Raw genomic sequence first — 57671 nt, forward strand, 5'->3', positions numbered from 1 at the left:
TTAAAGCGCCTGAGCTAGAAGCTTATGCTCCTTACGTATCTATAGATGAAGCGATGTGCTCTGATGTAGTTATGATGTTAAGGGTTCAGCTTGAACGTCATCACGAAGGAATTATAGGCTCTACTGAGCAATATCGCTTGCAGTATGGATTAACAGAGGAAAGAGCGGCGAAGCTTGCACCCCATGTTGTCATTATGCATCCTGCACCAATTAACCGAAATGTAGAAATCGATGATGCAGTTGTCGAGCATGCACAATCAAGAATTTTTAAGCAAATGTCAAATGGCGTGCCTATTCGGATGGCTGTCACTGAACGTGCGTTGAGATAACCAAATAGCATCATTTAAATAAATCGGAGGTTTTTAGATGTCACTTATTATATATAATGCAGCTCTATTAGATGCTGAAGGTCAGCTTTCAAATCAAGATATCGTGGTAGAAAATGGAATAATTCAAAAAATTGTACCCGCAGGAACGTTAGAGGTTGAGGCTTCCGGTACTACTGAAAATACAGTTATCGATGCAAAAGGAATGCTAGTATCTCCAGGATTTATTGATATGCACGTCCATTTACGTGAGCCTGGGTTTGAACATAAAGAAACGATTGAAACTGGCGCAAGATCAGCCGCAAAAGGTGGGTTCACCACAATCGCTTGTATGCCAAATACGAATCCGATCACTGATTCCCCAGAAGTAGTTGAACTCGTAAAAACAAAAGCAAAAGAAGCAGACCTTGTTCATGTGTTGCCTTATGCGGCGATTACAAAAGGAGAGAAGGGCGAAGAGCTAACCGATTTTGCAGCATTAAAGCAAGCAGGGGCAATCGGATTTACAGATGATGGTGTTGGTATCCAAAAAGCACAGATGATGAAGGATGCGATGGCGTTAGCAAAATCACTTGATATGCCAGTAATTGCGCATTGTGAAGATGATTCCCTTGTGGTTGGAGCACCCGTTAACGAAGGTACCTTTGCTAAAAAGCATGGCTTAAAAGGAATTCCTAATGAATCTGAGGCCATTCATGTAGGACGTGATATCTTGTTATCAGAAGCGACAGGCGCTCACTATCATGTATGTCATGTCAGCACAGAGCAGTCAGTTAGATTAATTCGCCAAGCGAAGTCGATTGGAATTAGAGTAACCACCGAAATATGCCCACACCATTTATTATTATCCGAAGAGGACATTCCAGGACTAGATACAAACTGGAAAATGAACCCCCCATTACGCTCAAAAAGAGATGTTGAAGCTTGTATTGAAGCGCTAGAGGATGGGACCATCGATATGATCGTTACAGATCATGCACCTCATAGCAGTGAAGAAAAAGCAAAAGGGATGCTCAAAGCTCCGTTTGGTATCGTTGGACTTGAAACGGCGTTTCCACTTTTATATACCAAGTTTGTAAAAACAGGTCGTTGGAGCTTAAGCTTCTTGATTTCACGAATGACAAGTGATCCAGCCAAAGTATTTGGACTGAAGGCAGGTCGGCTTGAGATAGGAGCACCTGCGGATATTACGATTGTTGACTTGAATAAAACAAAAGCAGTCAACCCAGATGAATTTGCTACGAAAGGTAGAAATACACCGTTTGGTGGCTGGGAGCTTACAGGATGGCCAGTAACCACGATCGTAAGTGGAAAAATAGTATGGTCAGAATAATTGTTTCATCTAAATAAGTAATCAATTATCATTTTGGATTGAATTTGGGAGATAAAGGGGAGTTTAGGGATGCAGGCACGATTATTATTGGAAGACGGCACACTGTTTACAGGGAAATCTTTTGGCGCGGAAGTTGAAAAAACAGGCGAAGTCGTTTTTAATACTGGAATTACGGGTTACCAAGAAGTATTGTCTGATCCTTCGTATTGTGGACAAATCGTAACAATGACTTATCCTTTAATCGGAAACTACGGAATTTCACGTGATGATTTTGAGTCAGTGGTTCCTTCAATACATGGTTTTATCGTTCGTCGCTATGAGCCTACACCAAGTAATTGGCGTGCAGAATATAGTCTAGGAAGCTTGCTTAAGGAATATAACATCCCAGGCATTTGTGACATTGATACACGGATGTTAACTCGGATTATTCGTCAGCATGGAACGATGAAGGGTATTCTGACAACGGCAGATACGTCCCCTGAGGAACTAAAAGCACTAATGGCAGCAACAAGCCTTGATGAGTTACGCAATCAGGTGGCGCAGACCTCTACTAAACATATTTATAGCAGTCCAGGCTCCAAAGAACGGATTGTATTAGTAGACTTTGGTGCTAAAAGTGGAATTTTGCGTGAGTTAAACAAGCGTGATTGTGATGTGGTGATCGTCCCTCATGATACCACCGCAGATGAAATTCGCAAGCTAAATCCAGATGGAATTCAATTGTCAAATGGCCCTGGCGACCCTAAAGATGTACCTTATGCTGTAGAAATGATCTCTCAATTGCTAGGCGAATATCCGATCTTCGGAATCTGCTTAGGACATCAATTGTTTGCTCTAGCTTGTGGCGCAGATACAGAAAAGCTTAAATTCGGCCATCGTGGTGGGAACCATCCTGTGAAGGAGCTTGCCTCTGGACGTTGCTACATCACCTCCCAAAATCATGGATATACCGTAACTGAAAGCTCGATTGCAGGCACGAAGCTTGAGGTTACACATATTAACAATAATGATAAAACGATTGAAGGCTTACAACATACTGATTACCCAGCATTTTCTGTACAATATCATCCTGAGGCTGCACCTGGACCTTATGATAATAGCTACTTGTTTGATCGTTTTGTAGGGATGATTAGAGAGCATAAGAAATCTCATCCACAGCAATCACGTCAAGCTAAAATAATGGCCGCAGCGAAAGGAGTTTTGTAACATGCCGATTAATAAGGAGCTCAAAAAAATACTAGTAATTGGTTCTGGTCCTATCGTTATTGGTCAAGCGGCTGAGTTTGATTATGCGGGTACACAGGCTTGCCAAGCGTTGAAGGAAGAAGGGGTAGAGGTTGTTTTAATCAACAGTAACCCTGCTACAATTATGACAGATACAAACATGGCGGATAAAGTATATATCGAGCCAATTACATTAGATTTTGTTACACAAATCATTAGACAAGAGCGTCCAGACGGCTTGTTGCCAACCCTTGGCGGACAAACGGGATTAAATATGGCGGTGGAGCTAGCACGTGCAGGAGTGCTTGAACGTGAAAATGTGAAGCTGCTTGGCACACAACTTACTTCGATTGAAAAAGCAGAGGATCGGGATTTATTCCGTGAGTTGATGCGTGAATTAGAGCAACCAGTACCCGACAGCAGCATCATTACTTCCGTGGAAGAAGCGGTTCAATTTGCAAATGAAATTGGATATCCTGTTATCGTCCGTCCTGCCTACACCTTAGGGGGAACAGGTGGCGGAATTTGTGCGACAGAGGAAGAATTGAAGGAAACAGTAGCTTCTGGTATTCGCTATAGTCCGATTGGCCAATGTCTTATCGAGAAGTCGATTGCAGGCATGAAGGAAGTCGAATACGAAGTGATGCGTGATGCGAATGATAACTGTATCGTCGTATGTAACATGGAAAATTTTGACCCAGTTGGCGTGCATACTGGAGATAGCATCGTCGTTGCTCCTAGCCAAACGTTATCTGATCGAGAATATCAAATGCTACGTTCTGCCTCACTGAAAATCATTCGTGCTTTAAATATTGAAGGTGGCTGTAACGTACAGTTTGCCCTTGATCCACAAAGCTATCAATATTATGTGATAGAGGTAAATCCTCGGGTTAGCCGTTCATCTGCACTCGCATCCAAAGCAACAGGGTACCCTATTGCTAAAATGGCGGCGAAAATCGCATTAGGCTTTACATTAGATGAAATCGTCAATCCAGTGACAGGACAAACGTACGCTTGCTTTGAACCAACACTAGATTATATTGTAAGTAAAATTCCGCGTTGGCCTTTTGATAAATTTGTACATGCAAATCGCAAGCTAGGCACGCAAATGAAAGCAACGGGCGAAGTAATGGCAATTGGACGTACCTTTGAGGAGTCGATCCATAAAGCGGTGCGCTCGCTTGAAATTGGAACCCATCGTTTGTATATAAAAGGAGTGGAATTGTTAGCTAAAGAAGAACTAGAACGTCGTTTAGTGCAAGCGGATGATGAAAGACTCTTCTTGGTAGCAGAAGCCTTCCGTCGTGGATACAGCTTACAGCATATTCAGGATCTATCACAAATTGACTGGTGGTTCTTAGATAAAATAGAACGTTTAGTTCAATATGAAGCTATTATTGCTGAACCAACCGAGCTAAGCTATGACATATTATATGAAGCGAAGCGATTAGGTTTTACAGATCGTGCAATTGCCGAATTAAGAGCAGCTAAGCATGCAAATGGTCAATACACAACGGAAGAAGCAGTACGTGAATTTAGAGCCGAACATAAGCTTAGACCTGTATATAAAATGGTAGATACGTGTGCGGCAGAATTTGAAGCAACTACCCCGTACTACTACTCAACCTATGAAACAGAAAATGAAGTATTGCAAACAAACAAGGAAAAAATCGTAGTGTTAGGCTCTGGTCCAATTCGGATTGGGCAAGGGATTGAATTTGACTATTCAACGGTTCATGCGGTATGGGCAATTCAGGATGCAGGGTATGAAGCGGTCATTATAAATAATAACCCTGAAACGGTATCTACCGATTTTAATACCTCTGATCGTTTGTACTTTGAGCCACTTTTCTTTGAAGATGTGATGAACGTCATCGACGAGGAGAAGCCAGTAGGTGTTATCGTCCAATTTGGTGGACAAACGGCAATTAACTTAGCAGCTCCATTACAAGCGGCAGGGGTTAACATTTTAGGAACCTCATTAGATAGCATCGACGAAGCAGAGGATCGTAAAAAGTTTGAAGCTTTATTGTCTAAGCTTGATATTGCCCAGCCTAAAGGAAGCACAGTTACTTCTGTGGATGATGCTGTAGCGACGGCGCAATCACTAGGTTATCCAGTCTTAGTCCGCCCATCATATGTATTAGGTGGACGTGCGATGGAAATCGTATATTCTGATGAGGAATTGCTCAAATATATGAAGGAAGCTGTAGATATTAATCCAAAGCATCCTGTCCTGATTGACCGTTATATGTTAGGTAAAGAGGTTGAGGTAGACGCCATTTGTGATGGGGAAACGGTGGTTATCCCAGGTATTATGGAGCATGTGGAACGGGCAGGAGTTCACTCTGGTGACTCTATTGCTGTATATCCTCCTCAACATTTGAGTGTAGAATTAAAGCAAAAAATTACAGAGATTACGATTAAAATTGCGAAGCAATTAAAAACGGTAGGACTTGTAAATATCCAGTTTGTCATTTACAAGGATGAGGTGTATGTAATTGAAGTAAACCCTCGATCCTCCAGAACCGTGCCATTTTTGAGTAAGGTCACAAATATACCGATGGCAAATGTGGCAACAAAATGTATTTTAGGCTTGAAGCTAAAGGATCTAGGATATGAAGAGGGCATGTGGCCAGAAAGTAAACATGTCTCTGTAAAGGTTCCGGTGTTCTCCTTTGCAAAATTGCGTCGTGTTGAACCTACACTTGGTCCGGAGATGAAATCAACAGGTGAAGTGATGGGACGCGATGTTCATTATGCAAAAGCATTGTATAAAGGACTCATTGGTGCGGGTATGAAAATTCCAACCTCAGGCGCAATTATTGCGACGATTGCGGATAAGGACAAGGAAGAAGCAGTGAAGCTGCTACAGGGCTTCTACAAGCTTGGCTATAAAATTATCGCAACAGGTGGAACTGCAGTGGCACTAGAAGAGGCTGGCATTCATGTTCAGACCGTAAATAAGCTCAGCGAAGGTTTACCTAATATACTTGATCTGATTCGTAACGGTGAAGCTCACTTCGTTATTAATACTTTAACTAAAGGTAAAGAGCCAGAGCGTGATGGCTTCCGTATTCGTCGGGAAGCGGTGGAAAATGGTGTTGTATGTATGACATCGTTAGATACAGTATCAGCATTACTCACGATGTTAGAAACGATTAACTTCTCTTCACATGCGATGCCTTCAATATAATAATATTATAAAATAGTGGTCGGCTCCGGGTAAGCTATACTTCGGAGCCCTCCGTATGATAGGAGATTTGAATAAAAATATGGATCAAAAGTATATAGAGATGGCAAACAGATTAATGGTTGCATTAGATTATCCTTCTGTAGATGAGGCACGAGTATTAGTAGAGCAATTGGAGGGGATTCCTTGTTATATGAAGGTAGGAATGCAGCTCCTCTATGCCGCAGGACCTAACTTCATTCTTGAATTAAAGGAAAAAGGATATTCTGTATTTCTTGATGTCAAAATGCATGACATCCCGAACACAGTTAAGGGTGGCGCACATAGCCTTACAAAACTAGGCGTGGATATGTTTAATGTCCATGCGGGTGGTGGCATTAAAATGATGGCGGCTGCGAAACAGGGTGCGGAATTAGCATTACAGGAGGACCCTAGCTTAGCAATGCCAATTATCATTGCGGTGACTCAGCTTACAAGTACAGATCAGCAAACGTTAAACCATGAAATCGGAATTTCTGGTACTGTAGAGGATTCTGTTATTCAGTACGCCTCACATACAAAACAAGCGGGACTTGCGGGTGTTGTTGCATCTCCATTAGAGGTACAAGCGATACAGCAAGCATGTGGATCAGACTTTGTTACAGTGACCCCAGGGATACGTCCTGCAGGAAGTGAAATCGGAGATCAGTCACGTATTTTGACACCAAAGCAAGCTATTCAGCAGGGAAGTAGCTTTCTTGTCGTAGGTAGACCGATTACTTTAGCCAATGATCCACGTCTAGCAACGGAAGAAATTATTAAGGAGATGATGAGCGCATGACACAAAACAACAAAATTGCTATAGAGGTAGCAAGTGAACTTTTAAATATTGGTGCTGTGGCACTACGCCCTCAGGAGCCCTTCACGTGGACATCAGGTATTAAATCCCCAATATATTGTGATAATCGGTTAACGATGTCATATCCAGCGGTACGTGATTTGATTGCAGAATCATTTGCCATCCTCATTAAAGAAAATTATCCTGATACTGAAATTATTGCAGGTACAGCAACAGCAGGAATTCCCCATGCAGCATTTGTTGCTCAAAAGCTTGGCTTACCTATGGCCTATATTCGTGATAAAGCAAAAGGACATGGTAAGGAAAATCAGATCGAAGGCTTAATTGAGGCGGGGAAAAAAGTCATTGTGATCGAGGATTTAATTTCTACAGGGGGAAGCTCCTTAAAAGCGGCATTAGCTGTAAAAGATGTAGGAGCAACACCGTTAGCTGTGCTAGCAATTTTTAGCTATCAGTTAGATAAAGCTGTAAAGGCATTTGAAGAGGCGAGTATTCCATTAACGACATTGTCTAATTACACAACTTTAATTGAGGTAGCCGTAGAACGTGGTGTTATTCCACAGGAGGATTTATCGTTGCTCAAAGCTTGGAGAGAAAATCCTGCGGCATTTGGGCAAGGATAAAGAACAAGTAAGTCTTCTCGCATTAAATCTCACTTCATTATCACTTTTATGTAATATTTTAATGATTGCTTTTTTATGCTAATAATTAAATAATATGAACTGCTAGAAACAGCAAATAAGGCACTTTTTTGCTGTTTTTTTGTTTTTTAGATGTTATTTTAAGCAGATATTTTTGGTGAAAGAGAGAGCATTTTTAAATTTTGGAAAGATAAATACTCAATTGGTAAAAAAAATTGTAACTTTTTTGGGAGTTTTATCGTTTATAATGCAGACGTAGTATGTGTCTGAATGACAAATAGGAGAAATAGGAGAACGATACACAAATGAAGCGATGGTTTCGTAAATCAAGGGAAAAGGATAAGTCTGAACATGAAGCAGAAGTCATTACTGCAGATCGTTTAGCGCTGTTTGCCGAACCGGAGGGAGCGTCAACTGAAGAAGTAGCTCCTACTGCTGAAGAGGGTGTACAAGAGGAAACGATCTCAATAGCTCCTGAAGAGGATACCTTCACAGGACCCGTTCTTAAGGTGAAAGAGGTACACCGATCATTTCCAGTTGGCAATGGTGAAGTACATGTACTTAAAGGAATTAATATGGAGGTTGAAGCAGGGCAGCTTGTCATGCTAAGAGGACGTTCGGGTTCTGGTAAAACAACGCTGCTTAATATGCTAGGTGGGCTGGATCAGCCATCATCTGGTGAAATCTGGTTTAGAGATGAGCCGATACATGTGCTAAGTGATGATAAAAGAACATTGCTCAGGCGCAATCAGATTGGCTTTATTTTTCAGGCTTATGCATTGTTGCCGTTACTTTCAGCTTGGGAAAATGTAGAGCTATCTTTACGGATGGCAGACATTCCATCATCAGAATGGAAGCCAAGAATTCGGCATTGCCTTGAATTAGTTGGACTCGGAAAAAGAATGCATCACCGACCATTTGAAATGTCGGGTGGTGAGCAACAACGTGTTGCAATCGCGAAAGCCATTGCACACCGACCTAAGCTGTTGCTAGCCGATGAACCTACAGCAAATCTTGATTCACAAATGGGTGCTCAGGTTATGACTGTATTTAAAAATATCATACTAACGGAGCAAGTAACCATTTGTATGACTACACACGATCCTACGATTTTGGAGGTTGCAGACCATGTTTATCAAATGGTGGACGGAAAATTTATCGAATAACAAAAGTAACGTCTATAGACGTTTAGGTATTATATGTTTATGTTTTGTATTAGTTATTGTTTCAGGTTGTGGATTACTTCCGAAGGAGGATGAGGAGGAGGAAATGCCTGTCATTAAGCCACCTACCATATCCAAAAAACCTGAATATACCGTAACAAAAGAGACATTGAAAAAAACCGTAAATGCTGTTGGCAAGCTGATGAGTCAACGCGAAGAACCCCTTTATTTTACGAACGGAGATCTACATATTAAGACGATTCATGTGAAGGCTGGAGATAAAGTAAAAAAGGGTGCTGCACTTATTGAACTTGATACGGAGGCTTTGCAGAAAGACTTACGTAAGGCAGAGCTTGATTTTAAACAAAATGAATTAGATATGAAACAAAAGCTTCGTCAAAAAGAAGAAATGGATGAAATTGAGTTTGAGAAGGCAACGATCGTATTTGAAGAGCAACGCCAAAATCTGGTAGACCTTCGCAAAAAAATTAGTGATGGTGTATTGCGTGCACCATTTGCAGGAACTATTGTTTCTCTTAAAGCAGAGAAGGGGGCAACGGTGAAAGCGTATGACTCTCTAGGTATTATTTCAGATACCTCGTCGCTCGTTGTGGCTGCCTCATTTTCGAAGGACGATTTAGCGAAATTGTCTGTTGGCATGGACGCTGATGTAGATATTAATGCGGCAGGTACTTTTAAAGGTAAAGTTAAAGTTATGCCAAGTCCAAGCGCAAACAGTAATAACAATCCGAATGACAGCGGTGGAAATACACCGCCAGAAAAAGATTCGTTAGACCAATATTTAATTGTAGCACTAGATAAAATGCCAAAGGATATGGAACGTGGTCGTCAGCTTGGTGTAACGATTGTAACTGAGGTGAAGGAAAACGCAACGGTTATTCCAATTGCAGCTTTACGCTCTATTGGTTCTCGTAATTATGTTCAGGTGATTGAGGATGACGGAAGTAAACGTGAAGTTGATGTAGAGGTAGGGATGCAAACGTCAACAAGCCTTGAAATTAAAAAAGGACTGACGCCAGGGCAGAAAGTAGTGGGTCGTTAATGGGTGCGCCGTTGATTCGTTTGCTGTTCCGTAAAATGTGGAATACGAAATGGCTAACTATAAGTACATTGTTAGGACTCGTTGTTGCCGTATCCTTTACCGTAAGTATTCCGATGTATTCGGATGGTTCACTAAAGCGTGTCGTATCTAGTACACTTATTGCTAACAGCGAAGGTTTGCCTGCGGGTTCCTTACTCATGAGCTATCAGGCTTCAGGGGGAGCGAAAACAGATCCAAATGCATTAGAAGCTGTAAACAAATATATTACAGATGAAGTTCCACAGGAAATTGGCTTCCCGTTTGATACTTATGTAAACACTCGCTCCTTACGTACGAGTGAGATTTATCCAGATGATCCAAGTAAAGTTGATGCTAGTCGAACAAGAACGATGACCTTGCTTAGTATGAACAACGTTAAGGATCATATTACAGTTACAAATGGAAAGTTGTTTTCTGATACAGTCCAAGGTGATGTCATCGAAGTGATGATGCTAGAGGAAGCGATGTATCGTCAGGATCTGCATGTTGGTGATATTATTAATTATCCGATCGCTAGTGGACTTGATATCGTGTTAAAAGTGAAAATTGTGGGTGTATTTGAATCTAAAGTAGATCAGGACCCATATTGGTATCAAGGCTTTGAGAGCATGATGAACAATCTGTATGTCAATGATAAAGTGTTTAATGAGCATTTCTTGAAAAAATTAAAGATCCCAGTTCATAGCAGCGCATGGTATTATGCTTTTGATTTACGTGAAATTAAAACCTCACAGCTGACCCCACTTGCAAATACATTAGATCGTTTAAATGTAGAACTGTATCAGAAGCTGAAGGATACAAAGGTGGATATTTCATTTGGTAACTTGCTTGAGGATTTCCGTAAGCAAAGCTTACAGATGCAGACGCTATTGTTTACACTTGCTGCACCGATGATTGCGATGGTATTCTATTATATTGTCATGAATGCTAGACAAGCATTAGATAAGCAAAAAAGTGATATCGCTGTGTTACGTAGTCGTGGTGCATCTACAAACCAAATTATTTTAATTTATTTATTTGAAGGTATTATTCTTGGTGTCGTGGCCATGATTTTAGGACCATTGCTTGGTTACTTTATGTCAAAAAGTATCGGTTCAGCTAACGGCTTCTTAACCTTTGTTGACCGGAAATCAATTCCAGTTGGCTTTAATATGGACGCTATTTTATTAGGTTTAGGAGCAGTTGTTATTGCCATCCTTGCCACGTTATTACCTGCAATAAGCTATGCTAGAGCTTCGATTGTTAATGCGAAGCAAAAGCAAGCACGCTCAGATCAAAGACCATTTTGGCAACGTTGGTATATTGATATTGTGCTGTTAGCCTTGTCCGGTTATGGCTTCTATATGTTTAACGAGAGACAAATGTTAACCTTCCAGACAGGTATGACAACCGATGAGCTGCAAGTACAGCCGTTTTTATTTTTTGTGCCTGCCATTGCTATTTTTTCTTTAGGGCTATTTTTCTTGCGCATATTCCCGTTAATTTTAAAATTGATCGGCTGGTTAGGTAAACGTTGGTTACCTGTCCCATATTATTTGAGCTTAACACAGTTATCACGTTCTTCCACCGCTTATTATCCGTTAATGATCTTACTTGTTTTGACATTAGGACTTGGTGTGTATAATGCATCTGCGGCGAGAACGATTGATCTTAACTCAACTGAACGTACATTGTATAAGTATGGTTCTGATGTAATTGTAAAAACGGTATGGGATTCAACTCCCGAAGCTAAAAAGCCTAATCAAAATAATGCAGGCGGGGGTCAAGGTGGTGCTGGCGGTAACCCAGGAGGTGCTGGTGGTGGTCAAGGTGGAAATCCGGGCCAACCGAATAACCAACCAACGAAGCTTATTTATTCTGAGCCACCATTTGAAATTTTCCGTAAATTAGACGGGGTTAAGGCTGCGGCTAGAGTGCTTCAAACAAAAGGTAACATTATCGTTTCTGGCCGATCAGCAGGTCAAGGTATTATGATGGGTATAGATAATTTAGATTTTTCTAAGGTGGCATGGTTCCGTAATGATTTATTCCCAGTTCATCCATTCCAATATTTGAATCTGTTAGGTATGAATGAAAGTGCGGCCTTAGTGCCACAAACCTTAGCAGACAAATATAAGCTGAAGCCAGGAGATGTGTTCCAGGTTTCATTTGGAGAACAGACGGTAGACTTTGCTGTATATGGTATTATTCCATATTGGCCTTCACAATATCCTGATAAAACACCATTTGTGATCGCTAACCTAGACTATATTTATGACCAAGTGCCATTGATTCCTTATGAAGTTTGGTTGAAAATGGAAGATAAAGCTAAATCAGGGCCGATTATCACTAAGCTTGCTGAGAAGGGGATTGAGGTATCTTCAGTTAGTGATGTAAGAAGTGAGCTCGTGGCACAAGCCAAACATCCTACACGTGGTGGTGTATTTGGTATTTTAAGTTTGGGCTTCTTAGTTTCTGTCATTATTTCTTTGATTGGTTATATATTATATTGGTTCTTTAACTTATCAGGACGTGTTGTCCAATTCGGTATTTTAAGAGCAATGGGACTCTCTAAGCGTCAGCTTACCAATATGTTGCTCGCAGAACAGATTTTAACAGCAGGTTTGTCTATTGTTTTAGGGATTATCATCGGTAAGGTTGTAGGTAGACTGTTTCTTCCGTTTTTACAAACGGCAGACAATGTGACAACACAAGTTCCGCCATTTAGAATCATCTTTGATTCAAAGGATACGCTGCAATTATATGTTGTTGTATTCGTGATGCTTACGCTTGGAGCAGGGCTCCTATTCTGGCAAATTCGCCGTTTACGTGTGCATCAAGCGGTGAAGATGGGAGAGGAACGTTAATATGATTCAATGCGAGGGCTTAGTAAAAATCTTTAAAACAGAAGACATTGAGGTTGTTGCGCTCCAAGGTCTTAATTTAAATGTAGAGCAAGGCGAAATTATGGCTATTATTGGGAACAGTGGGAGTGGAAAATCTACGCTTCTAAACATTTTAGGTGGGTTGGATCGTCCCTCAGCAGGTCAAGTCAATGTTGGCGGCTGGGATTTATTAAAAATCAAGGATGAACAGCTCGTAGAATACAAGCGTAAAACGGTTGGTTTCGTATGGCAAAACAATGCCCGTAACCTATTGCCATATCTCACTGCCCTTGAAAATGTCGAAATGCCTATGATGCTAACAGGCAAAGTAGATCGCGCATATGCAATGCAGTTATTGGAATGGGTTGGGTTGGAGCATCGGATGCACAGTAAGCTTCATCAACTATCTGGTGGTGAACAGCAGCGGGTAGCGATTGCAATTTCCTTGTCTAACCGGCCACAAATGTTGCTTGCCGATGAACCGACAGGTTCGGTGGATACAGCGACCTCAGATAGAATTATGAATATTTTCCGTCAGGTAAATAAAGAGCTAGGAATTACCGTTGTTATTGTAACGCATGATTTGGAGCTAGCGAGTAAGGTGGATCGAGTGGTTGCAATTCGAGATGGGCTTACAAGCACAGAGTTTGTGAAGCGTAATCCTAATTTAGATGATGCAGATCAAGGCTTTGAAGGAGGTGGCAGCCTACAAGAGGTGCATGAAGCATTTGTAGTTGTTGACCGAGCAGGAAGATTGCAGGTGCCCAAAGAATATTTAGAATCGATAGGAATTGAAGGTAGAGCTTCAATGGAATTTGATGGAGATAAAATTGTAATCACAGCACCGAAGTTAGTGAAGGGGGAAAAAGTTGAATGACGAAAAAAAACAAATTTAAAAAGCTACTAATCGCTACCGTTGTAGCTACGATGGCATTGGGACTGCTAGCAGGCTGTACAAGTAAAACATCGAAAAATGAAAATGAGCAGAAGGTAGTAAGAATTGGTATGTTGTACGGCTCCTCTGATGATTCTTATTTCCGTCAGCAATATACTGATCTGTTTGAGTACTCAAATAAAAATGTAACCTTTGAAATCGTGCCAGCCATCGATTACTCCTCTTATCAGTTTAGTGAAAGTAAACAAAGAGAAATGCCTGATGAGTTTGAGAGTATAAAGAAACTAATGACAGGAGATAACCCTGTTGATATCGTGATTGCTGACACAGGTACTCTAAAAAAATTAGTTCAAGAAAATATGCTCAAGCAGCTTGATCCATTAATGCAAGAGGATAAATTTGATACGTCTGATATCGTCCCTGCTGTTTTAGGTGGATTACAGGATGTTGGGGAAGGTAAGCTATATGGTCTTACCCCTTCATTTAGCTCATCAGCATTATATTACAATAAAAAAGTGTTTGCAGATGCAGGCATAGAAGTACCTAAAGACAATATGACTTGGGATGAAGTTTTTGCAACCGCAACTAGATTGGCAAAAGGTGAAGGAAAGGAGAGAACCTTTGGCTTCTCATTTAGCTCGTATGCTGGTGATGCGTACTGGAGTATGCAAAATATTTACATGAATACCCTTCAGCTTAAAACGTTTGACGATAAAGCGGAAACGATGACTGTAAATTCACCGCAATGGAAAAAGTCATGGGAATCGATTGCTAAGCTAATTAAAGATAAAATCGTCCCAACTGATCAAGATATAGTATATGATGATAGAAACTGGACTCCAATTAGTAACGATTTATTTTTACAAGGTAGATTGGGAATGATGATTGGCGATAGCAATTATATTAATCAAATTGAAAATGCAAACAAAAATGCGGTAGGAGAAATCAAAGATTTCAAAGCTGTAGATTGGGATGTAGTTACCGTTCCTGTACATGCTGAAAAACCAGATATTGGTTCAAGTGTTTATTTGAGCAATATTTTTGCAATTAATAATAGCGCACCTAATGCTGAAACAGCTTGGGAATTTATTAAATTTGTGAATGGTGAAGATTTTGCTAAGCTTAGATCCCGCAGTGGTTCAAGTTATGAGATGGTATCGCGTAAATCATTTATTAAGCCCAAACAAGGTTTAGATTATAACATTGAAGCCTTCTTTAAATTAAAACCGCTACCACCAACTAATTCAGCTTTAGATAAGCTGTACGTAGAGAAACCAGGATTAAATCAGGTTAATAATGGTAATAAATATTTCCAACAGGTGGTTGAGAATAAATTAAGTGTTGAGGAAGCATTAAAGAAATGGACTGAGGATGGCAATAAAATGTTGATCGAGCTTAAAAATAATCCTAAGGTTCAGTTCCAAGAGGATGGTACGCCTTATGTGCCAAGTGAAGAAGGAATTGCACGTTAGTTCTCTAGTCGTCGTGTGTTGATTGAAAATAAATGTCTTATTAGCTGTTTAAAAAGTGGGCTTAGTCCTATAACAGCTAATAAGGCTATTTTTTATTCTATTACCGTCTTATCAGGCGCGCTCTAGAGCAGCAATACAACTTTTTTTAATGTTTTATATGCAATTGGGTATTCTATAGCTTAAATAAGCTTATAGGAGGATTTATATGCAATGGGTTTACTTTAATAAATTATACAAAACAAAATTTCAAGCCGGTTGTCTTGCTAAACGGTTGGAACAGGATGGTTGGATTTATGGTTTCGATGAAATGAGAGAGGTTGAAATTTATCGTTCGCGAAAAGGGAAATACGGTGTGCGTTTTATCCAATAAATAATACTTGACGAATCGCTTCATTATCGTGTATATTATTACTTGTCGCTGTTTATTATCGCGGGGTGGAGCAGTTCGGTAGCTCGTCGGGCTCATAACCCGAAGGTCGTAGGTTCAAATCCTGCCCCCGCAATTAGATTTGCGGGCCCTTAGCTCAGTTGGTTAGAGCGGTCGGCTCATAACCGATTGGTCGGGGGTTCAAGTCCCTCAGGGCCCATAGCAAGTAACTCCCTTGTGTAGCAAGGGAGTTTTTGTTTTTACATTGTGTTGTGAGAAAAAAGTAAAATATTGCTTGCATCATAGCTTTGATTTGTGGTATAGTCATGAATACAGGATATAAGCCCTGTATGAATTTAACGTAGTCCTCGTTAAATCTCTTTTTAAGCCGGGATGGCGGAATTGGCAGACGCACAGGACTTAAAATCCTGCGGTAGGTGACTATCGTACCGGTTCAAGTCCGGTTCTCGGCATTATTTAAAAACATCGTATTTCTCTTTGTAAAGGAGAATAATACGATGTTTTTTATTTATTGTTAATTTGAGTGTATGTATTTTTATTGTGTGATTAAAGATGTGGTTATTTTATGATCGTTTATGGTAAATTAATAATTACTATAAATAGAAAGAAGGCGTACACCTTGATTTTAGCAGCATTAGAGCAAGAAGAACAATATCGCCAAGCATACCCAGGCTTCGCACAAGCATTTGATTTCTTAAAGCAACCAGGAGTAGCAGAGCTTGAACCAGGTAAATACGAGATCGACGGCCAAAATATTTATGCAATGATTCAGCATTACAATACGAAACCCGAAGAGAATTGTGGTTGGGAAAGTCATCGTAAATATATTGATATTCAATATTTGATTGAAGGTAATGAGCAAATTAATGTTGCTCCAACTGATCAGCTTGTGATGAAGGGCGACTACATAGTAGAGAAGGATAAGGTTAGCTATGAGGTTCCAACAATAAAATCTAATGCTTTACAGCTAAATACGGGTCAATTTGCAGTGTTTTTCCCTCAGGATGCTCACCAGGCTTCGATTAGCTCAGAAGAGTCTGTAGCTGTAAAAAAAGTGGTTTTAAAGGTGCAAGTTTAGAACAGTAGATGAAGAGTAGATAAACGGTGTAGCATCACCCTTTGAGGGTGGTGCTATTTTTATAACGTCAATAAGATCAACACATGGTAATTAATATGTGTACCTAGTGTACGTTACAAATAAAATATAATAATAAAAATGCTTGCATTATATAACATGTTTATGTTATATTCTATATTACAGGCGTTCAGTTAAGTTGTTTTTTGTTTAAGCCGGGGTGGCGGAACTGGCAGACGCACAGGACTTAAAATCCTGCGGTAGGTGACTACCGTACCGGTTCGATTCCGGTTCTCGGCATTACATGTATTACATACGCTTAGTAAGAAAAGGGTGTTCAGATTATGAACGCTCTTTTTTTATGTTTTTTTCTTCGTTATTGTTGTTAATTATGTAAAAGCGGTTGCTCTCATCCACCTGCTATCGTATGCTAAATATATTAGAAACTAGAAAAATATACATACTGCTATATTCAAAAGGAGAGATGGACTGTTGTTTGGAAACGATTGGGATCAAATTTTAGAAAATGAAATAAATCAGGACCATTTTAAAAGTTTAATGAAATGGGCTGATTTGCAATATGAGCAGGATACTATTTTTCCCCCTAAAGAAAATATTTTTGAGGCTTTAAAATTGACAAGTTTTCAAAATACGAAAGTAGTCATTATCGGGCAAGATCCATATCATGGTGCTGGACAAGCCCATGGACTTAGCTTTTCTGTACAGGATGGGGTCAAGATTCCACCGTCACTACGAAACATTTATAAAGAAATGGCAAGTGACCTTGGTGTAGATATTCCGACGACAGGTGACTTGACACCATGGGCGCAGCAAGGAGTATTACTTTTAAATAACGTTTTAACGGTCCGTGAAGGCGAAGCAGCATCTCACCAAGGTAAAGGGTGGGAAGTATTTACAGACGCAGTTATAGGGGCATTAAATGAGCGTCAACAGCCTGTTATTTTTGTGTTATGGGGAGCACATGCTCAAAAGAAGGGTGAAAAAATTAATACGGAGATGCATGTCGTTTTAACGTCTGCACATCCAAGTCCATTAGCAGCAAGAAGAGGTTTCTTTGGCAGTAAGCCATTTTCCACAATAAATCAGCATTTAACTAGACTTAATGAAACACCGATAGATTGGAGTTTAAAGTAACGATCATTTAGATTGCTTTAAATGGTAGTAAAACTAGTTCTGAGGTATCAATTATGTCAAAAAGACTTACGTAATTAATCCTATTAGACGATAAAGGAATAGTATGAGTATACGAAAATTTGGAAATCTGATCAAAAGGAGAGAATAAAATGTTAGTAAACAGGAAATGGGTGAGCAGATGGGTGCTAATTTCTGCGTTACTGCTCAGCATAGTTTTCCCGTCAGGAGTATTTGCAGCCACTGGAGATGTTTTATCTATAGACATTGAAGGCTCTTCCACAACATTGGAATTGACAGTAGGAAAAACCACAAAACAATTAAAGGTATGGGCTACTGTAGAAGGTTCTACTGTAAAAAGAGATGTGACTGGTAATGTAACTTGGAGCTCTAACGATGGTAGTATAGTGAAAGTAGAAAATGGATTTCTAACGCCGCTGAAGGCTGGCACAACTATGGTTAAGGCTACACATGGAAGTGCGATTTCAACAATTGAGGTTAAAGCGGTTGAAACATATAAGAAGCTAGATTTATCTTATTCCTTAGAGGGTAAATATACGTTAGGTAATACTGAAGAGCAGTTAAAAGTAAAAGCCACTGCTAAAACGAATGTGGATTCTGCGACACCAATAGATGTAACAGAGGATGCGGAATGGACAACCTCAAATGGAAATGTGCTTACGATCTCTAAAGGGCAAATTACATTAGTTGGCGAAGGTTCTGCTACAATTACTGCAAAATATTCTGGCCTAACGGCTACATATAAAGCGACAGTAAGCTCGCCCTATACTGCATTAAGAATTACTAAAGAAGGCTCATCTGATGCTCTAAAGGAGCTAGAACTGATTGTAGGTGATGCCTCAATCAACTTAAATGCTAAAAGCTCTTTGGCTACGGATAGTTCCCTTCAGGATGTAACCGAAAAAGGGAATTGGTCTTCGTCTGATGTTAACGTTGCTACAGTTGAAAATGGAAAGCTTACCATCTTAGCTACAGGTAAAACCACAATTAAGGTTACTTACTTAGGTGTAGCTGCAGAAGTTGACGCCTATGTTCGTAGTCCTTATGAAGCGATTATGTTAACACCGTCAGAAGATATTGTTATGTTTATTGGAGAAAAGTGGAATGCAAAAGCTGAAGTGCGTAGTGGTGTAAATGCAACTCAGGATGTAACTACCTCTGCGACATGGAGCTCCTCTAATCAGCTACCTGTTACAGTCAACGCAGGTTTGATTGAAGCAAAGGCTGTAGGAGATTCTGTTATTAAAGTAAGTTATCATGGCGTTAGTAAGAGTGTTAACGTGAAGGTACTTCCAACGGTTGTAGATATTACTGCCAAGGAAAAGGAACTGGACATGTTAAATGGGGATACTACAAAGCTCCCAGCCATTACAGCAAAAAAACTTGATAATGAAAGTATGGATTTTGATAAATATGTGAAGTGGACGTCTAGCCGTGAGGATATCGCTACTATTTCAGAGGATGGTAAAGTGGTAGCGAAGTCTGCTGGTACAGTTATATTAACAGCTCAGCTACCAGAAGCAAATATTACATCAGGTACATCTCCAGTTCGAAGCAAAACGGTAAATGTGACTGTAACGATTAAGGAAAAGGTGTTAACGATATTATCTGATCCAGAGCGTTTGGTTGTCGTTGTGGGAGAAGAACAAAGTTTACCGAATATTACTGTTGTTTTGGAAAATGGGAATGAACAGCCTGATTTTCAAAACCAGCTAACATGGAAGCTTACAGGCTCTAATGGGGTATTAAAGGATGCTACTGATGGTAAAAAAATTAAAGGCTTAACTAAAGGTTCGGCAGTTTTAAAGGGGACTTATTCTAATAAGGAAATTTCAATACCAGTTACATTTGAGCAAAAAATAACTAAGATTGTTGTTGAGCCTAAAAATATTAATGTAAATATAAAAAGCTCTAAATCCATTAAAGTAACTGGTTACTACAAGGATGGTAAAACAGTAAATTTATCTACAAAAATGAACTGGCAGTTATCTAATTCTGATGTAGTTACACTGAATACCTCCTCTGTGAGAGGGGTTAATGAAGGAATAGTTACGTTAAGTGGGTCTTATCAAGGTCATAATGCAACAGTAACTGTAAATGTTGTTCCTAAGCTGAAGAAGGTTTATGCAGATACGAAACGGATTAATGCTGCACCTGGTTCTGCTCATAATATAATTGTTACCGCAGAGTATGATACAGGGAAAACGGCAATCGTAACAAATAGTATAAATTGGACCAGCAGTAAACCAGCAGTTGCTAAGATGAACGCAGGACGAATTGAGGCAATTGCGAAAGGTACAGCTACAATTAAAGGTAAATTTGATGGAAAGAACATCTCAATTACAGTGGTTGTAAAATAATGTAATCTAAATACATTTAATGATCGTTATCGCACTGGCATATCAACATTGAATTGTTGAGTGCCAGTTTTTACTTTATATGTTTATCAAATGTTATGATTTAACGGGCAAAGGAGTTTGGACATCACGAGTACAAGCAGAGGAACTAAATTAAAAGGGACTAGGGCTAGGTCAAGGCGAAAAGTTCATAAAATATGGTATGGAATAGTCATGGCGTTATTTGTCGCCTTTGGTTATCATTTTTTAGAAGAAACAGACTTAGTTAATGATACACAGCAGGGATCTATACAACAGCAACAGCTACAAGAACAACAACTAAAGGGGCAACAACTACAAGTTAACTTTTTAGATGTTGGACAAGGAGCGTCCCAGTTAATCATTACTCCATCAGGTAAAACAATGCTAATTGATGGTGGAAATAATGATCAACAAGAGAAAATGGTACAGTATTTACAGCACTATGGAGTAAAACGATTGGATATCGTCATTGCTACACATCCTGATGCGGACCATATTGGTGGGCTAATTGCTGCAATAAAGTATGCGGATGTCGGCAAAATTTATATGCCAAAGGTGCAGAATAATACAAAAACGTTTGAGAACTTATTAAGAGTAATAAAAAATAAGGGCTTAAAGATTACAACAGCCAAAGCAGGGTTATCCTTGGAGTTAGAGGATAAGATCGATATTAATATGATTGCTCCCATATTAAATGGACTAGATAACAACAACATGAGTGCTGTTATACGTATCCAATATGGTCAAACCTCATTTTTGTTAACGGGGGATGCTGGTAATGAAAGTGAGCAAGCGATGTTGTCATCCCAAGTGAATTTAGCTAGTGATGTGTTGTTAGTAGGTCATCATGGTTCAAAAAGCTCAACAACCTCTTCATTTTTGAATGAGGTAAAACCAAAATATGCTGTAATTCAGGTAGGGGAAAATAAGTATGGTCATCCCACTCCAACAGTATTGAAACGACTTCAAGAAAGTGGAGTCCATGTTTATCGTAATGACACCCAAGGGACAATCGAGTTTAGGTCAGATGGATTAAACTATTCAATTAAGACGGAGAGGTAAGCGTATATGTTAGCTATCATTGATTCATTTGAAGAGGATTATTGTTTAATTGAAATCGATGGACGTATTAAGCCTGTTCAGCGTACTTTAGTTGATCATGCGGTAAAAGTAGGGGATGTTGTGGATTGGGATGGACACCAGTGGGTAACCAATCGGAAACAGACAGCTGCGCGTACTCAATCTATAAAAAAGCTTATGGATGATTTATGGGAAGATTAGTATATAATAAATTAGCTTAAAACAGCATTAGCGATCTTAGGAAATGAGTGATATGTACACATATAGAAACAGGAGATAAAGCAATGTTTAAGTTGCCTTGACCTCCTGTTTTTGTTGTAGATCAAAACTAACTATTCCCGGGAAATAATTACAGAGAAGTCCCCTTTAAGTGTGTATTCGCCAAAATTTACAGGTAGGATGAAATGGTCGCCTTTAGTAAGAGCATAGCTTTCTGAACCTATCTGTAATGAACCGTGACCAGCTATTACGCTACATATTGTATATTTTGAATGTGCAGGTAAAGCCGCGTTATTAGTAATATCCCACTTTTGTACAGTGAAAAACTCATTTGAAACGAGCTTAGTTATTATAATTCCCTCTTTATTTTGTTGCTCAGGTTCAGTAGGGACATAAACTTGTGGAATGGTGGTGACATCAATCGCTTTTTCTAAATGCAGCTCCCTAGTGTTTCCGTCCTTATCCATACGATTATAATCATATACACGATAGGTCGTGTCAGAGCTTTGTTGAGTTTCTAATACAACAATTCCTTTGCCAAGGGCATGAATCGTCCCGCTTGGTACATAAAAGAAATCGCCAGCTTGTACAGGAACCTTAGTCAGTAAATCATCCCATTTACCCTCTTTAATATATGAAATTAGTTGTTCCTTAGTCTGTGCCGCATGGCCGTAAATAATTTCAGCTCCTGGCTCTGCATCAAGGATATACCAGCATTCTGTTTTCCCTAATTCCCCATTTTCATGAAGATTAGCGTATTCATCATTAGGATGTACCTGAACAGACAAATTATCAGATGCATCTAAAATTTTAGTTAATAGCGGAAAGCGAGGGGAGCTAGATTGAAATAACTCTGGATGTGAATCCCACAGTTCACCTAGAGTTAAGCCTGAGAATGTTCCCTCCCGTACAACACTTTGTCCATTCGGATGTGCAGAGATTGCCCAACATTCCCCTGTGCGCTCATAAGGAAGATCATAAGTAAATAACGTTTTTAATTTTTGACCACCCCAAATTCGTTCTTGAAAAATAGGGGATAAAAAAATAGGTTGCATCATAAATTAATCTCCTTTAAATCAATTTATTAATTATAGGATACATGCACTAAAGCGGCTGCACCAATTAATCCAGCATTTTGCTGGAGCTGTGCAGGTATGATTGGGGTGCTCCTTCCAGTAGGATTTAACGCATTTTTTCCTACATAGCTTTGGATTGTTTCAAATAAAGCAGTACCAACCTGAGAAACCCCACCACCAATAATAACCTGTTCAGGATCAAACGTATTAATGAGTGTTACACATCCGATAGCAATGTAGCTGAATACCTGATCGACAAGTCTTTTCATCTCTATGTGACCATCTGCTGCAAGCTCAAAGGTTTCCTTGCTAGTTACTTGTCGGCCCAAGATTTGTGTTGCTTGTCTTGCAATCGCAGTACCAGATGCAATATATTCGAAGCATCCATCTTGACCACAGTTACAATGTCCAGCAGCTGGATCTATAACGATATGTCCAATGTCACCAGCATTTCCTGTAGCTCCAGTTAACAATTTTCCATGTGCAAAAATGCCAGCACCGATGCCCGTACTGATCGTCATAAAAATAAAGTGATCCAAATTTTGAGCTGCTCCGACCCATTTTTCAGCTAATGCCGCAGCTGTCGCATCGTTTTCAAAAAAAATAGGGAAATTAAAATAACGTTGTAATGATTGAATGATAGAAAAGTTCCACCAGCTTCGCAAATTTGGCGGTTCTACAATAATTCCTTTTTGCGTATTTATTGGCCCCGGTGCACCTACACCGATACCAGCAATTAAAGAGCTAGGAATAGCATGCTCGTGTAGCAATTGTGTTGTTGCGTTGGCAACACGTGTTATCATCTCATCGGGAGAAATTGACAAATCGGTAGGCAACGTAGTTTGTGCTGCAATTAAGCCTTGTGAATTAACAAGTCCAATCGCAATTTTTGTCCCACCAATATCAATTCCAATTGCATAGCTCATCAAAAGTAGCCTCCAATCTTCGTGTTTAACTTGACAAACTTGACAAAGATATAGTTAGTAAAGTAATGTTGGGTTAAGTTTATCACGTTTTGTGGAGGTTGAAAAGCTTGAGTAAAAAGAAAAAGATTACGATGCAGGATATTGCAAATAAGCTGAATATTTCTAAAAATGCAGTATCGCTTGCTTTGATGAATAAAAAGGGCGTTAGCAATGCAACACGTGAGCTTGTTTTACAGTGTGCAAAGGAATTAGGATATAGTAATACAAATTTAACGGAATTAAATAATAATATTATGGTATTGATTCCTGAGCGTGTAATGAGCTATGAAGATCAAGACCATTTTCAATTTTTTCATGATATGTTGTGGGGCTTAGAACAGAAAATTCGGGAAGAGGGCATGAATGCAGTTGTCGTTAGGATCGATAAAGAAACGGAGAGGACGCTAAAGCTGCCTAGATTATTAGATGACATTGCTTATCGGGGTATTATTATGTTTGGGATTATAGATTATGCTTACGCGAAATTTATATATGAACTTGATGTACCCGTTGTGATGTTAGACTCCTATTACCGCGATTTGCCTTGCCCTGTCGTTACGTCAAGTAATATTGAAGGGGCATGTGAGGCGGTAAACTATTTAATTGGGAAAGGACATAAGGAGATAGCATTTATTGGACCTGTAAATTTAACAACAAGTCATGAGGAACGATGGTTTGGTTATTTAACCGCGTTAGAGAAACACCAGCTGACCATTCAGCCCCACCTTCAACTTACTCAATCAGAAAGCTTTAGTAAAACAAAAGCAGAAATAGAGCTCTTTATAGCTAAGCTATTTAAGCTAAATCAGCTTCCAACGGCCTTTTTTTGTGGCAATGATCGAACAGCATATATTTTACAAGATGTTTTACTTGAAATGGGGGTTCCTCAGCAAACATGGCCTTCCATAATTGGTTTTGATAATATAACACCACCTGACTCAAGGCATTTACCTATAACTACGATGTCAGTGCAGAAGGAGAAAATGTGTGAAGCCGCAGCAAAGCTGTTAATCACGTCATCTTCAAGCACTTTTATAAACTATAGGGCAGCATTACGTTATTCTATTCCACCAGTATTAGTGGAGCGTCAGTCTGTGAAGAGAATATAAGGAGATTAAATAGAAAAACAACATAAAAAAACGATTACCAAGCAAGTTGGCAATCGTTTTTATTATTATTTAAAAGTTTATTTTACAGCTGCTTCATAACGTTTTTCAACTTCAGACCAGTTAATTACGTTAAAGAATGCTGCGATGTAGTCAGGACGTTTGTTTTGATAATTTAAGTAGTAAGCATGCTCCCAAACATCTAGACCTAAAATAGGAGTTTTACCTTCCATAATTGGTGAATCTTGATTTGGCAAGCTGTATACGGATAGTTTACCGTTAGCATCAACAGCTAGGAATGCCCAACCGCTACCAAAGCGAGTTGTTGCTGCTTTAGCGAAATCTTCTTTAAATTTATCGAAGCCACCAAGCTCGTTAGCGATTGCATCTGCTAATTTACCAGAAGGCTGTCCGCCACCGTTAGGACCGATGATTTCCCAGAACAAGGAGTGGTTAGCATGGCCACCACCATTGTTGCGAACTGCTGTACGAATTGCTTCAGGAACGCTATCTAAATCTGCAATAAGTTCCTCAACAGATTTGCTTTGCAATTCAGGTGCGGATTCTAATGCCGCATTCAAATTCGTAACGTAAGTGTTGTGGTGACGATCGTGGTGAATCTCCATAGTTAAAGCGTCAATGTGTGGTTCCAAAGCGTTATTAGCGTAAGGTAAAGCTGGTAATTGATGTGCCATTATATAATTCATCCTCTCTGATAATATGTAAATATTAGATTTGATATCTTTATTATAATTATTTCAATGCACTTAGTCAACATAAATGTATGGTAAGTATGTTAACTAAATAATTATGCTTAATTTAAATTACATTAGGTTCTCATTAACGCGATTTTATAGCATTGACAAAAAGAATTGTGTTAGACATAATTACAGTCATGTTTATTTATTACCCATTACTTTGATAAGCAAACAAATTAGTTATAATTTAAGAAGCATCATATGCATGATAAGCCTATTATGAAGATTATAACGATTATGAAGCAAAATAATAAATAATGGTGGTGAAGAAGGTATGGGACTAGGCATTGTGGTTGTTGAAGTGTGTGAAACCAATGTATTAAGCAAACTTGCGCTTGAGCAGTTGGAAGAGGAATTTCCTGAAGTCGCAGTGATGCGTACAGATTGTCTTAACTTGTGTGGGTTATGTAAGCTTCGCCCATACGCTTTAGTTAATGGAAAACGGGTCGTAGCAAAGTCGGAAGAAACATGTCTTAAAGACATTAAGCAAAAAATTCAAGATGAATTGCTGGAATATGATGTTGAATAGGATAGCCATAGTATAGAATAATTGAACTGCACCACTACTAGTCAGAACTTGGCTAACAAATGGGGTGCAGTTCATTTTTAATTTATGGGATAATAAAAGAAAATCATAACTAAAATTTAGGCTTCTTTTTTTGAAGATTTCTCTTTTGTAATCGTATAACGACAACAATTTCCTTCTTGAGCTAGGCATTCACTGCGCTCAACATTAGCATCTAACAAGGATTCAAATAGTTTTAGCTCACATTCACAGGCATGCTGATATTGGTTAGCAATTTGCGAGATTGGGCAGTTATGCTCAATTAGGATATATTCGTTTTCATCCTGTTGCTCTAACTTGGTCATATAACCATTGTCATTTTGAATTTTTGCTAACGTTTTAACTTTATCCTCAAAGGACTTGCCTACCATTGAAGATTTGTATTGTTGTTCTAGTTTTTCTTTTCGACGATCAAATAAGCGATCTACAAGTTTATAATCTGTTTCTTCAGCTAAAACATCTAACAAATCTAATGTAAGTGTATGATATTTTTTTGGAAAGAGGTTGTCTCCTTGCTCAGTTAGTCCATAAACAGCAGTAGGCCTTCCCATAGTCGGGCGCACTAATTTAGATTCAATAAGTCCATCTCTTTCCATTGTGCCAAGATGTCTACGTACAGCCATTTCCGTAATACCTAACTCATCCGTAATTTCCTTTGTACTAAGAGGACCGCTTGTTTTCATCATATGAAGTATTTGTTCCCTAGTGGAAAGCTCTTGATTCATTTTCATGGTGATACACCTCCTAGTCATTAAGGTTAAGGATGTTCATTATGCAAGCAAGCATTAGGATGCACGAGTCTGAAATTTATGTCTACATTCATCAGAGCAAAAGCCTTGGTGCTCCTCATAGCAAGACTCACAGCTAATATATTGTAAGTTACACTCAGGGCAATTAATATATTGATCGTTAGACTCATGACAATGGAAGCAAGTGCCTACAACGATATCTTCGTCAGTTCTATTAATGGGTACAGAAATCCGCTCATCAAAAACGTAACATTTCCCATCAAACAATCGACCTTGTACTTCCGAATCCTTACCATAAGTAACAATACCACCATCAAGTTGGTTAACATCTGTAAAACCTTCATGGATTAAAAAGCCGGTTAATTTCTCACAACGAATACCGCCAGTACAATAGGTAAGAACCTTTTTATCCTTAAACTGTGTCATATTGTTGCGAATCCATTCAGGGAATTCTCGGAATGATTCAACATCAGGTCTGATTGCACCACGAAAATGACCAATGTCATATTCATAGTCGGTTCGTCCATCTAAAATAATAACATCATCTTGCTGTAGCTGCTCATAAAACTCCTTAGGTGATAAGTGCTTACCCGTAATTTGATTGGGGTCAAGCTCATGTTCGTATCTAAAAGTAACAAGCTCCTCCTTGTGACGAACAAACATTTTTTTAAATGTATGAGTCTCAACCTCATCTACTTTAAAAACGATATCTGAAAATAGAGGGTTAGCTCGTAAATCCGCCATATATTGCTCAGTTTGCGCTATAGTTCCCGAAACAGTTCCGTTTATCCCTTCACTTGCGATCAGGATTCTTCCTTTAAGTCCAAGGTTTTTACAATAGCGTAAATGCTCTTGTGTGAATTGCTCCGGATCATTAATTGTTACGTATTTATAGTACAACAGTACTCTATATTGAAGTTGTTCCATATGCACCACCTAAATTATATATTTTCTTCTGAATTGTATTGAATTTTATGTACTTAGTCAATATTAAAGTATAGTAAGTATAGTATGTATATAAATTAAAACAAAAACAAGCTACTTCATGATAATGATGTAGCTTGTTTAAATGAGTCAGTTTCTTATTGTGAAACCTTAATATGAGTTTTAGGTGCAACTCGATGTGCCAAAAGCTGAGAGACGGTTACGAAGGAATATCCTCTTTTTTTTAGTTCAGGTAACAAAATAGATAATGCTTCAGCGGTTTGAGGCTCGTGATATACACAATCATGCATTAAAATTATATCGCCGTTGCGTACATTTTTTAACACTCGATTTACAATTTTTTGCACGCCTGGTGAAGCCCAATCCTTCGTATCTTGATGCCAAGACCACAATATAAGCTGTAATTTATTTTGTTTAGCAATATCTACAATACGTTCATTAAATTGTCCCCCTGGAGGACGAAAAAATGTTGCTCGATGTCCTGTAGCCGCAAAAATTGCTTCTTGTGTCTCACTGATTTCATTTAACACTTTGTTTGGGGCTATATTTTGAAAAGAGGGATGGTGGTAGGTATGATTGCCAACCTCATGGCCTTCAGCTAATTCCTTTTTTAAAATATCAGGATATTTTTTAACCCGACTACCAACGACAAAAAACGTTGCTTTTGCATCATTTTTTTCTAACACCTCTAAAATTTTTAACGTTTGTTTTTCATCTGGTCCGTCATCAAAAGTGAAAGCAAGTGCCTTTTCCTCTGTAGGAACATCCCACACAATGTCACCACGCTCCTCATAATAATGACGATTGCGTATATGTGAATTAGGTTGAGCGCTTGCCTGGCAAGTAAGCATAGGGAAAATGATACATGTGATCACCGTCAGCCTACGGCAAAATAAGTTTCCTGTAAACATAAGTAGCACACCCTCCAATGGTTAGCAAAGTATAAAGATTAGTGTGCTTTATGGGATGAGATTTTATCCTTTATTTTTAAACTGCTAAAGTTTGTTGACCAGGATGTGCTGTTTCTTACTCAATGGAAGGGGGCAGAAACAAGTTAATGATTCGATGTTGATTTACACTATTGTTAGGAGATGACGATATGCATTTAGGAAGTATTTATCTCATAGTAAAAGACTTTGAAAAATCTTTGGGATTTTATGAAAAATTGCTTGAAATGCCTGTGTCTAAAATGAACATGAACAGATTTGCTATGTTTAATTTTGAGGGCAACTGTATATCGCTTATGAATGGACTATTTGATAGTCATCATCCAGATAAAGTAGAACGGAGAGGTGAATTTAATGAATATTTTGATGATTTAGAACAAATCGCTAATTTGCCTAATTCTCGTAAAGCAGTGCTGAATTTTTGGGATGAGAATTTAAAAGAAGAATATAGACGTATTAAGGAACTAAACATTTCTGATAAGCTGACAAGCATCAAATATATTTGTAATGCAAGTCCATATTACTACTTTCAGTTAACAGATCCAGACGGAAATATAATTGAGGTAACAGGGGGGTATGAGCCAGAAGAAGGTGAATTCAAATGAGTAAATGAACAATTTAATGATCCGATAATGTTTATCCAGCACAGCTTCCATTTTCCTTACACACTCCTTAGTTCAAATACATAGCTTTTTTGGATTAAAGTCGTTAGCTAATTTAAAAGCTGTTTTAAACACAAAAGAAGCCATGTTGGCGCATGACTTCTTAAGTAGTAGTAGTCGCTTTAAGGGCGATAAGGCTATAGAAAAGATGATATTTATTACGAAATAAGACTGTTAACCTTTTCAGCAGGGCGGTCTATTTCTTTTGGGTAAACGCCACGACAATAGAAATAACCAATGTCAGTAGCGCAATTAGAAGCGCATTTGAACTGATTATTAATGTCAAAGCGTCCTTAATTTAAAAAGGAGTAATATATATTTGGATTGTCACTTTACATTTTGAGCCTAACCACTTATATTATTTAAATAGAATGAAAGTAGTTAATAGTAATAATTGGATCTGTTAGCTCAGCAGGGAGAGCGCTATCTTGACAGGGTAGAGGTCGTAGGTTCGAACCCTACACAGATCATACTGAGAGAACCCTTACGGTGTAAGGGTTCTTTGCTTTTACTTCATTTTTTGGGCAAAATATATAGATTTTTCATCATTTTGATCATCTGAACTGTAGACAAAATAATTACTATAGTCAGTAGGAATACTATGGAAATGACCCTGATACAATAATTTCGTAACTTGTCTTAACTAGTCTTAGAGTAAATATTTGATTTACTTTCCTTTTATCCGTTTACTGTATCATCACCTCTTTCTAATTTTTGTTTAAATCACTTGTTTGTTTACTAACTACTTTTGTATCTATTAGTACCTCTAATAATACTGTTTAATTTTTTCAGGAGTTAGATTTGAATCAGTATAGTTGCACAATGATTGAATCCCTTCTTTTTGGGGATAAGAAGGATGTAGGAGATCAATTAATTCAATATTTAGTGTAAATGAAATTTTCTCAAGTGTCTTAATCGTTGGATTTTTTTCCCCACGTTCAATCTGTCCGATATATGACGTATTCACCCCTGCATTCAAAGCTAGTTGTTCTTGGCTTAAATTATTTTTGATACGTAAAATCCTGATGTTCTCTCCAATGTTTTCAATACTACTGTTCATTCCTCTCCCCCCTAATGAAACAATAAATTTTTTAGTAGAGAGACTCAATATGATATAGTGCGGATTTGAATGGATATAAACATGAATTGATACAGAGTGTAGTTAAAGCGTGGATAAAAAAACAGATTGGGTTATTTTCAACCCCTGAAACTGTTGTAGAGGGACAAATATTTTAAAAGTCACCATGTTCTTTCAGACTATAAAATTTATTACCTCCAATCACTACATGATCAAGTACATCAATCCCAACAATGTCTCCTGCTGCATTAAGCCTTTGAGTTAAGGCAATATCCTCTTTGGAAGGTTCAGGATCACGGCTAGGATGATTATGAGCGAATATTAACGATGCACTACAATGTCTGATAGCTGCATTAAATACTTCTCTTGGATGAACAATTACAGCATTTAAAGAACCAATAAAGATCACTTCTTTAAAGATTAGACGGTTTTTAGTATTAAGAAACAAGCAAATGAAATATTCCTTTTGTTCAAAAATCAGTTCAGATTGAACAGCATTGAATACATCATGGGGGAACGAATAATGACTGGTTTTTCGTTGGGACTAGCTAGGATTTTGGTAGGTTTCAGTAATGCTAAAATCTGTCTAGCCTTTCCTTTGCCAATACCCTTGATTGAGATTAACTGTTGTTCTGAAACGTCTACAAGTTCGGCTGTAGTGGGGAAGCGATGGAATGTTCTTGGATGACGTAGCTGTTGCTAGATTCTCGTAGGGATTGTGAGAATAGGTATTGTAGGTGTTATCTTGGGTTAGGTGCATGGGAATCCTCCTTAATTTGAGTACTTTGTAATAATGTATATTTTTAATTAATGAATTTACAGGATTAATCTAATAATTGAATATTTTAGGACTATTGTACTTTAAAAGAGGAAATATCTTGAAAGAAACGAAGTATTTAATATATACATAATTTCTAAAAACAGGAGGTTTTAGTATTGAAGATTAGTAAAGTAAAGGTGAAAAACTATAGGTTATTGAAAGATTTTGAATTAGACCTAGAAGATGATTTATCTGTAGTTATCGGAAAAAATAATTGTGGTAAAACATCATTACTCTCCATTCTTGACCAATTTATTGGTAAACGATCTAATGGGAATTCATTTTCTTATAACGACTTCAATATAGAATTTCAAGAAAAATTTGAAAAGTTAATTGAATCTACCGAAGTCATTAATGAATCTGATCTTGGCATAGCAGTAACCGTTTTTATTGAATATAGCAGATTGGATAATTTATCAAACCTAAGTAAACTAATGATGGATTTAGACCCAAAAAATAATACAGTTGTTATTAAATTCGAATACACTACTACAGAAGAAGAACTTCTAAAAATTAGATCAGATTTTAAGAAGGAGAAAAAAGAGAAGAAGAATAAGAATGTTAATGATTTTTTGAAAACCAATCACAAAAAATATTTTAAAATTTATAAGAAAGCTATTTGTTACGATTACATTACTTGCAATGAAAACGAAGATAACTATATTGATCTAACTAAGGATAATGCACTTCTTGATAAAATAATTAATTTTAAATTTATTAGTGCTAAAAGAAATATAAGCAACAACGATTCAGATAATGCTCTATCAGTTTTATCCTCAAAATATTACGAAAAAAAAGAGGATGGGCTTAGTAACTCAGCTAGTATTCAAAAATTTAAAAATACACTGAGTGACACAGACTCCCATCTAACTAAAATTTATGATGTACTATTTGCTGATGTTATTAAGAAAGTTAAGAAATTCGGTGGTGTACAAAAAGATGAATCTGTAATAAAAATTTCTTCAACACTACAACATAAGGAACTTTTAAAAGGTAATACAACTGTTATGTATAATCATAGTTCAGGCTACTCCTTGCCTGAAAATTATAATGGGCTTGGCTACTTAAATTTAATTACTATGATATTTGAGATTGAATTATTATTAAGTGAGTTCAGAATGGAATCTAAAGAAAATCAAGCACCCGCCGACATAAATTTGCTTTTTATTGAAGAACCTGAAGCACATACTCATCCACAAATGCAGTATGTATTTATAAAGAATATTAAAGAAATATTAAAAGAAGCGAGCACTGGAAAAGGAAAAAATAAATTTAATTTGCAGACAATTATTACTACCCATTCTTGCCAAATAACATCGGAAAGTAAGTTTGACGATATAAAGTATTTCTATAAATCAAATATAAATCAAGTCAACTCCAAAAATTTAAAAGACCTTGAGAAAGAATATATAAAAGATGGAAGTATACAATCATTTAAATTTCTAAAACAATATCTTACACTTCACCGTACTGAGTTGTTTTTTGTAGATAAAGCAATATTTATTGAAGGGGACACTGAAAGAATCCTGCTACCAGCAATGATGAAAAAAATAGATCAACAATTTCCAGACAACCCTTTGCTATCTCAGAATATATCAATTGTAGAGGTTGGGGCTCATTCACACGTGTTTGAAAAATTTATTGATTTTATAGGAATGAAATCTTTAATAATTACAGATTTTGATTCAGCAAAAAAAGTCAATGTTGAGGATAATAAGACGGAATTAGAAAAATGTCCAGTCAATGAAGCACACACTATAACAAATAATTCTCTAAAGTATTTCTTTAGTTCTACCTATAAGAAATATAAAGAATTACAAAAGGAGATAGCCATTACTGCTGAATTAGACAAAACTAGTATAGATAGCATTAATGAACGTGACTTTTATTTAAATCTATCTTTAGATGACAAAAAACTTTGTAAAGATATTTCACAAAAAGAATGGATTTCAAACAAAAACGGACATGTTTTAGTCATTTATCAAGTCACAGAGAAAAATTCAGATGGAGTTGAATACTGTGCTAGGAGCTTCGAAGATTCTTTTTTTCACCTAAATCAACAGTTTATTCTTGATAATATAAGTTCCTTTACAAGTTTAAAAAATAAGAAAGATTTTAAAGCAGGAACTAATCCCTATATTCTAGCTGAAAGATGTATAGAAAAAAAACCTAATTTTGCAATGGAGATACTAATTAACAGTCAAGAAAATAATAATATTGAGTTCTCTAACTGGGAAATTCCATATTACATAAAGGAAGGTTTGCTATGGTTGAAGGACAAGTAGAATTAGAAAAAGTATTCCAATGTGTGACTAATAAAAAAAATTTCCTATTAAGTGGAGGTGCAGGTTCTATACTTTAGTTCAAGTTATAAAAAAGGCACTTACGGAGAATCCATCTTCTAAAGTATCATGTATAACATATACAAATGCAGCAGTGAAAGAAATTGAAGATCGAGTAAATCATCCGAATCTTTGGGTATCTACTATCCATGATTTTTTATGGGATAACATCAAGAATTATCAAAATGATTTAAAAAAAGCACTTATAGCACTTATTAATGATGAAGACTCTAAAATAATAAGTCCTGATGGTAAAGTTGATAAAAATTATTTTGATCACTTAAAGAATGGGATTCAATACAAAGAGTACAATCGTATAAGGGAAGGAATTATTTCACATGACGAGATGCTTGCTCTGTCAAATATAATGTTTAAACAGCATGAATTACTTTGTGACATTTTAAAAGATAAGTATCAATTCATTTTTGTTGATGAGTATCAAGATACAAGTCCAGTGGTTATTGAAATATTTTTAGAACATATACAAAAAAGCAAAAAAAATAATATCATTGGTTTTTTTGGTGATTCAATGCAATCGATTTATGACAATGGAGTCGGAGATTTAACAAACTATATTGACTCTGGTCTAATAACTGAAATTCAAAAGAAACAAAATAGAAGAAATCCTAAGCAAGTAATAGATTTAGCGAATCAACTCAGGCTAGATGACTTAATACAAGAACCATCATCGGATTTATCTGCTCCAAATATGCTAAATGGAAAAATAAAGGAAGGTTCAATTAAATTTCTATACTCTGATCATGCGAATTTAGAACAGATAAAAGAACTGAAATATTTCAAAGATTGGGATTTTAACGATTCTACGCAAACAAAAGAATTATATTTAACACACAATCTAATTGCTGATAAAGCAGGGTTTCCTAGTTTGATGGATATTTATGATAAAGACCCTATAATTTCTCTTAAAAATAAAATTAGAAATACAATCAAAAAACAGAACATTGATATTGATGAAAGTAGCTCATTTGATGAGGTTGTGGATTCCCTTAAACTAATGAATAGAGAAAAAAAATTATTAAAAGATGTTATAACTCAAAATCCTTCAACAAACTCACTATATAAATTATTGAAGGACAGACCATATGCTGAAGTTAAAAATATTTACTTAGACAAAGATTCACTTATTGATGATAAAAAAGATGATGAGAATGATAATACTAAAGCAGGTTCAAAAAGAGATGATTTGATAAAACATCTCTTTAAAATTCAGAAAGTTGTTCATTTGTACCAAGAAAAACATTATAATGAATTTATACGAAATACAGAATTTTCTATAAATTCAGTGAAGGATAAAGTTGAAATCAGCAAAATATTTGCTGATTTTCATAAGATTTCAAAAAAAACTATTGAAGATGTTATTGAGTATACTGAATCTAAATTAATTTGTAGAAAAGATGACAAATATCATTCTTTTGTTAAAAAAAATGATTATGTATTTAGTAGAGTTAAAAATGTAAAGTATGAAGAGTTCCAAAACTTATTTTATTACTTAGAAGGCTTTACTCCATTTTCTACACAACATAAAATTAAAGGTGCTGAATTTGAGAATGTTTTTGTAGTATTAGATAATGGAAAATGGAATAATTTCAACTTTGAGTATCTATTTACTAATAGACAAGACAAACTATCGGTGTACAACAGGACAAAAAAAATATTTTATGTATGTTGTACAAGAGCTAAAGATAATCTTGTCTTATTTTTTCATAATCCAAATGAGGAAATCGTTCAACAAGCTAAGAATTGGTTTGGAAAAGATAATGTTATAAAAGTATAATTGCTTTGTCGCCAAGAAACAATTACCTCACATCGCCCACTTTACATCTGACAGGGTAGAGGTAGGTTCGAACCCTACACAGATGATATTTTCTATATGGACAAGGGACTTCAGCGTTTTTTTCACTATTAAAAAGTAGTGGTCTGAGTCCTAATTTGAGGAACCATTATCTTTAAGGACATAAAAATTCTTTTAGGTGGTGGTTTTTTGTTATTTGATTTTGCTCTATCTGAGTTTAAAGCAGATAAGCAACATCGCAATGTGAGTGATAGAACATTAACCTCTTTTATGTCACTTATGGATGAATTGCATAAATTTTGCGTAGAGTAGGAATTTGTAAATTTGGAGGATTATGTTTAATATCTGAGCGTAGAATTGAAGAGAAACATTTTGCCTATCTATTTTAAACTCTATGGTTTTATTATGTCTTTTCAGCTTTTCGAACTCTACTTATGAATAGCTTCAATAGCTGTAGATAGTCTAAAAAAATCAGCTTCATAACGATAAGGTTTGGAAATTTGGCAATTTTTAAAGCGAATAGCTTTATAAGTGAATTCTTCTGTACAATCTAAATTTTTATGAATAATTTCAAGGTATACTTGGGAATCTGCTATTTAAGTGCTGATTGATATATTAAATGTTTAGATTGATTTGGCTGATGGACAATAAGATTCAAGAGTGTAGAGGGTTTTCTCTTCAAGGAAAATGGTGATCTCAATATCAAAGAATTCGGAATCTTGTATCTGTATCCTGTATCTCAAATTTCAAAGCCTTCAATATTTGTCATTGTTGTTGACATGTATATGTTCATTCCGTTCTCAATTTTGACAAAAGAAAAACCGCCATTCAGGCGGTTAGAAATATCATTCTTAAATATCTATAGTATTTGTAAGTTCAGAAATTCTTTTATCTGAAATATTTGGTACCAATATTTTAAATTGTTTATAGAGCTTTCCTATTTCGGATGATAGTTGGTTTCTGGTTTTATTAAACTCAAGCAAACTACCCTTTGGAAAATCAGCTAGGTCAGCATATTGGGTATATAATCCATAAAGTTCTACTAATTTATCATAAGCATTTTGATATTCAGGAGAAGGCTTATTCAAGCCTTGCATTAATTTATCAGTTTCTTCTGTATTTTTCTTAATTAAGGCTATAATATTTTTTTCTTCGAATTCTTCTCTTTTATAGGAAATAGCTTCATTAAAATTTAATGCGCTTTTATTATTTACTATAATCCAATCTTCTTTAATTGCTCTATTCCATACATCGGAGTATTGATTACAAATTTCCTCAGAAATCAATGAAAAACTCATCATTTGAGTGACTGCTACAGCTAAGTCTTCACGATACTTATTAATAGCCTTTTCCTGTTTATCACTAAAGTACCAATATCCACCACCGATAGCCCCAATTAGTACAACTATAGAAAGTAAAGAAAATAATATAGTTTTTTTGCTTTTTTTCACTCTAAAATTATCATTCACTTCAACTGAAACAGCAGTTTCTTCTGATTGATTATTTAATAATTCATTATCTTCATCTTCAGTATCAAGTTTTAAACCACATTGATCACAAAATAAACTTTTTTCATCTACTTCATTACCGCAATTTTTACAGATTATCATATTCTGTCCCTCATCCCTATATTTTTTCGATCATACTACCAATATATCGGAAATATAGGTCTATAGATTTAGATAATATGTACTATTTATAATATCTTTCGTTAAGGAAACGCTGTATGTCTTTACTTGTATAATCTTCAAACTGCTTTAGCTCATTGATATAAAACTCCTTTTAGGTAATGGTTTTTTATTTAAATTTCGTTAAATATTGTGTATATTCATATCCCCACTAGCTAACACTTAAATTAGATTTCTTAGGGGGGATTATGATGGAAAAGAACAACAATGGCAATGCGAAGCTAGGCCTTATTGTTGCAGGGATTGCTTTAATACTAATTACGCAAGGTTGTAATCATGATCAAGCGCTGTCAGAGCGTCCAACAAAACCTGCTTGGTTTGGTCATTCTATTGTAGATGATGTATATGAACCTGCAATTGTAGAAGACGTATATTCAAAACAATAGTATAATGAGACGATATTCTAAGCAAAAAGGTGTGAATGACGTAAGATGACAGCAGTAATTATCCCTGTTAAGGAAAAAGATCAGCTAGAGCATTGCTTTTCAATTCGGAAAGAGGTTTTTGTTAAGGAGCAGCAAGTCCCATTAGAGATTGAAATTGATGAGTTTGATGTGCTTGATGAAAACGTGCATCATCTTTTAGTTGAAGTAGAGGGCAAACCTGCCGCAACGGGAAGACTAATTTTTTATAAGGATAATGCAGCTAAGCTACAGCGAATTGCGGTCAGCAAGGCGTATCGAGGGCAAGGACTAGGAGCGGTTTTAATTATTGCTTTAGAAGAGCTTGCACGAGAATTAGGACTGACCAAATCAGTGTTAGATGCCCAGTGTCAGGCTGAAGGCTTTTATGAAAAGCTAGGCTACACTACAGTATCCTCAGAGCCATTTGATGATGCTGGTATACCTCATGTTCGAATGGAGAAGACACTATAAATAGTTTTTGTGTGAATTGGACATATTATCATTATCCCCAACGGGAAATGAAAATGGAGGAGATGAAAGCTATGGACATTCATACAAGAGAACGTTTCATTGCCGTTCAAAAAAATGGGGACGGTGACTTAAAGGCATTTAAAACATCTAGTGGAAGAGTACTTGAATACAATGAAGCATTAAACGAGGTTCAAGCGGGTGCAATTGCAGGTGTGAATGTATTTAAGGGAAAAGATGGTGAGATGTATATTCGTGGAGATGCAGATGGAGATCCAACTAACAATCTAGATGCGTTACCAACATTTTAATTAACTTTGGATTTAAATAAACGGTGTGGCCAATGGGCTACGCCGTTTTTTGGTTTTTAACACAAAATAAACAGAATAATCATTGTCAATTTGGAAAAAGATGACTATAATAAATTTAAATTGTATTTTAAATGTCGTTTAAAATGCTGTTTAAATCTTAGTTTAAAATAGCATAAAGAATTTTAAGCCATAAATTTTTTAAATCAAAAAATTGGGAGGTTCCCTATGGAGACTGACAAAAAAATAGAAACCAAAGAGAAGATCATGCGCGCCACTCTGGAGTTAACCAAGCAAGAAGGGTTTGAGAAGATCACCATAAAAAAAATTGCAGAGGCTTCAGGCACAAACGTGGCTTTAGTTAACTATTACTTCGGGTCTAAAGAAAACTTATTGAGTGAGTCCATTAAATTAATATTGAACAGCTTTCAGCATACCTTTGCCATACTTGACGATTTCACTATATCTGCACGAGATCGATTGAGGCAATTTTTACTGGATTATTTGCAAGTCATTCGTCAATATCCCGAATTACTCTCTAGAATCATCCTCATGGGTCAGACTGTTTTCTCCTCTCAGCATGAATATGGTTCATTTTTAAATCTATTAGGATTTCCTAAGATACAGAGTACTTTAAGAGAGTTAACCAATGAACAGCAGCCAGAGCAACTGATGACGATGACGGTGCAGATTTTTGGTGCTCTGTTTTTACCGGCACTAATGAGTCCTATTCTTGAAACAGGAGCCTCTATAAAAATTGCCCCAATAGAGGATCAGATTGACTTGCTATTCGAAAGGTATTTCCATTAGTTCAATCGTATTTGGTTAATAAACTTAAGATTGAGGTGGATTAGGATGAGGATTTTAAGAAATAACTGGCAGGATTTTGGGTTAATCATTGGATTTGTAGTGTGCATTGTTCTTGTCATGAATTGGGGAATTATACCGCAGATGAACAGTATTTTGTGGTTGAGCTTTGTAGCCATTCTACTACATCAATTTGAAGAGTATCGCTGGCCTGGCTACTTTCCAGGCGTATTCAATTTAGCGTTATTTAAAAGTCACTCTCCTGACAACTATCCGCTTAATAAACAGTCTGCAATGATCATAAATGTGGTAATCGCCTATATATTCTACTTAATCCCGATCTTCTTTCCTTCAATTATATGGTTAGGCATGGCGCCTGTATTAATGGGTTTTTTCCAAATTATTTTCCATGGCATTATTATTAATGTAAGAGCAAAAAGCATATATAATCCTGGATTAGCTTCCGCACTTTTTGTACATTTGCCGGTTGGAATCTGGTATATCTACTATGTATATGATCAGCATTTAATAACCTTATCAGACTGGATTTGGAGCACACTTTATTTTGCCATCGCAGTTTACATTTTTATAGTGAAAGGAAATTTATGGTTGAAAAATAAAAACTCTATTCATAAATTTTCATCAAAGCAATTAAGCTCCATATTTAACAATAAAAAAGGTCAATCGTTATAAAACAAGCGACAGCTTGGGATTTAGACTCTTGTTCCTTGCTGTCGCCGTCTTTAGTTATCGCTTTGCTATTCCTTTACACTCTTAATCTATAAAGTATAAATCTTTTGCTGCTCCAAAAATTTCATTTCTCCGATACGCCCTACAAAATCGCCCATGTTATCTTCATAATGCATTAAAGAAATCATCCCTTGGATATCAGTAGGTAGCGACAATAACTCCTGTAATGACGTATGAACATGTCCAACTCCGTTTAATTGTACCTCGTGAAAAATTTGAGTAATCTTCTCCTCATAAACGAGCTTATATAATAAATTAGGCTGAAATGTCATGTCTGAGCTATAAAAAATATGATCATTAATGACAAGCGAATAACTCGATTTTCCTGGCATATGAGGTGTTTGCAACAGCTTAAGAGTAAGTCCCTCCGCAATTTGGTTTGTTACTTCTTGTTTAAGTGTTATGACCTCAAAATAATCTCGAATACCTAAGTCGTCCCCGTTCCCCATGGCCCCTTTTAACGTGTTTTCCCAGAGTGGTGTCACCAAATCCTCTGCAATATATAATACGGGCTTGCGCTGGTGAATTAAGTTCATATAAAAGGCAAATTCCTCAAGGCCTCCGACATGATCGCCATGAATATGAGTAATAAAAATAGCATCGATAGACTCGGGCGAACGACCAAGCTCATGAAGTGCAAGTAATGCCGTATTGCCACAATCAATGAGTAACGTGTAGTTCTCGGTAAGTAATAAACCATTATTGTTATAGTATTTTCTTGAAAAGGCGCCACCAGTCCCTAACATTTGAAGCTGTAAGGTCATTACATAAGCCCTCCTAGTATAAAATGGGTATAAATGACTTCGCTACCGCAACTTCATTTCGTTGTTGAAGTATACACATATATTAGCACATTTATTTATTGAACCATGTAGAAAAAGACACTACATGCATGAACATATTGAAAATGGAGGGTTTACAGTGAAGTGGAGAAGAGTGGGGATACTCGTCATCGTATTATCATTGATGAGTAGTGGTCTTATTTTTGCAGATGCTGCAACATCTAAGGTGAAGCTCTTAATCAATGGAGCAGGCATAGAAGATGGTGGTTACCTAATCGAGGGGAAAACGTACATTCCAGTCCGTGAATTAGATGGATTGACCCAATACAATGAAGCAACAAAAACCGTAACCTACAATAAACCAAACGTGCATATGTTTTTATTTACAGAGGACGGCGTATTTGGTGATGTGAAGAAGACAGGCAAATTGAAATTCAATGTATTTTCTCAAATCGATAATTTAAAAGTAAATATTAGTGCTGTTCGTGTTAGCATTATTGCACCAAATGGAGCGAGCAAGGTCATTCAGACTAAAGAAATCAAAGAAAAACTAGATAATTTCTGGTTCCGTACTGAGGACTTTACTTATGATTTTAAAGCTACAGGAAAATATAAGGTAGCGTTTTATATGAAACAAGGAAAAAGCTTTTCACAAGTAGCTGAAAAGGAAATTAATGTTCTTAATTAATACTTTATAATAAAACATATCTTTGTGAATTGACCTGTCCCTTTGAAAAGTGGTACGATACGTACAGATTGTAATGTCAATTTTGACAATTTAACAAAAAAGGTGAGGGTTTTAGAATGAGCGAGCACAATCACGAGCATGGTGAAGCATGTGGATGTGGACATGACCACGGTCATGATCATGATCATGAGCATGAAGAGTTTGTATTAACATTAACAGATGAGCATGGCAACGATGTTGAAATGGTTCTAGTGGAAACATTTGATGTCGCTGATAAGCTATATGCACTTCTACTTGAACGTAATAATACAGAGGCAGATGGTATTATTTTGCGTCTAGAGGAAGAAAACGAAGAAATGATGTTGTATAACATCGAAGATGAAGCAGAATGGGCTTTAGTTGAAGAAGCATACAACAAGCTTGTTGCTGACCATGAAGGCGTATAATTAAAGTTAAAAGAGCTATTCCTCACTCACTTTTTAGTGATAAAGGAATAGCTCTCTTTTGTTGTGTTGAATAAATGCTTTAATTAAAATAATTTTTAAAAAATGGGATCTGCTTCAATAATGACTTTGACTTGTTGAACAGAGCGATCCTCAGGACCTTTTACAGGTAAGCCAACCTCAACATGATCTACAATATAGTCGATATTGTCTTGAGAAATAACTTCCCCTGGCAACAAGATCGGAATTCCAGGTGGGTATACATAAATAAACTCTGCAATAATTCGACCTGCTGACTCCTTAAAAGGAACAACTTCGGTATCCGCATAAAATGCATCACGAGGGATGAGGGATAAGAGCGGAATTTCAGGTACTTTTACAATCAATTCATTTGCATTATTTTCAACATAAAATGTTTTGGACAAGTCACGTAGTGCTTTTAACAAGAAATCAACAGAATCCTGTGTATCTCCAAAAGTTACAAGACACAAGATGTTGTACATGTCACTAAGCTCAACCTCGATATTGTAGTGCTCTCTGAGCCAGTTTTCTGCCTCATAGCCAGTAATGCCAAGATGGCGGACATGAGTCGTCACTTTCGTAGGATCAAAATCATACGTCGCTTCTCCGCCTAAAATTTCTTTGCCAAAGCAATACAAGCCTTCGATTTGGTTAATTTGATAACGTGCATAGTGAGCAAGCTCAATCGCTTTTCCAATTAACTCGCGACCGTTCAGCGCAAGGTTTCTTCTTGATGTATCTAACGAAGCAAGCAATGGATAAGAGGTAGAAGTTGTTGTAAGCATACTTAAAATCGTTTGCACACGTTGTGGGTTAACAAAGCCATTTTTAGTATTTACATTTAACACTGAGCTTTGCGTCATAGAGCCACCAAGCTTATGCACACTTGTTGCAGCCATATCTGCCCCTGCTTGCATCGCAGACATAGGCAAATCTTCATGGAAATGAATATGCACACCATGTGCTTCATCTACAAGCACAGGCACACCAAACTCGTGAGCTAATTCAACAAGCTCAGCTAAGTTAGCGCAAACACCAAAATAGGTTGGATTTATAACTAAAACCGCTTTTGCATCGGGATGTTTTTTCAACGCTCTGCTAACGGAAAAAGTAGTAATTCCATGATCAATCCCAATGGTCTCATCTTGAGAAGGAGAGACGAAAATTGGTTTTGCTCCTGAAAATATAATGGCAGACATGATGGATTTATGAATATTCCTTGGGATGATAATTTTGTCCCCTGGTGAACAAACGGACATAATCATCGTCATAATGGCACTACTCGTACCTTGCACAGAAAAATAAGTATAATCAGCACCAAATGCATCTGCAGCCAATTGCTGTGCTTCCAATATTACTTTATTAGGCTGGTGCAAATCATCCAAAGGTGCAATGTTAATGAGATCGATTGATAAGGCGTTATCGCCAATAAATGCTCGAAATTCTTCATCAGTTCCTTGTCCCTTCTTATGACCGGGAATGTGGAACTGAACGGGATTGCCGGCCGCATGCTGTTTGAGGGCTGTAAATAGCGGCGTGCGTTTGTGGTCCATAATGGCCATCCCTACCTCTCTTGATATTATTTTTAAACAAGGTTGAGTATAGCAAATTAGTGCAGGATTGCAAGCAAAGGTTTTTGTGAGCTCCTATATTTTATAGGCTTGCCTAGGTTACAATGAATTATTGATTGCTTTAATACCAGTAAAACCAACATTTAGCTAATCCATTTTATAAAAATGATATTTGTGAATCATACTTGGGTAAGCTAACATTAACCGTCAATGTTGTGTAGGGAGGAAATAGCTATGAAACTTACATCCAGATTGTCTGGAACTCGCAAATTAATTACACCCACCTTTTTATGCTTATGGCTAATTATGTTTTTGGTGGAGTTTGTTAAAGGTTCCTTAATTGTAGTGATATTACCTGTGTATATGGGAAGTGTGCTCCAATTAAGCACGTTTGCGATTGGTTTATCTTTTTCTTTGCAATATATCGGGGACAACGTCTTTCGGAGCCCTGCGGGATGGCTAATTGAACGAATTGGATTTCGAATTACGATGGTCGTTGGACTGATCGTTACTTTTCTAGCTGTTGCCCTAATCGCATTTACCTCTTCTGTTGGGTTTATTGTGCTTGGTTGTGCGTTACTTGGCGTAGGGACTGCACCGTTATGGCCATGTGTGATGATGGGGATTACATCTGTAACAAAATCCAACAATAATTTTGGAACGGCGATGGGCATTATTCAAATGTCCACTTTAGGGGGCACAGGTGCAGGACCTGTTGTAATGAACTTTTTTCCACAAGGCTCGTATCATATCGTTTTTTGGATATTGTTAATCTGCCTTGCTTTAAACATTGTGGTTGCTTTTTTCCTTCCAGGGAGGAAGCAAGAGATTCATGTATTATCTAATCAATCAGCTACTCGTACAGAAGGTAATGGGAAGCGGGGAATTTTAGGAGCTTGGTCAAGATTAAAGGGCACCATAAAGCATATTAGACAACATTTAGACGTACATCCGTTGTTGTATCCTGCCTTATTTTTGCAGTCGTTTGCGATAGGCTTACTTACACCCGTGATTACCTTGTATATTTTAAATGTATTAAAAATGTCCTCTCAAGCTTATAGTGCTTTACTTGTCGTTGGGGGTGCTGTAACGGTATTAGGTCTAATTCCTGTTGGCAAGCTGTCTGATCGATTTGGAACAAAGTGGTTTTTGCATATCGGTTTTGCTTTATCCGCGTTTGCAGTGGGGTTATTTGCAATGACAAGGTCTATTCCAACAGTGTGGTTAGCTGTGCTCTTAATCGGGGTTAGTTACGCCTGTATTTTACCAACATGGGACACGATGATTTCCCACACCCTACCAGAAAGCGAGAAAGGCACTGTATGGGGCTTCTTCCTCACTATTCAAGGTTCAGGTATGGTTGCTGGTCCGATTGTCTCAGGCAAGCTCTGGGACGTACTAGGACCGTCCTCGCCATTTCTAGGTAGTGCGATAGTAATGGCAATTCTATTTGTTATTCATATCATATTAGCCAGACATCAGGCACCTGTAAAGGTCCCAGCATAATCTGGTTCAATTATTATAAAAATTAAAATGATCCTTTATACAACGGAAGTAAAGTTTGGAATGTCTGCTCAATCGTTTGAATGAGCGCTTCAGGCTGTTGTAGTAAAGGGTCATTTTTTTCAATCCTTAAACCACAAATCCCTTCTGCTTTTTTGACCGTTTTAATTTTTTGACTCATTTGTTGTAAAGTTTCCTTCGTACACTCCTGATGTAGAGTTCCTTCTGGACTCATATGATCAAGCGACCAATAAAAATTAGTAGGGATATTTTTTATTAATTTATTGCTGTTTTTTTCTAAGTAATTTGCAAAATTTAGTTTATTTGGGCTTTCATAAATAACAGCAACAATAATAAATAAATGACTTTCAAATAGACCTACCTCAAAATGAGGCAACGCTTTATACCCACGCTTATTTGGTCCCCATGCAATCCAAGTATCTTTAGGTGGGTTTACTTTTCTGCGAGCATGTTTTGCAACATGAGGGTACATTTCTTCATTACAAATAATCGATAGAAATGGTGTCATCAGCTCTCCAAGCTGTATTAATTTGGGACGAATATGAGTAATTATCGCCTCCATTCTACCCTCTAGTCCTGGTGTAGTTAAGCTAGCAAAATCCTGCTGAGTAAAGCCGTTAAATCCCATATATTTTTCCTCCTGGCAGTCCAAATCTTTTATGGGGCAAGTATACCACACTTCATATTAGGTTTTTTTTAGCTCTAATGAAGAGTTAATGAAAAATAATTCATCTTGTCTTGATGATATCCAATCAATAAATACATTTTTGCATCATAAGATGAAGTATAGCCTTTACATCATAATGATTAAGGAAGTGATAGTTAGCTGTAGGGCGTAAGGGAGGGAATGCGGTGAATAAAAGTGATGAGGTAGAATACTGCAATTTAGACCTTCGATTCAACCGCCGGCATATTAGACAAATAATTACAGAGCTAATCCAAGATGGTTACTCCTTATACTGGAGTGAAAGTGATTCTAAGTTTATTCTTTCTGTTCGTACAGGACGAAAATTAACAAAGCTGTGCTTTGAAGCTGTAGGATCAGGATATAAACTAGAGGGCAATTATGTCATCAGAGATGTCAAGCTGGCTGAGTGGTTTGAGAAACTAATTGAAGAATTTAAAGGTCATGCAGTTGTAAAAAGAACAAAAAATAGTCATACTATGGTTCAAAATATTATATTTGGTCAAAAGGAACCACTCCTAGATGCTAAAAGATTAGAGGAGCTAATGTCATCCCAAGCGGCTGAGCAACAACTAGAACAACTTGAACAAGCGCTTAATTTAGAATTAGATTTATTAAATGCCTTGCTAGAGAAAGGCGATCATGAGGCAATAGAAGCTTGTAAAGAGCGACTCCAACGTATTAGAAGACAATTAATGATGCTGGAATGGTAAAAATAGAAAGGGTATATTGTGAAGTATATCATTGTTGAAAATGAAAACTTTATAAATGTTAGATGAACCTCTCGCTAGGGGGGTTCACTTCTGCATGTAAAAGCGTTAAAATGATATCATCAAAAAAATATAGGAAGCAAAGGATGGAGACCATGTCTAAACAACAAATTGGTGTTATTGGCCTTGCCGTTATGGGTAAAAATTTGGCCTTGAATATTGAGAGCAGGGGCTTCACCGTGTCTGTATTTAACCGTTCCCCTCAAAAAACGCACGATATGCTTGCGAATGAGGCACAAGGTAAAAATGTAGTTGGCACGTTTTCAGTTGAAGAGTTTGTACAGTCTTTAGAAACACCTCGTAAAATTTTAATCATGGTACAAGCTGGAACAGCAACAGATGCAACTATTGAGTCGTTGCTTCCATATTTAGATCAAGGCGATATTATTATTGATGGTGGTAATGCATATTTCCCTGATACTCAGCGCCGCAGTAAAGATTTAGAAGCAAAAGGCTTCCGCTTTATCGGTACAGGAGTATCTGGTGGTGAAGAAGGAGCGCTTAATGGGCCCGCAATTATGCCTGGCGGACAAGAAAGTGCTTATAAATTAGTTGAACCAATTTTAACTGCAATTTCCGCAAAAGTTAATGGTGATCCATGTTGTACATATATTGGCCCAGATGGCGCCGGTCACTATGTGAAGATGGTGCACAATGGGATTGAATATGGCGATATGCAGCTTATTGGTGAAGCGTATCATTTGCTTAAAGATGTGCTTGGCTTAGATGCTAAAGAGTTCCATGAAATTTTCTCTGAGTGGAATAAAGGCGAGCTTGACAGCTACCTCATCGAAATTACAGCAGATATTTTCTCCCAATACGATGAAGAAACTGGTAAACCTATGGTGGACGTTATTCTTGATGCTGCGGGTCAAAAGGGAACCGGAAAATGGACAAGTCAAAGCGCACTTGATCTAGGTGTTCCTCTTTCCATGATTACCGAATCTGTATTCTCCCGTTTCTTGTCTGCAATGAAGGAAGAGCGTGTTGCGGCAAGCAAAATTTTAAGTGGGCCTGCTAAGTCTGAATTTAAAGGCGACAAAGCAGAATTTATCGAAAATGTACGTAAAGCATTGTTTGCAAGTAAAATTGTTTCTTATGCTCAAGGTTTTGCACAAATGCGTGCTGCTTCCGACGAATACGGTTGGGATTTGAAATACGGAAACATTGCAATGATTTTCCGTGGTGGTTGTATTATTCGTTCGCAATTCCTTCAAAATATTAAGGATGCATACGATCGTGATGCAGCACTTAAAAACTTGTTGCTTGATCCATATTTCAATAATGTAGTTACGACTTACCAAGATGCATGGCGTAAAGTTGTTGCGACTGCCGTTGAAAATGGTATTCCTGTTCCTGGTTTCTCCAGTGCGTTGTCCTACTATGACAGCTACCGTACTGAGCGTTTACCTGCGAATCTATTGCAAGCACAACGTGATTACTTTGGTGCTCATACCTTTAAACGTGTGGATAAAGAAGGCGTATTCCATCATCAATGGTTCTAAGCAAAGCATGGAATGTTGAGCTTACTGCTATACCAAGAGAGAGCTAACAATTAGCTCTCTCTTCTTTTAATTTCATAATATAAAACTTTAGTTTCTTGTGTAGTAGAGTAACTTAGCCGCTTATGTTATGATAATAAAAAGTTATTTAATGCGTTACAGCGGTTAATCGCTAATAAGAATGACACAGATAAAAGGGGATATGTGCATGGACGTAATCGTGAAGCCTGTTGGTGAGCTTAAGGGAGAGTTTGGTGCTCTTTCTTCTAAAAATTATACAACGAGATATTTACTTGTAGCCGCGCTGGCAGAAGGGACGAGTACAGTATATTACCCTGCCCATAGCGAGGATAGCGATGCTATGCGTCGTTGCATTGTTGATTTAGGTGCTGTCATTGAAGAGGATGATGAAAAGATCGTAATTACAGGCTTTGGACGTAATCCTAAGCAGAATCAGGAGCTAAATGTTGGTAATGCAGGTGCAGTTTTGCGGTTTTTAATGGCAATTGCTGCATTGGGAGAGAATATTCATTTTGTAAATACGTATCCAGATTCTTTAGGCAAACGTCCACATGATGATTTAATTGTTGCATTAGAGCAGTTAGGTGCCAAGGTTACACATCAAAATGGTAGATTGCCGATTACGATTGAAGGAAACAAGCCACAAGGTGGAAAAATCACTGTCTCTGGAGAAGTAAGCTCACAATATTTAAGTGCGCTGTTATTCCTAACACCTCTTCTACCTGAGGACAGCGAAATTGAAGTGACAGGTGATTTGAAATCAAAGGTTGTTATTGGACAAACATTAGAGGTGCTTGAGCAAGCAGGTATCATTATTCATGCTACAAAGGATTATACAACATTCCATGTACCTGGTCGCCAGTCTTATGAGGCTAGAACTTATACGGTACAAGGGGATTACCCAGGTTCAGCGGCTATTTTAGCTGCAGCAGCGGTGACTAAATCCAACGTTAAGGTTCATCGATTAATGGAACGAAGCAAGCAAGGAGAGCGTGCGATTGTAGACGTATTACAAATGATGGACGTCCCACTAAAACATGAAAATGGGGTCGTACATGTTCAAGGAAATGGGAGACTTCGTCCTGTTGAGTTTGACGGAGATGCAGCAACAGATGCGGTATTAGCGATGGTAGCGGCTGCGGTATATGCGCAGGGGAGTTCAAGATTTTATAACGTAGAAAATTTACGATATAAGGAATGTGATCGCATTACAGATTATCTAAACGAGCTACGTAAAGCAGGCGCAAATGTAGAAGAAAAACAATCCGAAATTATTGTGCATGGTAGACCAGATGGGATTGAAGGTGGCGTTGAAATTGATGCACACTATGATCACCGGGTGATTATGGCGTTAACTGTTGTTGGCTTGCGAGCAAGACAACCTATCGTTATAAAAGATGCTCACCATGTCGCTAAATCTTATCCGCAGTTTTTTGATCATATGCGTTCGCTTGGTGCAATCATCGAGGAGTATAATAATTAAGATTCAACATTTAGATTCAGTGAGTGATAAGTAGTAATTATGGAAAAAGTAATACGAGTTGATCACTATAGCGGAGGTGTGAGAAATGGCTTTTGAAAATCCTACACGAGAACAAATTAAAACCATTTTACAAAATGCAGGGAATATAGCTGTGGTGGGCTTGTCGGATAAAACCGATCGAACATCTTATATGGTTGCAGGTGCCTTAAAGCAAAATGGATATCGGATTATCCCAGTAAATCCAGCGGTTGAAGGTGAAATTTTAGGTGAGCAAGTGTATGCTACATTAACTGATATCAAAGAGCCTATCGATATCGTCAATGTATTTCGTCGCAGTGAATTCACACCCGAGATCGCCAGGGAAGCAGTAGCCGTCAACGCTAAAGTTTTGTGGCTTCAACAAGGAATTATTAATGAAGAAGCTGCACAAATTGCTGCTGAGGGTGGACTTACCGTCATTATGGATCGCTGTATCAAGGTAGAGGATAGCCTACTTATCGGTCCTCGAAAGTAAATCGTATAAAATAGGCTAAAGTAAGTTAAATAGGGGAGAGACGTAAAGAGATAAAAAAGACTTTTTACGTCTCTTTTTAATTTGCTTTGGTGTACTGAAATTTAGTTTAATACAATTAAATCAGCAACAAAGCGAAAAATAATGTTATTAATTCGTGCGATTTATTGCGTTTTTCGTGCAATTTGCATATGATATAAGTAGAAAAATAAGAAAGGAGTACATTTTTATGGCTGGTAATACCACAAATATTAGCATTCGAATGGATGCAGAACTTAAGACACAGGCAGATGCTCTTTTTGCAGAGCTGGGCATGAATATTTCAACAGCATTTAACATTTTTGTTCGTCAATCTCTCCGTGAGGGCGGACTTCCCTTTGACGTAACACTAAATAAACCAACAAAGGAAACCATCGCTGCAATGCTTGAAGCAGAAAGGATTGCAAAGGATCCCAATGTTAAGGGGTATACTGACTTAAATCAGCTTTTTGCAGACCTGAAGAATGATTAAGTATAAAGTTAAAGCAACTACTCAATTTAAAAAAGACTACAAGCTTGCAATCAAGCGCGGACTAAAGATTGACCTTTTAGAACAGATTGTAGAGAAACTTGCCAGTGGTGTTTCCTTACCCGAAAAGAATAAGGACCATGCTCTTACAGGTAATTGGAGAGACACCGCGAATGCCACATACTTCCTGATTGGTTACTTGTTTATCGTATTGAGGATGACGTTTTAATTTTGACCTTGGCTCGAACTGGTACACATAGTGATCTATTTGGAAAGTAAGCAATGCCGTTGGGGGCCTCATACGGCATTGTTTTATCTATCAAACTGTATTTTGCACTTATCTCCGTGAATATAATTACTTTAATTAGATACTTCCTCTCGTGCACTGTCTTGTGGGAAAGTCTTGTAAAATGTTGTCTTATTTTTAGGCTCAACTTAGAGATTAGTGGTTGACGGGAAGTTAGCAACCACTAATTTTGGTTTTTAGCTATTTTTTCACATTATTTTTCAAAGAGAATAATACATATAAATATTCAAAATAATACAAATGAATAGAATTAAATGGTTTAATTGAAAATGCTAATCATGAATTACCTAACAAATCAAGTTATAATTTTTCTTTTTTCCTTTGACAAATTTATAAGGCTAGGCTTACCATATTAGACAGAGAAGAGCCTAATGCGAGTATATAAAATTAAATAAAGCATTAGGAAGCATAACTTTATATAGACAATAGGGGGTCACAGCATGATACAAGGCATCGGTGCAGCAGTAGGCGTTGCGATTGGCAAGGCTTTTGTGCTACCTGCCTGGGATTGGGATGTACCAGATCAGCGTATGGAGAAGGTAGATCTATCTCTTGAATTTGAAAGGCTATATGAAGGAATTCGTACTTCTAAAACCGAAATTGAGGATATGAAAAATGAGATTAAGGAAACGGTTGGGGTAAGTGAATCCGGCATTTTTGATGCTCATTTAGCGATTTTAGAAGATCCTGTATTTATGAGCGAAATTCAAGGCATTATCGAACGTCAGTATAAGGCAGCAGAGGTAGCTGTAAAGGAAGCTATTGATCACTTTGTAACGATGTTTGACTTGTTGGATGATGAGTATATGAAGGAACGTGCATTAGATATTAAGGATGTTGGGAATAGGTTACTAAAGCATTTGTTAGGTACACCTGAGGTCACTTTGCCAGCAGATACTAACCCTTACATTTTAGTTGCTCGTGAGCTTTCACCATCACAACTTGTGCATTTAAATCCAAATCATGTACTTGGAATGGTGACTATGGCGGGTGGACTTACTTCGCATTCTGCGATTATGGCTCGTGCATTAGGAATTCCATTAGTTTCTGGTCTAGAAAATAAATTAAGCAAACCGCTAGAAACGGGAGATTTTTTAATTATAGATGGCGGTGAAGGCAAAGTTTTTGTTGATCCAAGTGAGGACATCATCGCACATTATACAGCAATTGCTGAGAATCAAGCGAAGCATAAGGAACAATTGCAAGCATTAGCTACCGTTGATGCTGTAACACAAGATGGCGTTCACATGCACTTAATGGGTAACATTAGCTCGATGAACGATCTGAGACAGGTACTAAAGCATGGAGCAGAGGGTGTTGGACTGTTTCGAACTGAATTTTTATATATGAATCGCGCTGCATTCCCTGAAGAAGAAGAGCAATATGAGGTTTATAAACAAATCACTTTAGCTGCAGAAGGAAGACCTGTCGTTATTCGTACTTTGGATATCGGCGGAGATAAACAGCTTGAATATTTTGATCTACCTGAGGAAGAAAATCCATTTCTTGGTTATCGAGCCATTCGGATTAGTTTGGATAACAAGGAAATGTTTAAAACGCAATTATGTGCTATCTTGCGAGCAAGCGACTATGGAAATGTAAAAATCATGTACCCGATGATTTCTTCATTGGAGGAATTAAGGCAAGCTAATGCAATTTTGGAAGAAGCTAAGCGGGATTTAGATCAACGTGGTCTAAAATACAATGTAAACATACAGGTAGGCATTATGATTGAAGTGCCAGCAACGGCACAAATTGCGGATTTGTTAGCCGCTGAAGTTGATTTCTTTAGTATAGGTACAAATGATCTAGTGCAATACGTGTTAGCGGTGGATCGGATGAACGAAACGATCGCTCATTTATACCGTTGGTATCATCCAGCTGTGTTAAGAATGTTGCGCCAAACTGTACAAGCAGCGAAGGAGGCAGGGATTCCTGTTAGTGTTTGTGGGGAAATGGCAGGCGATGAGAAATCTATCCCGATTTGGATGCATCTTGGTGTAGACCACCTCAGTATGTCGCCACAATCCTTGCTAAGAGTGAAGCATAAGGTATTGAATACAAATGCAGCACATGTCCGTGAGGTTGGTGCACGCTGTTATCAGCTGTCAACGGCAACGGAGATAGAAAACGAGTTAAATGAAGTCTAATTAGAGTTTTGTGTTTAAAGGTAAAAAGGTAGTGCCTCACTTCTGTATTAGTACAGAGTAGGTACTACCTTTTAAATTTTTGAAAATTTTAAAACTATTTTTTAGCTAATGCATCGACTAATGCCTTTCCATAAGGCGGAAGGTCAGGTGGACGACGTGCTGAAATAATATGTCCATCTACTACGACAGGCTCATCCTTCCAAATGGCACCGGCATTTTCCATATCATCTCGGATTCCTGGCGTAGAGGTAACTGTAACTCCATTTAAAATTTTCGCTGAAATCAACACCCAACCTGCATGACAGATTTGTCCAATCACTTTCTTTTGTTCATGAAACTCAGAGATTAATGTTAATACTTTTGGGTAACGACGTAACTTATCAGGCGCCCAACCTCCTGGTACAAGAATTCCATCATAATTTTCCCCATCTATTTCCTCATATGAAAATTGTGCTTCAGCGGGCACACCATATTTTCCAATGTACTTTTTTCCTTTTTCCTGACCAACAAGGTGAACCTCAGCACCCTCTTCTTGGATGCGATAAATAGGATACCACAACTCTAAATCTTCAAACTCCTCGTCTACAAACGCGATAACCTTCTTACCTGCAAGTCTCATATTGTAATTCCTCCTATTTGTGGTCTGAAAATACTTCAAATTTTATTGTATCAAAAAGAAAATAAGTTTCAAAATTTTTGTAAAATACTTTACTTGAAAACCTTTCCAAACCATTATTTCAAATTAACGTATATAATAGAATAGGAACAACTGAACCAAGCATTAAGATGGGGTGAGATTGTGTGGAAGTCATGTCATTGTGGACAAACTATGAATCTAGGTTTCAGATTCGTTATTTCTAAAAATGGAGTTAAACTAAAGCGGGTACCTGTATATGAATGTGAAGCAGGATGCTCATACATGCTTCATCCAGCTATTAAGGATGATATGAAACAATTTTTATTAACTTTAAACCAAACAAATAACAAAATTAATTATGAGATTGATTTTACAGAAATGAATGAATTTGCTGCTGTATTATGGGAATTATATGAGTCATGGGATGAGGACAGCACTGATAGCTTTGAGATCGCTTTTGAGCACAGATGTGAGGAAAGAATTAATTTATTGTTGGACTTATATGGCTATGCTAAGTCTTCAAAGGATGAAGAATGGATGGAAACATTAACAAAACGACTATCTCAATTATCTAAATATGTTAATAATATGTTTTTTACTGGCGTAAATTGATTATTTTCATGATTTTTCACTGTTTTGAGTTGTTTTTCACTTTGCCTTTTTGTTAAAATATTAGAAGACGTTAATCATATCGTTAGATTGTCGTATATCCAATTTAACAAAAGGTCAGAGTTACATACAGACACTAACAAACTTTAATTCAAATCAATCTGGTCTGGATAAGGTGTTTAGATTGCGTAAAGTAATAATTTGTCGTATCATAATTTTAATTGGAACACAGGAACAGACGGAATTTTAACAAAAAATGTAATAAAAATCTATTTATAATGGAGCGAATAACGTGACGGTTACCATTTATGATGTGGCACGTGAAGCAGGTGTCTCAATGGCTACAGTTTCCCGGGTTGTTAACAATAACCCGAACGTGAAACCACAGACACGAAAAAAGGTATATGAAGCAATTGAGCGTTTGGGCTATCGTCCAAATGCTGTTGCAAGAGGGTTAGCAAGTAAAAAGACAACGACAGTTGGCGTAGTTATACCTGATATCTCCAATTCGATCCTAGCAGAAATTGCTCGGGGAATTGAAGATATTGCAAACATGTATCACTATAATATTATTTTGTGTAATGCGGATAAGAAAAAAGAAAAAGAAATTAGAGTTATTAATACGCTGCTGGAGAAGCAGGTGGATGGATTATTATTTATGGGTGGGGCTGTAACTGAAGAGCACATTCAAGCCTTTAAAACCTCTTCTGTTCCAATCGTATTATGTGCAACAAGTGACGAGCAGGGGGAGATCCCTTCTGTTGATATCGATCATGAAGCTGCTGCATTTGATGCAGTAAGTACATTGATACGTCATGGACACACACATATTGCGATGATCAGCGGCACACTTCAAGATCCTGCAAATGGTTTTGCTCGTTTCCAAGGTTACAAACGTGCACTCGAAACAAACGGGATTACTTACCAAGAGGATTTAGTTCGTATTGGTAATTACCGTTATGAATCTGGTGTGGAAGCGATGAAATATTTCCTTGGATTAAAAAATCGTCCGACTGCAATATTTGCAGCAACAGATGAGATGGCAATTGGTGCGATCCATAGCATTCAGGATGAAGGCTTGAAGGTTCCAGAAGATTTCTCAATTATTAGTGTAGATAATATTCGTATGGCTTCAATGGTGCGACCACAATTAACGACGGTAGCGCAACCGATGTACGATCTTGGTGCAGTAGCGATGCGTTTGTTAACAAAACTAATGAAAAAAGAAACAGTTGAGAATCCACGCGTAATTTTACCGCATGAGACGATTTTACGGTTATCTGTAAGTCACCTTTAATTTTGTTGTTTACTATATACAATAGATTAGATATGAAAAGGTTTAACAAGAAAAAGCACCAGTAATGGTGCTTTTTTTGAGAATATGGAGGAGAAATAGCAATGGCAAAAAAAATAGGATTAATTGGAGCAATGGACGAGGAATTAGCTTTGTTGCTTAAGCAGGTCGAGAATCAACAGAAGCAAATTTTTGCTGACAGTGAATTTATTACGGGTACATACTTTGGGCATGATGTAGTTGTGTGTAAATCAGGTATTGGAAAAGTTAATGCCGCGATAAATACGCAAATTTTAATTGATCGTTTTGCTGTTGAAAATGTAATCTTTACTGGGGTTGCTGGTGCGGCTGACCCATCTTTAAACATTGGTGATATCGTGATCTCATCTTCCTGCCAACAACACGATATGGATGCAAGTGCACTTGGGTACAAGGTGGGTGAAACCCCTGATCAGGAGGTATCTGATTTCCCTGCTGATCCAGCCCTGATTAAGCTAGCAGAGCAAAGCTGTCTACAGCTTGGAGCAGACTGCCATTACATTATTGGACGTGTACTTTCAGGTGATCAATTTATTTCAGATAAGGCGATCGTTAGTAAACTTCATGATACATTTGGAGGGGCATGTGTAGAAATGGAAGGGGCTTCTGTTGCGCAGGTATGTCATCGTAATCAAGTTCCTTATGTTGTCATTCGCTCAATGTCAGATAAAGCAGATAATTCCGCACATATGAACTATCCTGAATTTGTTGTTATTGCGGCTGACCGTTCCTTTGAAATTATACAAGGAATATTTAAACAGTTATAGTAGAGTAAAATGTTGAGATTCCCCAATATCAATTTTATTTTCTAAATAAAAAGAAGCTGCCTTCGACCTTCGAGGCAGCTTTTTTTTATATCTTATTTCTGAAATTGTACACCCTTTGATCCAAATGACTCTCCAGAAGCATTAACAGCAGTAACCTTAATCCAGCCTTGCTGTGCTTCTGATACGATCGCATAGGAGTTATTGCTTGTTGTAGCTACTTTGGTATACGTGCCATCGGCACTATCAGACATATAGATATTGTATTCTGTTGCGGTATTGCTAGCATTCCAGCTCACCGTTAAGCCATTGATACTCACGTTATTTGGCATAGCCGGCACTTGGTTTGGATCACTATCAGGATTGTTTGGCTCTTGTTGTCCTTGCCCTCCTGAAGTGCCAGCAATTGCACTTGGTGCAGATTCGTTACCCGCCACATCTACTGCAGTCACATAATAGCTGTAGCTGGCGTTAGAAGAACCAGATGCAATGGAATTTGCATCTCCAACTAGTGATGTATTCCCTGTATACTCAAATGTACCGCCATTAACAGAGCGATACAGACGATAACCAACGACATCCTTCTCAGGACTGCTACTGAAGGTGACTGTCGAGCCAGATACCCTTACATTCGATGGAGCGGATGGAGCACGACCATCATCACCACGAGGGTCTGTCTTATAAGGTGCGTCTTCTTTCGCATCTTTAGGAATGTAATAGCTAATATCTCGATGAGATGACATGTATCTGAACGCCTTTTGGAGTTCTTCAACGAGTTCTTTAATTGGTTTTTCACGTTTCATAACCACTTTTTCACGTACCATATCAGAAGGAGTAATTTCCAGTGGGATATAGTTAACACCCTCATACGTCACGTATTTCGCACGTACTAGCACATCTTCAGTTGTTTTAGGTACAAATTTAGCATTAAAAATATCTGTGACCAGATTGCCACCGGTTAGAGCACTTGGTAGCTTACCGCTATAACCAGATACAGTGCGTGTAACGATACCATCCGGTTTATTAAACTTACTTGTTTTAAATAAATCTTTATTACTCTCTGTAACCTCATTCATAACACGTGCCCAAATGGAACGAGCTCTAGATCTGCCATCTTTAGATAACGTATTAATAGGTTCCTTGTACCCAACCCATACACCTAAGGAGACATCAGGCGTATAGCCCATAAACCACACATCAGCGTAGTTTTGTGTCGAACCGGTTTTACCCACAACTGGGATTTTACCATACTGTTTAAAGTCTGATTTAATGGATTTACCCGTTCCGCTAGTCACTACAGTCCGAAGCATATCTGTCATTAAGTAAGCAGACTGCTCTGAAAAGACGCGCTGGGGTTCAAGTTTATGCTTATATATAACATTACCCTTTAGATCTGTTATTTTTTCAATCATATATGAATCATTAAATTGTCCGCCATTCGCAATTGAGCTATAGGCATTTGTTAATTCTTCAACCGTCACACCATATCTTAGTCCACCTAAAACGCCTGTTTGAGCCTGATAGTCATTTTTGTCGATCGTTGTAATTCCAAGCTTCTTAGAGAAATCCCATGCCTTTTCAATTCCTAATACCTGATTAAAAATTTTAAGTGCTGGAACGTTTCGTGATTCATTTAATGCAGTACGGGCAGTCACTAAGCCCTTGTAGCCACCACTTGCATTACCAGGAATATGATAACTCGTATTTGAGTTTTTCAATATGATTGGCGAATCATCGATCACGCTTG

General features: G+C 37.5%; 54 protein-coding genes, 5 tRNA genes and 1 pseudogene (2 of these 60 cut by a window edge). 45 read left to right on the plus strand and 15 right to left on the minus strand.

Annotated features, from left to right (window positions below):
• From J2Z32_RS05060 to J2Z32_RS05160, 21 genes are all read left to right on the plus strand, one after another.
• Window positions 1-329 carry the end of an aspartate carbamoyltransferase catalytic subunit gene (locus J2Z32_RS05060; RefSeq protein WP_210088080.1) on the plus strand. Its footprint begins 583 nt before the window's first position, so only the last 329 of its 912 coding nucleotides appear in the window; its start codon lies off the left edge, out of view; its stop codon occupies window positions 327-329.
• A 37-nt stretch (window positions 330-366) separates the two neighbouring features.
• Window positions 367-1659, plus strand: a complete 1293-nt coding sequence (locus J2Z32_RS05065; protein ID WP_210088081.1) for a dihydroorotase — start codon at window positions 367-369, stop codon at window positions 1657-1659.
• A 69-nt stretch (window positions 1660-1728) separates the two neighbouring features.
• Window positions 1729-2865 (plus strand): glutamine-hydrolyzing carbamoyl-phosphate synthase small subunit, encoded by a 1137-nt coding sequence (gene carA / locus J2Z32_RS05070; protein WP_210088082.1) that lies wholly within the window; start codon window positions 1729-1731, stop codon window positions 2863-2865.
• Between the two features lies 1 nt (window position 2866).
• The gene (carB, locus tag J2Z32_RS05075; RefSeq protein WP_210088083.1) at window positions 2867-6079 is read left to right on the plus strand and encodes a carbamoyl-phosphate synthase large subunit; all 3213 of its coding nucleotides are present in this window, start codon (window positions 2867-2869) and stop codon (window positions 6077-6079) included.
• A gap of 79 nt (window positions 6080-6158) precedes the next feature.
• Window positions 6159-6896: an orotidine-5'-phosphate decarboxylase gene (gene pyrF / locus J2Z32_RS05080; RefSeq protein WP_280921107.1), complete on the plus strand. Its 738-nt coding sequence runs from the start codon at window positions 6159-6161 to the stop codon at window positions 6894-6896.
• Entirely contained in the window at window positions 6893-7537 is a 645-nt protein-coding gene (gene pyrE, locus J2Z32_RS05085) for an orotate phosphoribosyltransferase (protein ID WP_245251202.1), read from the plus strand. The genes pyrF and pyrE overlap by 4 nt, the downstream gene beginning before the upstream one ends.
• Window positions 7538-7860: 323 nt before the next feature.
• Entirely contained in the window at window positions 7861-8721 is an 861-nt protein-coding gene (locus J2Z32_RS05090) for an ABC transporter ATP-binding protein (RefSeq protein WP_210088084.1), read from the plus strand.
• A complete protein-coding gene (locus J2Z32_RS05095; RefSeq protein WP_210088085.1) occupies window positions 8684-9781 on the plus strand; it encodes an efflux RND transporter periplasmic adaptor subunit in 1098 nt (365 codons plus the stop codon). The genes J2Z32_RS05090 and J2Z32_RS05095 overlap by 38 nt, the downstream gene beginning before the upstream one ends.
• Window positions 9781-12666, plus strand: coding sequence for an ABC transporter permease (locus tag J2Z32_RS05100; RefSeq protein ID WP_210088086.1), 2886 nt, complete (start codon window positions 9781-9783; stop codon window positions 12664-12666). Before J2Z32_RS05095 ends, J2Z32_RS05100 begins: the two co-directional genes overlap by 1 nt.
• Before the next feature lies 1 nt (window position 12667).
• On the plus strand, window positions 12668-13561 hold the full coding sequence (locus J2Z32_RS05105; RefSeq protein ID WP_210088087.1) for an ABC transporter ATP-binding protein: 894 nt from the start codon (window positions 12668-12670) through the stop codon (window positions 13559-13561).
• Window positions 13558-15051 carry an ABC transporter substrate-binding protein gene (locus J2Z32_RS05110; RefSeq protein ID WP_210088088.1) on the plus strand — a complete coding sequence of 498 codons (1494 nt, stop codon included), beginning with the start codon at window positions 13558-13560 and terminating at the stop codon, window positions 15049-15051. The genes J2Z32_RS05105 and J2Z32_RS05110 overlap by 4 nt, the downstream gene beginning before the upstream one ends.
• A 205-nt stretch (window positions 15052-15256) precedes the next feature.
• Window positions 15257-15421, plus strand: a complete 165-nt coding sequence (locus tag J2Z32_RS05115) for a hypothetical protein (protein ID WP_210088089.1) — start codon at window positions 15257-15259, stop codon at window positions 15419-15421.
• A gap of 59 nt (window positions 15422-15480) precedes the next feature.
• Window positions 15481-15554, plus strand: a tRNA-Met gene (locus J2Z32_RS05120).
• 10 nt (window positions 15555-15564) lie between these two features.
• Window positions 15565-15638: transfer RNA gene (locus J2Z32_RS05125), tRNA-Ile, on the plus strand.
• 167 nt (window positions 15639-15805) lie between these two features.
• Window positions 15806-15891: transfer RNA gene (locus J2Z32_RS05130), tRNA-Leu, on the plus strand.
• Between the two features lie 167 nt (window positions 15892-16058).
• Window positions 16059-16517, plus strand: a complete 459-nt coding sequence (locus J2Z32_RS05135) for a NanQ anomerase/TabA/YiaL family protein (RefSeq protein ID WP_210088090.1) — start codon at window positions 16059-16061, stop codon at window positions 16515-16517.
• A gap of 211 nt (window positions 16518-16728) precedes the next feature.
• Window positions 16729-16814, plus strand: a tRNA-Leu gene (locus J2Z32_RS05140).
• 192 nt (window positions 16815-17006) lie between these two features.
• Entirely contained in the window at window positions 17007-17669 is a 663-nt protein-coding gene (locus J2Z32_RS05145) for a uracil-DNA glycosylase (protein WP_210088091.1), read from the plus strand.
• 149 nt (window positions 17670-17818) lie between these two features.
• Window positions 17819-20047 (plus strand): Ig-like domain-containing protein, encoded by a 2229-nt coding sequence (locus J2Z32_RS05150; protein WP_210088092.1) that lies wholly within the window; start codon window positions 17819-17821, stop codon window positions 20045-20047.
• Between the two features lie 210 nt (window positions 20048-20257).
• Window positions 20258-21127: a ComEC/Rec2 family competence protein gene (locus J2Z32_RS05155; protein ID WP_210088093.1), complete on the plus strand. Its 870-nt coding sequence runs from the start codon at window positions 20258-20260 to the stop codon at window positions 21125-21127.
• A gap of 6 nt (window positions 21128-21133) precedes the next feature.
• Window positions 21134-21346 carry a DUF3006 domain-containing protein gene (locus tag J2Z32_RS05160; protein WP_210088094.1) on the plus strand — a complete coding sequence of 71 codons (213 nt, stop codon included), beginning with the start codon at window positions 21134-21136 and terminating at the stop codon, window positions 21344-21346.
• 131 nt (window positions 21347-21477) lie between these two features.
• Here the strand turns inward: J2Z32_RS05160 and manA are convergent, their stop codons facing one another.
• Together manA and J2Z32_RS05170 are read right to left on the minus strand one after the other, a co-directional pair.
• Window positions 21478-22422 (minus strand): mannose-6-phosphate isomerase, class I, encoded by a 945-nt coding sequence (gene manA / locus J2Z32_RS05165; RefSeq protein ID WP_210088095.1) that lies wholly within the window; start codon window positions 22420-22422, stop codon window positions 21478-21480.
• Window positions 22423-22448: 26 nt separating this feature from the next.
• On the minus strand, window positions 22449-23366 hold the full coding sequence (locus tag J2Z32_RS05170) for an ROK family protein (RefSeq protein ID WP_210088096.1): 918 nt from the start codon (window positions 23364-23366) through the stop codon (window positions 22449-22451).
• Window positions 23367-23473: 107 nt separating this feature from the next.
• On the opposite strand from J2Z32_RS05170, the gene J2Z32_RS05175 reads away from it, so the two are divergent.
• Window positions 23474-24514 carry a LacI family DNA-binding transcriptional regulator gene (locus J2Z32_RS05175; RefSeq protein WP_210088097.1) on the plus strand — a complete coding sequence of 347 codons (1041 nt, stop codon included), beginning with the start codon at window positions 23474-23476 and terminating at the stop codon, window positions 24512-24514.
• Window positions 24515-24591: 77 nt separating this feature from the next.
• Here the strand turns inward: J2Z32_RS05175 and J2Z32_RS05180 are convergent, their stop codons facing one another.
• Window positions 24592-25206 carry a superoxide dismutase gene (locus J2Z32_RS05180; protein ID WP_210088098.1) on the minus strand — a complete coding sequence of 205 codons (615 nt, stop codon included), beginning with the start codon at window positions 25204-25206 and terminating at the stop codon, window positions 24592-24594.
• Between the two features lie 337 nt (window positions 25207-25543).
• Here J2Z32_RS05180 and J2Z32_RS05185 point away from each other — a divergent pair, with 337 nt between their 5' ends.
• Window positions 25544-25798, plus strand: coding sequence for a YuzB family protein (locus tag J2Z32_RS05185; RefSeq protein WP_210088099.1), 255 nt, complete (start codon window positions 25544-25546; stop codon window positions 25796-25798).
• Window positions 25799-25914: 116 nt separating this feature from the next.
• Here the strand turns inward: J2Z32_RS05185 and J2Z32_RS05190 are convergent, their stop codons facing one another.
• The 3 genes from J2Z32_RS05190 to J2Z32_RS05200 form a co-directional block, all read right to left on the minus strand.
• Window positions 25915-26565: a helix-turn-helix transcriptional regulator gene (locus J2Z32_RS05190; protein ID WP_210088100.1), complete on the minus strand. Its 651-nt coding sequence runs from the start codon at window positions 26563-26565 to the stop codon at window positions 25915-25917.
• A 54-nt stretch (window positions 26566-26619) separates the two neighbouring features.
• Window positions 26620-27510, minus strand: a complete 891-nt coding sequence (gene trhO, locus J2Z32_RS05195) for an oxygen-dependent tRNA uridine(34) hydroxylase TrhO (RefSeq protein WP_210088101.1) — start codon at window positions 27508-27510, stop codon at window positions 26620-26622.
• A gap of 155 nt (window positions 27511-27665) precedes the next feature.
• The gene (locus tag J2Z32_RS05200) at window positions 27666-28439 is read right to left on the minus strand and encodes a polysaccharide deacetylase family protein (protein ID WP_210088102.1); all 774 of its coding nucleotides are present in this window, start codon (window positions 28437-28439) and stop codon (window positions 27666-27668) included.
• 188 nt (window positions 28440-28627) lie between these two features.
• Between J2Z32_RS05200 and J2Z32_RS05205 the strand changes: the two genes are divergently transcribed.
• A complete protein-coding gene (locus J2Z32_RS05205; protein WP_210088103.1) occupies window positions 28628-29080 on the plus strand; it encodes a VOC family protein in 453 nt (150 codons plus the stop codon).
• 253 nt (window positions 29081-29333) lie between these two features.
• Here J2Z32_RS05205 and J2Z32_RS22305 read toward each other — a convergent pair whose 3' ends face one another.
• A complete protein-coding gene (locus J2Z32_RS22305; RefSeq protein ID WP_245251205.1) occupies window positions 29334-29423 on the minus strand; it encodes a hypothetical protein in 90 nt (29 codons plus the stop codon).
• A 111-nt stretch (window positions 29424-29534) separates the two neighbouring features.
• Here J2Z32_RS22305 and J2Z32_RS05210 point away from each other — a divergent pair.
• A tRNA-Val gene (locus J2Z32_RS05210) sits at window positions 29535-29607 on the plus strand.
• Between the two features lie 296 nt (window positions 29608-29903).
• On the opposite strand, the gene J2Z32_RS05215 is transcribed toward J2Z32_RS05210, so the two are convergent.
• Both J2Z32_RS05215 and radC read right to left on the minus strand, forming a co-directional pair.
• Window positions 29904-30197 carry a helix-turn-helix domain-containing protein gene (locus tag J2Z32_RS05215; protein WP_210088104.1) on the minus strand — a complete coding sequence of 98 codons (294 nt, stop codon included), beginning with the start codon at window positions 30195-30197 and terminating at the stop codon, window positions 29904-29906.
• 172 nt (window positions 30198-30369) lie between these two features.
• Entirely contained in the window at window positions 30370-30696 is a 327-nt protein-coding gene (radC, locus tag J2Z32_RS05220) for a RadC family protein (RefSeq protein ID WP_210088194.1), read from the minus strand.
• Window positions 30697-31151: 455 nt separating this feature from the next.
• Here radC and J2Z32_RS05225 point away from each other — a divergent pair, with 455 nt between their 5' ends.
• Entirely contained in the window at window positions 31152-33320 is a 2169-nt protein-coding gene (locus tag J2Z32_RS05225) for an ATP-dependent nuclease (protein WP_210088105.1), read from the plus strand.
• A gap of 130 nt (window positions 33321-33450) precedes the next feature.
• Entirely contained in the window at window positions 33451-35172 is a 1722-nt protein-coding gene (locus tag J2Z32_RS05230; protein ID WP_342453918.1) for a UvrD-helicase domain-containing protein, read from the plus strand.
• A gap of 869 nt (window positions 35173-36041) precedes the next feature.
• Here J2Z32_RS05230 and J2Z32_RS05235 read toward each other — a convergent pair.
• Complete coding sequence (locus J2Z32_RS05235; protein WP_210088106.1) at window positions 36042-36800, minus strand: zinc-ribbon domain-containing protein; 759 nt, start codon at window positions 36798-36800, stop codon at window positions 36042-36044.
• A 269-nt stretch (window positions 36801-37069) separates the two neighbouring features.
• Between J2Z32_RS05235 and J2Z32_RS05240 the strand changes: the two genes are divergently transcribed.
• From J2Z32_RS05240 to J2Z32_RS05260, 5 genes are all read left to right on the plus strand, one after another.
• Window positions 37070-37264 carry a hypothetical protein gene (locus J2Z32_RS05240; protein WP_210088107.1) on the plus strand — a complete coding sequence of 65 codons (195 nt, stop codon included), beginning with the start codon at window positions 37070-37072 and terminating at the stop codon, window positions 37262-37264.
• A 45-nt stretch (window positions 37265-37309) separates the two neighbouring features.
• Window positions 37310-37753, plus strand: a complete 444-nt coding sequence (locus J2Z32_RS05245; protein ID WP_210088108.1) for a GNAT family N-acetyltransferase — start codon at window positions 37310-37312, stop codon at window positions 37751-37753.
• 71 nt (window positions 37754-37824) lie between these two features.
• A complete protein-coding gene (locus tag J2Z32_RS05250) occupies window positions 37825-38061 on the plus strand; it encodes a DUF3892 domain-containing protein (protein WP_210088109.1) in 237 nt (78 codons plus the stop codon).
• A 225-nt stretch (window positions 38062-38286) separates the two neighbouring features.
• The gene (locus J2Z32_RS05255; protein ID WP_210088110.1) at window positions 38287-38868 is read left to right on the plus strand and encodes a TetR/AcrR family transcriptional regulator; all 582 of its coding nucleotides are present in this window, start codon (window positions 38287-38289) and stop codon (window positions 38866-38868) included.
• Between the two features lie 45 nt (window positions 38869-38913).
• On the plus strand, window positions 38914-39558 hold the full coding sequence (locus J2Z32_RS05260) for an HXXEE domain-containing protein (RefSeq protein ID WP_210088111.1): 645 nt from the start codon (window positions 38914-38916) through the stop codon (window positions 39556-39558).
• Window positions 39559-39644: 86 nt separating this feature from the next.
• Here the strand turns inward: J2Z32_RS05260 and J2Z32_RS05265 are convergent, their stop codons facing one another.
• Window positions 39645-40379, minus strand: coding sequence for an MBL fold metallo-hydrolase (locus J2Z32_RS05265; RefSeq protein WP_210088112.1), 735 nt, complete (start codon window positions 40377-40379; stop codon window positions 39645-39647).
• Window positions 40380-40536: 157 nt separating this feature from the next.
• Here J2Z32_RS05265 and J2Z32_RS05270 point away from each other — a divergent pair, with 157 nt between their 5' ends.
• Both J2Z32_RS05270 and J2Z32_RS05275 read left to right on the plus strand, forming a co-directional pair.
• Window positions 40537-41085, plus strand: coding sequence for a copper amine oxidase (locus J2Z32_RS05270; protein WP_210088113.1), 549 nt, complete (start codon window positions 40537-40539; stop codon window positions 41083-41085).
• 116 nt (window positions 41086-41201) lie between these two features.
• A complete protein-coding gene (locus tag J2Z32_RS05275) occupies window positions 41202-41531 on the plus strand; it encodes a DUF1292 domain-containing protein (protein WP_210088114.1) in 330 nt (109 codons plus the stop codon).
• A gap of 95 nt (window positions 41532-41626) precedes the next feature.
• Here J2Z32_RS05275 and J2Z32_RS05280 read toward each other — a convergent pair whose 3' ends face one another.
• Complete coding sequence (locus J2Z32_RS05280) at window positions 41627-43102, minus strand: aminotransferase class I/II-fold pyridoxal phosphate-dependent enzyme (RefSeq protein WP_210088115.1); 1476 nt, start codon at window positions 43100-43102, stop codon at window positions 41627-41629.
• Window positions 43103-43354: 252 nt separating this feature from the next.
• Here J2Z32_RS05280 and J2Z32_RS05285 point away from each other — a divergent pair, with 252 nt between their 5' ends.
• On the plus strand, window positions 43355-44626 hold the full coding sequence (locus J2Z32_RS05285) for an MFS transporter (RefSeq protein WP_210088116.1): 1272 nt from the start codon (window positions 43355-43357) through the stop codon (window positions 44624-44626).
• Window positions 44627-44648: 22 nt separating this feature from the next.
• Here the strand turns inward: J2Z32_RS05285 and J2Z32_RS05290 are convergent, their stop codons facing one another.
• Window positions 44649-45272: a DUF1054 domain-containing protein gene (locus J2Z32_RS05290; protein ID WP_210088117.1), complete on the minus strand. Its 624-nt coding sequence runs from the start codon at window positions 45270-45272 to the stop codon at window positions 44649-44651.
• 224 nt (window positions 45273-45496) lie between these two features.
• Here J2Z32_RS05290 and J2Z32_RS05295 point away from each other — a divergent pair, with 224 nt between their 5' ends.
• The 7 genes and pseudogenes from J2Z32_RS05295 (at window position 45497) to ptsP (ending at window position 52581) form a co-directional block, all read left to right on the plus strand.
• Window positions 45497-46042, plus strand: coding sequence for a hypothetical protein (locus J2Z32_RS05295; RefSeq protein WP_210088118.1), 546 nt, complete (start codon window positions 45497-45499; stop codon window positions 46040-46042).
• A 152-nt stretch (window positions 46043-46194) separates the two neighbouring features.
• Window positions 46195-47604, plus strand: a complete 1410-nt coding sequence (gene gndA / locus J2Z32_RS05300) for an NADP-dependent phosphogluconate dehydrogenase (RefSeq protein WP_210088119.1) — start codon at window positions 46195-46197, stop codon at window positions 47602-47604.
• A gap of 205 nt (window positions 47605-47809) precedes the next feature.
• Window positions 47810-49105, plus strand: a complete 1296-nt coding sequence (gene aroA / locus J2Z32_RS05305) for a 3-phosphoshikimate 1-carboxyvinyltransferase (protein ID WP_210088120.1) — start codon at window positions 47810-47812, stop codon at window positions 49103-49105.
• An 85-nt stretch (window positions 49106-49190) separates the two neighbouring features.
• Window positions 49191-49619 (plus strand): CoA-binding protein, encoded by a 429-nt coding sequence (locus J2Z32_RS05310; protein WP_210088121.1) that lies wholly within the window; start codon window positions 49191-49193, stop codon window positions 49617-49619.
• Between the two features lie 226 nt (window positions 49620-49845).
• Window positions 49846-50127 carry a type II toxin-antitoxin system RelB/DinJ family antitoxin gene (locus J2Z32_RS05315; RefSeq protein WP_210088122.1) on the plus strand — a complete coding sequence of 94 codons (282 nt, stop codon included), beginning with the start codon at window positions 49846-49848 and terminating at the stop codon, window positions 50125-50127.
• Window positions 50120-50403, plus strand: a pseudogene (locus tag J2Z32_RS05320) (type II toxin-antitoxin system YafQ family toxin). Before J2Z32_RS05315 ends, J2Z32_RS05320 begins: the two are co-directional and overlap by 8 nt.
• 468 nt (window positions 50404-50871) lie before the next feature.
• Window positions 50872-52581 carry a phosphoenolpyruvate--protein phosphotransferase gene (gene ptsP, locus J2Z32_RS05325; RefSeq protein ID WP_210088123.1) on the plus strand — a complete coding sequence of 570 codons (1710 nt, stop codon included), beginning with the start codon at window positions 50872-50874 and terminating at the stop codon, window positions 52579-52581.
• Between the two features lie 94 nt (window positions 52582-52675).
• On the opposite strand, the gene J2Z32_RS05330 is transcribed toward ptsP, so the two are convergent.
• Window positions 52676-53200 carry a type 1 glutamine amidotransferase domain-containing protein gene (locus tag J2Z32_RS05330; protein ID WP_210088124.1) on the minus strand — a complete coding sequence of 175 codons (525 nt, stop codon included), beginning with the start codon at window positions 53198-53200 and terminating at the stop codon, window positions 52676-52678.
• A gap of 300 nt (window positions 53201-53500) precedes the next feature.
• On the opposite strand from J2Z32_RS05330, the gene J2Z32_RS05335 reads away from it, so the two are divergent.
• From J2Z32_RS05335 to J2Z32_RS05345, 3 genes are all read left to right on the plus strand, one after another.
• A complete protein-coding gene (locus J2Z32_RS05335) occupies window positions 53501-53830 on the plus strand; it encodes a hypothetical protein (protein WP_210088125.1) in 330 nt (109 codons plus the stop codon).
• A gap of 289 nt (window positions 53831-54119) precedes the next feature.
• Entirely contained in the window at window positions 54120-55124 is a 1005-nt protein-coding gene (gene ccpA / locus J2Z32_RS05340) for a catabolite control protein A (RefSeq protein ID WP_210088126.1), read from the plus strand.
• 101 nt (window positions 55125-55225) lie between these two features.
• The gene (locus J2Z32_RS05345; RefSeq protein WP_210088127.1) at window positions 55226-55927 is read left to right on the plus strand and encodes a 5'-methylthioadenosine/adenosylhomocysteine nucleosidase; all 702 of its coding nucleotides are present in this window, start codon (window positions 55226-55228) and stop codon (window positions 55925-55927) included.
• Between the two features lie 92 nt (window positions 55928-56019).
• On the opposite strand, the gene J2Z32_RS05350 is transcribed toward J2Z32_RS05345, so the two are convergent.
• Window positions 56020-57671: the 3' portion of a transglycosylase domain-containing protein gene (locus tag J2Z32_RS05350; protein WP_210088128.1), read on the minus strand. Its footprint extends 1354 nt past the window's final position; the window shows 1652 of its 3006 coding nt (coding positions 1355-3006); its start codon lies beyond the right edge, outside the window; it ends in the stop codon at window positions 56020-56022.

The organism is Paenibacillus turicensis (genome assembly GCF_017873435.1).
GTDB lineage: Bacteria > Bacillota > Bacilli > Paenibacillales > Paenibacillaceae > Fontibacillus > Fontibacillus turicensis.

Coding starts and splice junctions, on each gene's coding strand:
- J2Z32_RS05065 (WP_210088081.1), top strand. CDS start 367: ATGTCACTTATTATATATAATGCAGCTCTATTAGATGCTGAAGGTCAG.
- carA (WP_210088082.1), top strand. CDS start 1,729: ATGCAGGCACGATTATTATTGGAAGACGGCACACTGTTTACAGGGAAA.
- carB (WP_210088083.1), top strand. CDS start 2,867: ATGCCGATTAATAAGGAGCTCAAAAAAATACTAGTAATTGGTTCTGGT.
- pyrF (WP_280921107.1), top strand. CDS start 6,159: ATGGATCAAAAGTATATAGAGATGGCAAACAGATTAATGGTTGCATTA.
- pyrE (WP_245251202.1), top strand. CDS start 6,893: ATGACACAAAACAACAAAATTGCTATAGAGGTAGCAAGTGAACTTTTA.
- J2Z32_RS05090 (WP_210088084.1), top strand. CDS start 7,861: ATGAAGCGATGGTTTCGTAAATCAAGGGAAAAGGATAAGTCTGAACAT.
- J2Z32_RS05095 (WP_210088085.1), top strand. CDS start 8,684: ATGTTTATCAAATGGTGGACGGAAAATTTATCGAATAACAAAAGTAAC.
- J2Z32_RS05100 (WP_210088086.1), top strand. CDS start 9,781: ATGGGTGCGCCGTTGATTCGTTTGCTGTTCCGTAAAATGTGGAATACG.
- J2Z32_RS05105 (WP_210088087.1), top strand. CDS start 12,668: ATGATTCAATGCGAGGGCTTAGTAAAAATCTTTAAAACAGAAGACATT.
- J2Z32_RS05110 (WP_210088088.1), top strand. CDS start 13,558: ATGACGAAAAAAAACAAATTTAAAAAGCTACTAATCGCTACCGTTGTA.
- J2Z32_RS05115 (WP_210088089.1), top strand. CDS start 15,257: ATGCAATGGGTTTACTTTAATAAATTATACAAAACAAAATTTCAAGCC.
- J2Z32_RS05150 (WP_210088092.1), top strand. CDS start 17,819: ATGTTAGTAAACAGGAAATGGGTGAGCAGATGGGTGCTAATTTCTGCG.
- J2Z32_RS05155 (WP_210088093.1), top strand. CDS start 20,258: ATGGCGTTATTTGTCGCCTTTGGTTATCATTTTTTAGAAGAAACAGAC.
- J2Z32_RS05160 (WP_210088094.1), top strand. CDS start 21,134: ATGTTAGCTATCATTGATTCATTTGAAGAGGATTATTGTTTAATTGAA.
- manA (WP_210088095.1), bottom strand. CDS start 22,422: ATGATGCAACCTATTTTTTTATCCCCTATTTTTCAAGAACGAATTTGG.
- J2Z32_RS05170 (WP_210088096.1), bottom strand. CDS start 23,366: ATGAGCTATGCAATTGGAATTGATATTGGTGGGACAAAAATTGCGATT.
- J2Z32_RS05180 (WP_210088098.1), bottom strand. CDS start 25,206: ATGGCACATCAATTACCAGCTTTACCTTACGCTAATAACGCTTTGGAA.
- J2Z32_RS05185 (WP_210088099.1), top strand. CDS start 25,544: ATGGGACTAGGCATTGTGGTTGTTGAAGTGTGTGAAACCAATGTATTA.
- J2Z32_RS05190 (WP_210088100.1), bottom strand. CDS start 26,565: ATGAAAATGAATCAAGAGCTTTCCACTAGGGAACAAATACTTCATATG.
- trhO (WP_210088101.1), bottom strand. CDS start 27,510: ATGGAACAACTTCAATATAGAGTACTGTTGTACTATAAATACGTAACA.
- J2Z32_RS05200 (WP_210088102.1), bottom strand. CDS start 28,439: ATGTTTACAGGAAACTTATTTTGCCGTAGGCTGACGGTGATCACATGT.
- J2Z32_RS05205 (WP_210088103.1), top strand. CDS start 28,628: ATGCATTTAGGAAGTATTTATCTCATAGTAAAAGACTTTGAAAAATCT.
- J2Z32_RS05215 (WP_210088104.1), bottom strand. CDS start 30,197: ATGAACAGTAGTATTGAAAACATTGGAGAGAACATCAGGATTTTACGT.
- J2Z32_RS05235 (WP_210088106.1), bottom strand. CDS start 36,800: ATGATAATCTGTAAAAATTGCGGTAATGAAGTAGATGAAAAAAGTTTA.
- J2Z32_RS05240 (WP_210088107.1), top strand. CDS start 37,070: ATGGAAAAGAACAACAATGGCAATGCGAAGCTAGGCCTTATTGTTGCA.
- J2Z32_RS05245 (WP_210088108.1), top strand. CDS start 37,310: ATGACAGCAGTAATTATCCCTGTTAAGGAAAAAGATCAGCTAGAGCAT.
- J2Z32_RS05250 (WP_210088109.1), top strand. CDS start 37,825: ATGGACATTCATACAAGAGAACGTTTCATTGCCGTTCAAAAAAATGGG.
- J2Z32_RS05255 (WP_210088110.1), top strand. CDS start 38,287: ATGGAGACTGACAAAAAAATAGAAACCAAAGAGAAGATCATGCGCGCC.
- J2Z32_RS05260 (WP_210088111.1), top strand. CDS start 38,914: ATGAGGATTTTAAGAAATAACTGGCAGGATTTTGGGTTAATCATTGGA.
- J2Z32_RS05265 (WP_210088112.1), bottom strand. CDS start 40,379: ATGACCTTACAGCTTCAAATGTTAGGGACTGGTGGCGCCTTTTCAAGA.
- J2Z32_RS05275 (WP_210088114.1), top strand. CDS start 41,202: ATGAGCGAGCACAATCACGAGCATGGTGAAGCATGTGGATGTGGACAT.
- J2Z32_RS05280 (WP_210088115.1), bottom strand. CDS start 43,102: ATGGACCACAAACGCACGCCGCTATTTACAGCCCTCAAACAGCATGCG.
- J2Z32_RS05285 (WP_210088116.1), top strand. CDS start 43,355: ATGAAACTTACATCCAGATTGTCTGGAACTCGCAAATTAATTACACCC.
- J2Z32_RS05290 (WP_210088117.1), bottom strand. CDS start 45,272: ATGGGATTTAACGGCTTTACTCAGCAGGATTTTGCTAGCTTAACTACA.
- gndA (WP_210088119.1), top strand. CDS start 46,195: ATGTCTAAACAACAAATTGGTGTTATTGGCCTTGCCGTTATGGGTAAA.
- aroA (WP_210088120.1), top strand. CDS start 47,810: ATGGACGTAATCGTGAAGCCTGTTGGTGAGCTTAAGGGAGAGTTTGGT.
- J2Z32_RS05310 (WP_210088121.1), top strand. CDS start 49,191: ATGGCTTTTGAAAATCCTACACGAGAACAAATTAAAACCATTTTACAA.
- J2Z32_RS05315 (WP_210088122.1), top strand. CDS start 49,846: ATGGCTGGTAATACCACAAATATTAGCATTCGAATGGATGCAGAACTT.
- ptsP (WP_210088123.1), top strand. CDS start 50,872: ATGATACAAGGCATCGGTGCAGCAGTAGGCGTTGCGATTGGCAAGGCT.
- J2Z32_RS05330 (WP_210088124.1), bottom strand. CDS start 53,200: ATGAGACTTGCAGGTAAGAAGGTTATCGCGTTTGTAGACGAGGAGTTT.
- J2Z32_RS05335 (WP_210088125.1), top strand. CDS start 53,501: ATGCTTCATCCAGCTATTAAGGATGATATGAAACAATTTTTATTAACT.
- J2Z32_RS05345 (WP_210088127.1), top strand. CDS start 55,226: ATGGCAAAAAAAATAGGATTAATTGGAGCAATGGACGAGGAATTAGCT.